56 protein-coding genes and 2 tRNA genes are annotated in these 46,092 nt (G+C 56.5%); 23 read left to right on the top strand and 35 right to left on the bottom strand.

Annotated elements, in window-relative coordinates:
- Nucleotides 1-67 precede the first annotated feature (67 nt).
- Together LC354_RS12015 and LC354_RS12010 are read left to right on the top strand one after the other, a co-directional pair.
- Complete coding sequence (locus tag LC354_RS12015) at nucleotides 68-3,292, top strand: hypothetical protein (protein ID WP_223424114.1); 3,225 nt, start codon at nucleotides 68-70, stop codon at nucleotides 3,290-3,292.
- Between the two features lie 248 nt (nucleotides 3,293-3,540).
- Nucleotides 3,541-5,517, top strand: a complete 1,977-nt coding sequence (locus LC354_RS12010) for a PriCT-2 domain-containing protein (RefSeq protein WP_223424112.1) — start codon at nucleotides 3,541-3,543, stop codon at nucleotides 5,515-5,517.
- Between the two features lies 1 nt (nucleotide 5,518).
- On the opposite strand, the gene LC354_RS12005 is transcribed toward LC354_RS12010, so the two are convergent.
- Nucleotides 5,519-6,028, bottom strand: coding sequence for a hypothetical protein (locus tag LC354_RS12005; RefSeq protein WP_223424110.1), 510 nt, complete (start codon nucleotides 6,026-6,028; stop codon nucleotides 5,519-5,521).
- Nucleotides 6,029-6,707: 679 nt separating this feature from the next.
- On the opposite strand from LC354_RS12005, the gene LC354_RS12000 reads away from it, so the two are divergent.
- Nucleotides 6,708-6,986: a hypothetical protein gene (locus LC354_RS12000; RefSeq protein WP_223424108.1), complete on the top strand. Its 279-nt coding sequence runs from the start codon at nucleotides 6,708-6,710 to the stop codon at nucleotides 6,984-6,986.
- Nucleotides 6,987-7,035: 49 nt separating this feature from the next.
- On the opposite strand, the gene LC354_RS11995 is transcribed toward LC354_RS12000, so the two are convergent.
- A complete protein-coding gene (locus LC354_RS11995; protein WP_223424106.1) occupies nucleotides 7,036-7,506 on the bottom strand; it encodes a hypothetical protein in 471 nt (156 codons plus the stop codon).
- Between the two features lie 256 nt (nucleotides 7,507-7,762).
- Between LC354_RS11995 and LC354_RS11990 the strand changes: the two genes are divergently transcribed.
- Nucleotides 7,763-8,374: a hypothetical protein gene (locus LC354_RS11990; protein WP_223424104.1), complete on the top strand. Its 612-nt coding sequence runs from the start codon at nucleotides 7,763-7,765 to the stop codon at nucleotides 8,372-8,374.
- 168 nt (nucleotides 8,375-8,542) lie between these two features.
- Here LC354_RS11990 and istB read toward each other — a convergent pair whose 3' ends face one another.
- A complete protein-coding gene (istB, locus tag LC354_RS11985) occupies nucleotides 8,543-9,085 on the bottom strand; it encodes an IS21-like element helper ATPase IstB (RefSeq protein WP_317849312.1) in 543 nt (180 codons plus the stop codon).
- A 99-nt stretch (nucleotides 9,086-9,184) separates the two neighbouring features.
- On the opposite strand from istB, the gene LC354_RS11980 reads away from it, so the two are divergent.
- Together LC354_RS11980 and LC354_RS11975 are read left to right on the top strand one after the other, a co-directional pair.
- A complete protein-coding gene (locus LC354_RS11980) occupies nucleotides 9,185-9,766 on the top strand; it encodes a rhomboid family intramembrane serine protease (protein WP_223424101.1) in 582 nt (193 codons plus the stop codon).
- A 213-nt stretch (nucleotides 9,767-9,979) separates the two neighbouring features.
- Nucleotides 9,980-10,624 carry a hypothetical protein gene (locus LC354_RS11975; RefSeq protein WP_223424099.1) on the top strand — a complete coding sequence of 215 codons (645 nt, stop codon included), beginning with the start codon at nucleotides 9,980-9,982 and terminating at the stop codon, nucleotides 10,622-10,624.
- A gap of 645 nt (nucleotides 10,625-11,269) precedes the next feature.
- Here LC354_RS11975 and LC354_RS11970 read toward each other — a convergent pair.
- From LC354_RS11970 to LC354_RS11945, 6 genes are all read right to left on the bottom strand, one after another.
- A tRNA-Thr gene (locus tag LC354_RS11970) sits at nucleotides 11,270-11,345 on the bottom strand.
- Between the two features lie 264 nt (nucleotides 11,346-11,609).
- The gene (locus tag LC354_RS11965) at nucleotides 11,610-11,786 is read right to left on the bottom strand and encodes a helix-turn-helix transcriptional regulator (protein WP_223424097.1); all 177 of its coding nucleotides are present in this window, start codon (nucleotides 11,784-11,786) and stop codon (nucleotides 11,610-11,612) included.
- Nucleotides 11,787-12,006: 220 nt separating this feature from the next.
- Nucleotides 12,007-12,083, bottom strand: a tRNA-Arg gene (locus LC354_RS11960).
- Nucleotides 12,084-12,153: 70 nt separating this feature from the next.
- Nucleotides 12,154-13,536 (bottom strand): sensor histidine kinase, encoded by a 1,383-nt coding sequence (locus tag LC354_RS11955; protein WP_223424095.1) that lies wholly within the window; start codon nucleotides 13,534-13,536, stop codon nucleotides 12,154-12,156.
- A 12-nt stretch (nucleotides 13,537-13,548) separates the two neighbouring features.
- Complete coding sequence (locus LC354_RS11950; RefSeq protein ID WP_223424093.1) at nucleotides 13,549-14,967, bottom strand: dihydrolipoyl dehydrogenase family protein; 1,419 nt, start codon at nucleotides 14,965-14,967, stop codon at nucleotides 13,549-13,551.
- 5 nt (nucleotides 14,968-14,972) lie between these two features.
- Nucleotides 14,973-15,704: a TVP38/TMEM64 family protein gene (locus tag LC354_RS11945; RefSeq protein WP_223424091.1), complete on the bottom strand. Its 732-nt coding sequence runs from the start codon at nucleotides 15,702-15,704 to the stop codon at nucleotides 14,973-14,975.
- A gap of 311 nt (nucleotides 15,705-16,015) precedes the next feature.
- Between LC354_RS11945 and rpmH the strand changes: the two genes are divergently transcribed.
- The 12 genes from rpmH (at nucleotide 16,016) to LC354_RS11885 (ending at nucleotide 25,752) form a co-directional block, all read left to right on the top strand.
- Nucleotides 16,016-16,150, top strand: a complete 135-nt coding sequence (rpmH, locus tag LC354_RS11940) for a 50S ribosomal protein L34 (protein WP_223424089.1) — start codon at nucleotides 16,016-16,018, stop codon at nucleotides 16,148-16,150.
- A 20-nt stretch (nucleotides 16,151-16,170) separates the two neighbouring features.
- Entirely contained in the window at nucleotides 16,171-16,566 is a 396-nt protein-coding gene (gene rnpA / locus LC354_RS11935) for a ribonuclease P protein component (RefSeq protein WP_223424087.1), read from the top strand.
- Nucleotides 16,563-16,805 carry a membrane protein insertion efficiency factor YidD gene (gene yidD / locus LC354_RS11930; protein ID WP_223424085.1) on the top strand — a complete coding sequence of 81 codons (243 nt, stop codon included), beginning with the start codon at nucleotides 16,563-16,565 and terminating at the stop codon, nucleotides 16,803-16,805. The genes rnpA and yidD overlap by 4 nt, the downstream gene beginning before the upstream one ends.
- 113 nt (nucleotides 16,806-16,918) lie before the next feature.
- On the top strand, nucleotides 16,919-17,797 hold the full coding sequence (gene ttcA, locus LC354_RS11925) for a tRNA 2-thiocytidine(32) synthetase TtcA (RefSeq protein ID WP_223424084.1): 879 nt from the start codon (nucleotides 16,919-16,921) through the stop codon (nucleotides 17,795-17,797).
- A gap of 77 nt (nucleotides 17,798-17,874) precedes the next feature.
- Entirely contained in the window at nucleotides 17,875-19,422 is a 1,548-nt protein-coding gene (locus LC354_RS11920; protein ID WP_223424082.1) for a putative bifunctional diguanylate cyclase/phosphodiesterase, read from the top strand.
- 212 nt (nucleotides 19,423-19,634) lie between these two features.
- The gene (yidC, locus tag LC354_RS11915) at nucleotides 19,635-21,458 is read left to right on the top strand and encodes a membrane protein insertase YidC (RefSeq protein ID WP_223424080.1); all 1,824 of its coding nucleotides are present in this window, start codon (nucleotides 19,635-19,637) and stop codon (nucleotides 21,456-21,458) included.
- Nucleotides 21,458-22,195, top strand: coding sequence for an MOSC domain-containing protein (locus LC354_RS11910; protein WP_223424079.1), 738 nt, complete (start codon nucleotides 21,458-21,460; stop codon nucleotides 22,193-22,195). Before yidC ends, LC354_RS11910 begins: the two co-directional genes overlap by 1 nt.
- Nucleotides 22,192-22,845: a ribosome biogenesis GTP-binding protein YihA/YsxC gene (gene yihA / locus LC354_RS11905; RefSeq protein ID WP_223424077.1), complete on the top strand. Its 654-nt coding sequence runs from the start codon at nucleotides 22,192-22,194 to the stop codon at nucleotides 22,843-22,845. Before LC354_RS11910 ends, yihA begins: the two co-directional genes overlap by 4 nt.
- 86 nt (nucleotides 22,846-22,931) lie before the next feature.
- A complete protein-coding gene (argB, locus tag LC354_RS11900; RefSeq protein ID WP_223424075.1) occupies nucleotides 22,932-23,795 on the top strand; it encodes an acetylglutamate kinase in 864 nt (287 codons plus the stop codon).
- Between the two features lie 57 nt (nucleotides 23,796-23,852).
- Nucleotides 23,853-24,647, top strand: a complete 795-nt coding sequence (locus LC354_RS11895) for a sterol desaturase family protein (RefSeq protein ID WP_223424073.1) — start codon at nucleotides 23,853-23,855, stop codon at nucleotides 24,645-24,647.
- Nucleotides 24,644-25,261 (top strand): ferredoxin, encoded by a 618-nt coding sequence (locus LC354_RS11890; protein ID WP_223424071.1) that lies wholly within the window; start codon nucleotides 24,644-24,646, stop codon nucleotides 25,259-25,261. Before LC354_RS11895 ends, LC354_RS11890 begins: the two co-directional genes overlap by 4 nt.
- A complete protein-coding gene (locus LC354_RS11885; protein ID WP_223424070.1) occupies nucleotides 25,258-25,752 on the top strand; it encodes a SixA phosphatase family protein in 495 nt (164 codons plus the stop codon). Before LC354_RS11890 ends, LC354_RS11885 begins: the two co-directional genes overlap by 4 nt.
- Before the next feature lie 101 nt (nucleotides 25,753-25,853).
- Here the strand turns inward: LC354_RS11885 and LC354_RS11880 are convergent, their stop codons facing one another.
- From LC354_RS11880 to rplO, 13 genes are all read right to left on the bottom strand, one after another.
- Nucleotides 25,854-26,870: an amino acid ABC transporter substrate-binding protein gene (locus tag LC354_RS11880; RefSeq protein WP_223424068.1), complete on the bottom strand. Its 1,017-nt coding sequence runs from the start codon at nucleotides 26,868-26,870 to the stop codon at nucleotides 25,854-25,856.
- A 208-nt stretch (nucleotides 26,871-27,078) separates the two neighbouring features.
- On the bottom strand, nucleotides 27,079-27,792 hold the full coding sequence (locus tag LC354_RS11875; protein WP_223424066.1) for an ATP12 family chaperone protein: 714 nt from the start codon (nucleotides 27,790-27,792) through the stop codon (nucleotides 27,079-27,081).
- A 1-nt stretch (nucleotide 27,793) separates the two neighbouring features.
- Entirely contained in the window at nucleotides 27,794-28,462 is a 669-nt protein-coding gene (locus LC354_RS11870; RefSeq protein ID WP_223424065.1) for an HAD-IA family hydrolase, read from the bottom strand.
- Nucleotides 28,452-29,498, bottom strand: a complete 1,047-nt coding sequence (locus LC354_RS11865) for an RluA family pseudouridine synthase (RefSeq protein WP_223424063.1) — start codon at nucleotides 29,496-29,498, stop codon at nucleotides 28,452-28,454. The genes LC354_RS11870 and LC354_RS11865 overlap by 11 nt, the downstream gene beginning before the upstream one ends.
- Nucleotides 29,495-29,875, bottom strand: a complete 381-nt coding sequence (crcB, locus tag LC354_RS11860; RefSeq protein WP_223424061.1) for a fluoride efflux transporter CrcB — start codon at nucleotides 29,873-29,875, stop codon at nucleotides 29,495-29,497. The genes LC354_RS11865 and crcB overlap by 4 nt, the downstream gene beginning before the upstream one ends.
- Before the next feature lie 31 nt (nucleotides 29,876-29,906).
- Nucleotides 29,907-31,211: a replication-associated recombination protein A gene (locus tag LC354_RS11855; protein WP_223424059.1), complete on the bottom strand. Its 1,305-nt coding sequence runs from the start codon at nucleotides 31,209-31,211 to the stop codon at nucleotides 29,907-29,909.
- Between the two features lie 204 nt (nucleotides 31,212-31,415).
- Entirely contained in the window at nucleotides 31,416-31,835 is a 420-nt protein-coding gene (rplQ, locus tag LC354_RS11850) for a 50S ribosomal protein L17 (RefSeq protein ID WP_223424058.1), read from the bottom strand.
- A gap of 140 nt (nucleotides 31,836-31,975) precedes the next feature.
- Nucleotides 31,976-32,992, bottom strand: a complete 1,017-nt coding sequence (locus tag LC354_RS11845; protein WP_223424056.1) for a DNA-directed RNA polymerase subunit alpha — start codon at nucleotides 32,990-32,992, stop codon at nucleotides 31,976-31,978.
- A 114-nt stretch (nucleotides 32,993-33,106) separates the two neighbouring features.
- Complete coding sequence (gene rpsK / locus LC354_RS11840; protein ID WP_223424054.1) at nucleotides 33,107-33,496, bottom strand: 30S ribosomal protein S11; 390 nt, start codon at nucleotides 33,494-33,496, stop codon at nucleotides 33,107-33,109.
- Nucleotides 33,497-33,508: 12 nt separating this feature from the next.
- Nucleotides 33,509-33,877 carry a 30S ribosomal protein S13 gene (rpsM, locus tag LC354_RS11835; protein WP_223424052.1) on the bottom strand — a complete coding sequence of 123 codons (369 nt, stop codon included), beginning with the start codon at nucleotides 33,875-33,877 and terminating at the stop codon, nucleotides 33,509-33,511.
- Between the two features lie 268 nt (nucleotides 33,878-34,145).
- Nucleotides 34,146-34,790, bottom strand: a complete 645-nt coding sequence (locus LC354_RS11830) for an adenylate kinase (protein ID WP_223424050.1) — start codon at nucleotides 34,788-34,790, stop codon at nucleotides 34,146-34,148.
- Nucleotides 34,787-36,151, bottom strand: a complete 1,365-nt coding sequence (secY, locus tag LC354_RS11825; RefSeq protein ID WP_223424048.1) for a preprotein translocase subunit SecY — start codon at nucleotides 36,149-36,151, stop codon at nucleotides 34,787-34,789. The genes LC354_RS11830 and secY overlap by 4 nt, the downstream gene beginning before the upstream one ends.
- A 115-nt stretch (nucleotides 36,152-36,266) precedes the next feature.
- Entirely contained in the window at nucleotides 36,267-36,737 is a 471-nt protein-coding gene (gene rplO, locus LC354_RS11820; protein WP_223424046.1) for a 50S ribosomal protein L15, read from the bottom strand.
- 345 nt (nucleotides 36,738-37,082) lie between these two features.
- Here rplO and LC354_RS11815 point away from each other — a divergent pair, with 345 nt between their 5' ends.
- Nucleotides 37,083-37,754, top strand: coding sequence for a hypothetical protein (locus tag LC354_RS11815; protein WP_223424044.1), 672 nt, complete (start codon nucleotides 37,083-37,085; stop codon nucleotides 37,752-37,754).
- 28 nt (nucleotides 37,755-37,782) lie between these two features.
- On the opposite strand, the gene LC354_RS11810 is transcribed toward LC354_RS11815, so the two are convergent.
- Entirely contained in the window at nucleotides 37,783-38,427 is a 645-nt protein-coding gene (locus tag LC354_RS11810; RefSeq protein ID WP_223424042.1) for a 2-hydroxychromene-2-carboxylate isomerase, read from the bottom strand.
- Nucleotides 38,428-38,516: 89 nt separating this feature from the next.
- Here LC354_RS11810 and LC354_RS11805 point away from each other — a divergent pair, with 89 nt between their 5' ends.
- A complete protein-coding gene (locus LC354_RS11805; RefSeq protein WP_223424040.1) occupies nucleotides 38,517-39,266 on the top strand; it encodes a vWA domain-containing protein in 750 nt (249 codons plus the stop codon).
- A gap of 112 nt (nucleotides 39,267-39,378) precedes the next feature.
- On the opposite strand, the gene rpmD is transcribed toward LC354_RS11805, so the two are convergent.
- The 11 genes from rpmD to rpmC form a co-directional block, all read right to left on the bottom strand.
- The gene (gene rpmD, locus LC354_RS11800) at nucleotides 39,379-39,567 is read right to left on the bottom strand and encodes a 50S ribosomal protein L30 (RefSeq protein ID WP_223424038.1); all 189 of its coding nucleotides are present in this window, start codon (nucleotides 39,565-39,567) and stop codon (nucleotides 39,379-39,381) included.
- A gap of 5 nt (nucleotides 39,568-39,572) precedes the next feature.
- Nucleotides 39,573-40,157 (bottom strand): 30S ribosomal protein S5, encoded by a 585-nt coding sequence (gene rpsE / locus LC354_RS11795; RefSeq protein WP_223424036.1) that lies wholly within the window; start codon nucleotides 40,155-40,157, stop codon nucleotides 39,573-39,575.
- A 101-nt stretch (nucleotides 40,158-40,258) separates the two neighbouring features.
- Nucleotides 40,259-40,618: a 50S ribosomal protein L18 gene (rplR, locus tag LC354_RS11790; protein WP_223424034.1), complete on the bottom strand. Its 360-nt coding sequence runs from the start codon at nucleotides 40,616-40,618 to the stop codon at nucleotides 40,259-40,261.
- Between the two features lie 11 nt (nucleotides 40,619-40,629).
- Nucleotides 40,630-41,163, bottom strand: a complete 534-nt coding sequence (gene rplF, locus LC354_RS11785) for a 50S ribosomal protein L6 (RefSeq protein WP_223424032.1) — start codon at nucleotides 41,161-41,163, stop codon at nucleotides 40,630-40,632.
- Between the two features lie 10 nt (nucleotides 41,164-41,173).
- Nucleotides 41,174-41,566: a 30S ribosomal protein S8 gene (rpsH, locus tag LC354_RS11780; RefSeq protein ID WP_223424030.1), complete on the bottom strand. Its 393-nt coding sequence runs from the start codon at nucleotides 41,564-41,566 to the stop codon at nucleotides 41,174-41,176.
- 13 nt (nucleotides 41,567-41,579) lie between these two features.
- Nucleotides 41,580-41,885, bottom strand: coding sequence for a 30S ribosomal protein S14 (gene rpsN, locus LC354_RS11775; RefSeq protein WP_223424028.1), 306 nt, complete (start codon nucleotides 41,883-41,885; stop codon nucleotides 41,580-41,582).
- A gap of 17 nt (nucleotides 41,886-41,902) precedes the next feature.
- Nucleotides 41,903-42,466 (bottom strand): 50S ribosomal protein L5, encoded by a 564-nt coding sequence (gene rplE / locus LC354_RS11770; RefSeq protein WP_223424026.1) that lies wholly within the window; start codon nucleotides 42,464-42,466, stop codon nucleotides 41,903-41,905.
- Nucleotides 42,466-42,771, bottom strand: coding sequence for a 50S ribosomal protein L24 (gene rplX / locus LC354_RS11765; protein WP_223424024.1), 306 nt, complete (start codon nucleotides 42,769-42,771; stop codon nucleotides 42,466-42,468). The genes rplE and rplX overlap by 1 nt, the downstream gene beginning before the upstream one ends.
- Nucleotides 42,771-43,139 (bottom strand): 50S ribosomal protein L14, encoded by a 369-nt coding sequence (gene rplN, locus LC354_RS11760; RefSeq protein WP_113821507.1) that lies wholly within the window; start codon nucleotides 43,137-43,139, stop codon nucleotides 42,771-42,773. Before rplN ends, rplX begins: the two co-directional genes overlap by 1 nt.
- Nucleotides 43,140-43,217: 78 nt before the next feature.
- Nucleotides 43,218-43,448: a 30S ribosomal protein S17 gene (gene rpsQ / locus LC354_RS11755; protein WP_113821508.1), complete on the bottom strand. Its 231-nt coding sequence runs from the start codon at nucleotides 43,446-43,448 to the stop codon at nucleotides 43,218-43,220.
- Between the two features lie 12 nt (nucleotides 43,449-43,460).
- Nucleotides 43,461-43,661, bottom strand: a complete 201-nt coding sequence (gene rpmC / locus LC354_RS11750; protein WP_223424022.1) for a 50S ribosomal protein L29 — start codon at nucleotides 43,659-43,661, stop codon at nucleotides 43,461-43,463.
- A gap of 214 nt (nucleotides 43,662-43,875) precedes the next feature.
- Between rpmC and LC354_RS11745 the strand changes: the two genes are divergently transcribed.
- Genes LC354_RS11745 through LC354_RS11735 form a run of 3 tightly spaced genes read left to right on the top strand, consistent with a single transcriptional unit; the run spans nucleotide 43,876 to nucleotide 45,697 of the window.
- Nucleotides 43,876-44,433: a hypothetical protein gene (locus LC354_RS11745; RefSeq protein WP_223424021.1), complete on the top strand. Its 558-nt coding sequence runs from the start codon at nucleotides 43,876-43,878 to the stop codon at nucleotides 44,431-44,433.
- A 60-nt stretch (nucleotides 44,434-44,493) separates the two neighbouring features.
- On the top strand, nucleotides 44,494-45,114 hold the full coding sequence (locus LC354_RS11740) for a TIGR02466 family protein (RefSeq protein ID WP_223424018.1): 621 nt from the start codon (nucleotides 44,494-44,496) through the stop codon (nucleotides 45,112-45,114).
- Nucleotides 45,115-45,118: 4 nt separating this feature from the next.
- Nucleotides 45,119-45,697, top strand: coding sequence for a hemerythrin domain-containing protein (locus tag LC354_RS11735; protein ID WP_223424017.1), 579 nt, complete (start codon nucleotides 45,119-45,121; stop codon nucleotides 45,695-45,697).
- A gap of 1 nt (nucleotide 45,698) precedes the next feature.
- Here LC354_RS11735 and LC354_RS11730 read toward each other — a convergent pair whose 3' ends face one another.
- Nucleotides 45,699-45,911 (bottom strand): hypothetical protein, encoded by a 213-nt coding sequence (locus LC354_RS11730; RefSeq protein WP_223424015.1) that lies wholly within the window; start codon nucleotides 45,909-45,911, stop codon nucleotides 45,699-45,701.
- Between the last annotated feature and the right edge of the window lie 181 nt (nucleotides 45,912-46,092).

Genomic DNA, 46,092 nt, shown 5'->3' with positions numbered 1-46,092 from the left:
GACGCGACACATCCAAAGGCTCTCTCAGCATTAAACTCAAGCGAGCTGGATGGGACGAGGCATTCTTATGCAGCGTTCTCAATGGGCTGTAAGAGGCATGATGCCAAACGCGATTGCCCTGACACAGGCGATAGGAACGCGGCTGTTTTCTGGGGAAAACGATAGTTTTTCATATTGGCACCGTCGAATAGGTGAGTTTCTTGGTGCGTATTGGCTTGCTGAAAAAGCTGACACGCCCATGAAGCGACGACGTTTATTGAAATTGTTTCACGACTACGATCTAGTTCCAACCAACTTACGCGGGATTCATGCTCGGCTGGCTCGCGATCCCAATTTAGCAAGTTCTGTGGTATCCGCAGACCCTATGGGTGTTCTTGAATATGGGGACGCGGAATCTCTCACTCCGCAACTAACAGGTGAACTTTTCAGATCACTCGAAGCATTGGCTCACAGTAATCCAAGCTTCTGGAGGGGAGGAAACGCAAAGGCAAGTTCGCTTGTCTCTGGGGCGATGAGGGATGAAGCGGACAGAGTCATGCTTGATAGTAAGGCCCCCTCTGCGTTGCGGTTGTTGCTTATCGAACAACTTGCCAACGCGGAATTGGCGCACTCATACCGGGAGACTCTTCTTATCCTGCTGACTGACGAGCAGGACATGTTCGTGATACGACGACATGCTGCAACCGCTCTAGAAAAAACAGATTTTTCGGACTGGCCTGCCAAAATCGAAGAACTTGTTGGTAAAGCCGACCAATCCTCCGTGCGAATTGCATATGAAGTTATGTGTGAGGTCGGTTTGGATCAATTTTCTGATCAGCAGGTAGTAGATGTATTATTGGCTTTCGGCGGACTCACAATTTGCGTTTGGCCACAAGAAGAAACCTCAAACTTTGTAGCCAAATTTCTAAGGTTGCCTGAGTCGATCTCTCCAGATCGATTAAATTTTTTGCTCGACATTCTTTCGGCGAACCTCACGGAGCTTCTCCCGCGAGATTACGATCTCGAATACAATGATGTAGTTGATACTCTTCATGCACTTGTCCTGCAGCGTTTAGAAACTGGGGATGTAAGCGCGCCCAAACTTTGGGCGTGGCTGAAATCGGCTGAAGACTGGAACACCCAGCATCGGCAAAACTCAAAGGTGCTCGCGGAAAAGCTTAGATCAATGGATGATGTCAGACGCTCAATTCAGCGAAGCGTTCTTCTGGAAGGATCGGGGGACCGGCTCTGGAGGCAACAAAGAAACCTCAGGGAGGTGAATCCCGGGCTAGTTCCGGATGAAAGCGACATCATCTTCATTCTTTCTAGTCTCACCCCCGACGAGGTATCTGGTGAACTCTTGATGGGCCTTGTGACGCTTGTTGGTCATGATGAAGATCGAGGCGAAGACACTCGGCGGTTGGCGATACAGTTGGCGGGCGAAGATCACGAACTCTGCACTCGTATTTCAAATCTTGCCAGCCCCGCTGTCCCAAAGTGGCAAATTCAAGAAGATAGGCGAGTAGCAGAGCACGCTAGACAGCAAGGAGAACGATTCGAGCGAGGCAGAAATGAGTTTTCCGAGCACATCGGAGAAATGCGTGCTGGAGAATTGCGTTGGATTCATCCGGCTGCAATGGCCTACCTAAAACGTTTCTCAGACCTTGGGGATGATGTTGTCGCGCACGAAAGAACTGCGGAATGGTTAGGAACAGAACTAGCTGCCGCTGCACATGAGGGGTTTGAAGCATTTCTGACTTTAGAGAACCCTAGGCCCACCGCAGTGCGTATGGCACTGAATTTCGCGAGAGGGTACAAGTACCACGCGGGAGACATCATTGTCGCGGCATTGGCTGAACGCTTGCGATTGCGCGATGAGCCGTTCGCGGAACTGCCCGACGAGCGTCTGATGGCGGGTCTGTTCGAGCTTTGGCACTCAATGATCGATGAACACGCTGGGCTGACAGGCCTAGTTGAAGCTTTGGAAGCTGAACTCAGGTCAAGGGGAGGCTGGGAAACTGCCGTCCGTCTTTTCATTGTTGCGCAGCTGAGAAAGCGAAAGAGCAACGTGGATCGGCTCTACCAATTGATGAGGTCCGAAGAGGACATCGGACTTGCAACTACGCTCGCAATCGAATGGTTGGAAACCTGTTCGGACTTGTCAGATCAAACAGAAACCGAATTGGTAGATAGAGTCCTAGCTTCGCCAAGACGCACAGAACTGCTTAACATATGCAATGCGCGGCTAGCTCAGAAACTGGACGACGAACGGCGGCGAAATTGGGATGCCGTTCAGGTCATCCTCGATTTTGAAACGGCTTGTCTTCGCTTTGAGAATAGCGTTGAACCAGAACTGTTTTGGCACCTGCGTAAAAGAAGCGCAGGCTCTGATCGCGAAGAACGGTCCGCTGTTGATCTAACCCCGGATCAGCACCGATGGATTGTAGCTACATTTCGCGACGTTTGGCCGCTGGCGAACAGGCCGACAAGTATGACCAGAGGCGACACGAACGCGTGGGATGCATCTGACTATCTAAACGGCCTGATCTCGCGCTTGGGTAACGATCATTCCGACGCAGCGATTGCTGCAATGCAAAGTCTTAGAGACATGGACGCAGATGGCTATACTTACCACCTTCAGAGTGTTTCCGCAGAACAACAGCGAAGAAGAATAGAGCACGCTTACACGCCGCCGACGGTGAATGAAATTGTCTCGGTTGTATCTGACAACCGACCCAGAACATCGCCCGACTTACAAGCGGCAATGTTAGAACACCTGACTGTCGTTCAATCGATGTTGAAAAACAGCGATGTCGATTGGTACCGCGGTTTCTACATCCCTGAGAGATACCGTAAGGGAAGTAAGGGTCCGTTTCTGTACAGGATGGGGCCACACAAGGATGAGGAGTCCTGCCGCGACGAACTTGTTAAGATGCTGCGAACTATGGACACCGGGCTTGAATACATCCCAGAAAGTCACGGCGCTGATGACAAGCGGGTCGATGTCGTTGTTCGAGCAGATGAAAGATTGATCCTTCCAATAGAGATAAAAGGACAGTGGCACCGAGACCTCTGGACTGCATCCGACGCTCAGCTTGACCATCTTTATGTTAACGATTGGCGGGCCGAACGCGGTATCTATCTCGTTCTGTGGTTCGGAGATAGCGTAAACATGGCCCGGCTGCCGGATAGTGTTCAGAGACCGACCAATGCAGGTGAGCTGTCTAGTGCGCTGTTATCGACCAGCCGGGCCGCGCAAGAAGGAAGGGTCGATATTGTTGTCCTTGACCTCACTCGGCCCCAATTGGGCTAAACCACAGTTCATCAGCGAGCGCATCCCCGGAGCTGGTGTTGATGACGTACCTGACCACAGCCCGAGGACTGACAGCTTCAGAAGCCGTCGACGTGATCAGGAAAAGGGCCGGGAACCAGAACCCAATTGACCCCCTTAGGTCGAGGCCCATGCCTCTAAATATGCCTCAATGATGCGAACCCTGAAGTGGTCCGGCGAATTCAGACAGCGTGCTAAGATGTATCCGACGCTTACGACAGGATACATAAATGACCAAGAGACGCAGTTTTTCTGACAAGTTTAAAGCTACGGTAGCGCTCGAAGCGCTGCGTGGCGACAAGACGGCTCAAGAGATCGCGGCGAAACGCCCTGTGGTGGCATTGCCTCTTGCACTCGAAAGCATCGTCCTCACGCCCACAGAAATTGACGAAACGGGCGCAATGCAGTTCGACGAGGGCGGCGAGATTGTTTTGCGAAAGGCAAAGCCTCGCAAGACAGGCCCAAAGAGCGGTCAGCGAACGAAAGCGGTCGATGTGGATGCGGCGTTGCGGGCTTTCACGAAGGCGCGGCCAGGTGGTGGTTACAAATCGTGGAGCGATGCGGGGTTCAACATTTTCGGCGCGTTCGGCGAAGATGGGTATGAGCATTGGTTGACCTACTCGAAGCAAACGGATGGCTTTGAATCTGAAAGCGACGTGCGAAGTAAATGGGCAGACATCTCCAAGGCAGGCAAATGTGGTCCCGAACCGTTTTGGGCATATGCACGGGCGGGCGATTACGCGGGCGGTCTTCCTGATGGTGTGCAGATTGGTAACAAAGGGGATCAGACCAAGTTGATCCTCGACGACGTGGTTGGATCACTCAAACTGTTCCGCGATCCTGACGGCACAGCTTATGCGCGCGTGGGTCCACGCCGCATCATGCGGATCGACTCGATCGAGTTCGCAGATTGGTTGCGTCGCACGGCCTATTCAAGCGGCGTGACTGCAAGCCAAGAGCAGATCAACCTCGTCGTGGGCATAGCGCGGGCACACGCCTATGAGACGGTTGAAGACGTGCATCTACGGGTCGCACGGCAAGACAACCGCATCTACGTCGATCTTTGCGATGCAGATGACCGCGTGCTGATTATCTCGGCCGACGGTGTTGAGTTGATTGACGGTGACGAAGAGTGCCCTGTTGTGTTCCGCCGCTCTCGCCAATTGCCAATCGAGTTGGGGGATGGGTCAGGATCGCTCGAAGACATCCGCGCAATGGTCAACATGGACAATGACCAATTCATCGTCTTCATGGCCTGTGCCGTCAAAATGTTCTTTCCCGACACCCCTTCGCCCATCGTCAACCTGATTGGTGAATATGGGTCGGCCAAAACATCGACGACACGGGTGCTGCGGACTTTGATTGACCCTGTGTCTGCCATGGTCGCACCGGGTAGCGACAAAGTGGACGATGTGCTTGTGCGGGCTTGGCACAATTATGTGCTGACACTCGAAAACATGTCTGACCTGACCAAGCTGTCGGACACGCTTTGCGGCATCACCACGGGCATGGGTTTTGAGGTGCGGCAGTTGTTCACCAATGGCGACCTATTTTCGATTTGGGTGAGACGCCCCGTGATCGTCAACGGCATTGATCCATCGAAATACGCAGCCGATTTGATCTCGCGAATGGTCGAGATTGAGTTGGAGAAGCCCGAAAAACGAATGCTCGAATCCGAGTTCGAACAGCAGCTTGCTGAATCTGCACCACGTATGTTCATCGGCGCGGTCGCACTCGTCATGGAAGTGTTGAAGGTGTTACCGCAAATCGACGCCCACGCTTTTGCGGACAATGTGCGGTTGGCCGAGTTTGGTGCAATTGGCGAGGCGACGGCGCGGGTCATGGGTAGGGATGAGGGGTGGTTCATCGAAAAGATGGTCGAGGCTCAAGACATTGCGCAGGACGAAGCGGCGGATGACTCTGCGACCATGCAGGCATTGGAGTCATTCCAAGAACCTGTGGCGCGGCGCGGCGAGTTTTGGGGCACGCCCCAAGAACTGCTGATCGAGTTGCAGCAGTCGGCTGAGATCATTGGGTTGCACCCATCGCGGTTGCCCATGACGGCGGCGACGCTCAGTCGAGAATTGAACCAACTCAAGCCATCGCTGAGGAAGCGAGGTTGGGAGATCGACAAGAAGTCGCGGAAATGGCGGCTTGTTCCACCGCCTGAGATCACCGCAGAAGAATTGGCCGCGATGGAGCGGTGAACTAATGCTCGTGGTCTGACTCATTGGCATCTTTACCTGCCAGCCTTTGGCGGGCGTCCCGTTCGCTGTCGTAGTAGTGAATTTGCCATTGCTTCCGACTGAAGCCACCACGCGGTCTAGCGGTCAAGCTGAACACTTCGGCCTCATCAAGTCGACACACAAGTTCGTCGTCGAACCCTTGCCTGTTCTCAACACACACCATAAATGTGCCTTGTGAAGTCAGCAGCAGACTGCCTTTCTCTTTGAAAGCGTCTTCTGGTGTGCCTATCTGGCCGCAAGGGGAAAGCGACCAATCGGTTCCGTAGCTCAACACTTCCTCGCTTTTTGAGTAAGGGCAAAGCCGAAAGAGCAATGTATCGTCTTTGGTTGAGAGGACAAGGAACCTTCTATCCCCACTTTCATCCTGGATGCACAGGCCTGAATGACTTTCACCGCGAAGACGAAATTCAATGAATTCCGAGTGCGCGCAATCTCCGAACGCTTTGACCTCTGTTCTCGGGGACAGTTTCATTTTTGCTTCTCCATAATCCGCGCCAAGTTACTCGATACCATTTCTACAGGCTCTGATTGTGCAATACATCAACGAATGTGCAGGCATTGCAGGGAATCATGGGGTTTTGCTTTAAGAGGTTTTTTTATTGGTTGGTTGGTGGTTGTTAACCGACCAACCAACCAATTTTTCCACTATAAGTAAGCGCATGTAATCCCTGCATTGCCTGTAATCTCGACGGGTGATGCCAACTATTCACGCTGCCTACCTCCCTTCGAAATCTCTGCCTTCTTGTTGCGAGATGGTCGCAACTGACCTTCTACGATCACGGCAATTGAACAGCAATCAACCGCCAAGAGGGTCTAACCGATTCTTCCGAAAGCGGTTTGGTGGGGACGGTGTTGCAGAATTCTTTGGCTCTGCAACAGACGCAAGTAAGTGAGTGGAAAGGTCACTTTCTGACCCATAGAAAGTGAGCAAATAGGTCAGATTCCTGCAAAGAAATCAGCACCTTCTTTTCTCCATGCTCCACCTAAATCCCCAGACCATCGCCCCGACAGCGGATGATACGCAAATCATGCTGGGCCAGTGGCGGGTCTATGAAACACTCCACTTCTGCGCGCATCCGGTGCCCCAGTGGGCTGCATCCTTTCGGCCCGGCCCGCCGGGTGCGCGCGATCACAATGCGAAAGGACAACGCATGACCATTACCGCAACCATCGACGAGCATGAAGCCGTCACGCTCACCTATACCCGCATGAACACCACGTCGAACCTTGGTGTGCCCGATGCAGCAGCCTTCGCTGACGACCTGCTATCGACATTCAAGCCCGATCAAGACGACATCTACCGCGACGCCTACAACGTCTTGGTGAAACCCGATGGCGTGAAGGTCGAAGTGCATCCGCACTCGTTTCCGATCCCGTGGCAGCACATCACCTCCGTAGTGGACCAACTGCGCGCTTGCGGCATTAGTTAAGGAATAGGTCACTGAAAAATCTCCTCGATCGACCGACAGCAGCCCTGTGCTAGCCAATGATGTAGGTAGGATCGTCCAACTTCTCTACCAGAATGCGGTCGACCGCCGTGATCCTTTCTAAACATTTTTTGTCAATTGCTGTCACTACATGCGTCAAAGCTTCCAATCGGAAAATAATTTCTTCGAGTTCATCAGGTTTCGCAGACGAGATATTGTCAATTTCGGCGTCCAAGTCTTTTCTTGTTTTCGTTAGCATGATTTCGGCTTCGTCTAGATCCTTGATACCACTGGCAGCTACTTCTTTTTCGCCGGTCTTTGCTTCAAGAACCTGAAAGCGTTGCCTTACAGCGGCCAATTGCCCTTTCTGCCGTTCAAATCCGATGTGGACCGCAGCGGCAATACTCTTAGCTTGAACTCGCAAATTCTGGTGTCGAGCTTTCCTTGCTTCAATCACAGCCCATACAGAAGCGGCTGCGGCAAGAAGCGAAATGCTCAATGCAAAGTAATTTTCCAGTGTCATTTCCTCAACCCCACGCAGGCACCAAGAAGCCTATGAACAATCCTTGCCAATCGGCAACAATAAAAGTGCTGTCGGCACCCTCAAGCATCTGCAGTACCTTAGAAACCCTACTCTCCACCTGCTTCTGCGCTCGGAGCAGCGCCCGTCGGTTGATACATTTTGGGCATGACGGATCGGTGCGTCATTCCTGTCCAATCATGAAGGGGCGGTGTGGCACCACGCACCGCCTTTTCTATTGTACGCAAAGGAATGACCAATGCCCGACGATACCACGGCTGCCCTGCAAGCTCTCATCAAGCAGGTTAAAACCCTCACCACCACTGTCACCGATCAGCAAAAGCGAATGGACGGACTGCACGACTTCAATACTCGTATCCTCGACGAAAAGAAGGACATGCAGCGCCAGCTTGAACAGCAGACAGAGACGGACAAAAAGCTGGCCGATATGGGCTATCAACGCGCCCCCGACGGTAACTACTATCCGCAAGGGACACGCCCCGCCCACACCCTGACCCGTGAAGAAGCGCGCGACCCACAGAAGTATCGCGCTGCCAAAGAAGCAGCGGCCAAGGCCGGTGCGGTGCTTCAAATCGTAGATTCCACGGATGGTGGCGACACACATCGTCGGTCATCCCGCACAGAAACGGACACCTCCCTCACCACAACTCTCATTCGCGACGACGACCAAAAGGTCGCTTACATGCGCCGGGACTTGATGGGATCAGACGCGCGTCAATACCGCCAGCTTCGCGCTGATGAGGGCATGGCCGCGCTACTTGAGTATTCCACGCGACTTGGCCGGTCATTCCACGAACACTTGGCCACCCATTCCATGGGACTTGGCCACCCCAGGATAGGGGGTCTGTGAGGCTGTTTCTTCATGACTTGATTTGGTGTCTTTCGTCAACTGCGTGACGTGTGAGGCGGGTTTGTCCATGGGAGGGACCCGCGCGCCCGGCGCTGCGCTTTCCAAAGAGCAAGCGGCGGCGGGCGCGTGGGAGGGACCTGTGGGCAAAGCCCGTGCGGGAGAGCTGGATCATTTCGTACCTCCAGCGTCCGTTTTTTGCATCTGGCTGGAGCGTTTGCGCATTGATGGCCCATCGAGGGCGAACTTGTGTGCGTTATGAACCAAGCGGTCGAGGATGGCGTCGGCGAAGGTGGGGTCGCCGATCATGTCGTGCCAAGTGTCGACGGGCAGTTGGCTGGTGACGATGGTGGCCTTGCGGCCATAGCGTTCGTCGATGACCTCCATCAAGTCGCGGCGTTGCGGGGCGGTCAGCTGCTCGGGGCCCCAGTCGTCGAGGAGCAGCACATCGGAGCGGGCGATCTTGCGAAACAGCCGGTCATAGCTGCCATCGCCGCGCGCGGCCGCCAGATCGGCCAGCAGACGTGGCATACGGAAATAGAACACGGTTTTGCCCTGACGGCAGGCTCCATGTCCCAAAGCACAGGCCAACCACGACTTCCCCACGCCGCATGGGCCGGTGATGAGGATCGGGCGGGCCTTTGATATCCATACGCTATCGCGCAGGCTTTGGAACAGCGCTCGGTCCAGTTTCCTGGGGAATGTGTAATCCACGTCTTCCAAACACGCGGTGCTGTCGCGCAGCTTGGCGGCGCGCACCCCAAAAAAGTTGAACCCGGTGCGCCCGTATTTCTTTGGGTACTGATTGGCGTTATGGCGGCGATTGAACTGCCACTTACGCTGTCAGATTCAGGTTGGATCGGTTCTAATAGTTGGCGTATGAACGTCTTTTTATATGGCGCATTCTGGCATCCTTTGCTCGATGACAGCCTCGCTCCGCTCTATTCAAGTCAGAAAGTTCTGATGTTTATGACGCACGCGTTTTTGCATGGCGGTGCTGTGCATTTTGTCATGAATAGCGTGGTCCTTCTCGCCTTGGGAAAAGGAGTTGCAACATACCTTGGCGTCGGCAAAACCACTTTTTTATTGGCCCTATCAGCGATTTCTGGTGCCGTAGCTTTCGGGTTGTTGTCAACTGCGAACGGCCCAATGATTGGAGCGTCAGGAGCCGTTTTTGGCCTACTGGGCGTGTGGCAAGCTTGGGACTTTAGACAGCGACGGAAATTGAACCAATCCGTGCGACCTGTCCTTGGTGGCATCTTAGGCGTGGCTCTCGTCAATTTGGTGCTTTTCGTCGCGCTATCCGGGACCCTTGCTTGGGAAGCTCACTTAGGCGGTTGGATCGCTGGCTGGACTGCCGCATGGACTTTCGCAAGTCAGCGAAAAGGAACGTAGCAATACTGCGCCATGCCACGCGACGCCATGCCACGCGCAAAAGGGTCACTTCGTCGCTGGCCTGGTCACTACGCAAGATGACTTGACCCGTTCTTGAAGCCGTCCCCATATCGGTTAACCGGCGACTCTGATGCCCCTACCCTGGGCGTTCTAATGATAAGCGCGAACCACCTACGGGCGGACATAATCTCATTACCTAAAGGAGCCAACAAATTGATAAGGATATTTGACTTCGAGACCACGCCCACCGAAGTGTGCGAGGCGGGTTGGTGCGACCTGAAGAACGGCCGCATTACACCACCTACATCGCGGCTGTATGGCATTACAGGCCCGATTGAACCCGGAGCACGCGCAGTTCACCACATTCGATCTGAGGACCTCGAAGGTGCGCCAATATTCGACGGTGTACCCAGCGCGGGGGTCACAGTATTCGCAGCCCACAACGCAAGCTATGAGTTGCAGTTCTGGACCCCTCCGGTGCCGGTGATCTGCACTTATAAAGCAGCGATGCGCATCTGGCCGGATGCGCCGTCGCACAAGAACTTCGCAGTGGCGTACTGGCTGGAGGATCGAGGCGATGTAGTTCTGGATCACGCGCAATTGGGCAAGTCTCACCGGGCAGGCGCAGACGCATATGCAACAGCCCACATCCTTAAGGCGCTGATGGCCACGGGCGTGACGGTCGAAGATATGATTGGTTGGGCGCGCGAGCCGGTGCTGATGTCAAAAATCCCGTTGGGCAAGTTTCGGGGCGAGAGTTGGTCGGCAGCAGATGCAGGTTACCTGAGATGGATGTTGGGGTCCGACATGAGCGATGACCTGAAGTGGAATGCTAAGCGCGAGTTGGACCGACGATAAAGACATCGGACAGTCTGGCCTTCGCAAATATCGACGTGACTGGCGGTGAGCATGAATCAAGTTGCACAGCTAAGTCTGGCAATGGCCGCAGTATCGCCGCCGCCCTTTGATCTGGGGTATTGCAAATGACCTACGTGTATTCGTCAATTGAGGCTGCGACGTAAGACGGACTATGAGGCAACACAGTCCGCTTTCATTCTGGATTGAGATCAATGGTGGTCGCTGATTATTGTGGCGCATTGGTGCTTGCTTGCTGTCAGCAAACACTCAAAAACGCGGCTTAGATATGCGAGCGAGTCCCATAGTGAACTGGTTGGGGGCGGGGGCGTGGGCAGGCCCCGGTGGGCGTCGGTGGAAACGAATGCCACAGCAAAAAAACTGCATCAAGCGCCCTTCGCAGGCAATGAGAAGTGTACGCACTCAAGACGCTAAGCATGTTGTCACGACTCGGTAAATTTGTTCTCGAAGCTCACGACTTCGACAAAGGGTCTGAAAGCGAACCACCTGCGAACCACGAAACCAAAGCGAGCCAGCACCCTCCCAAATGCTGACCCGATAAGACGTTGAAGTCTTTGATATTTTATGGCTCCGGCGGTAGGGATCAAACCTACGACCAATTGATTAATAGCCAATTTGTGGAGATTTTGGTGCCGCTGAAGGGACTCGGACCCCCGACCCCATCATTACGAATGACGTGCTCTACCAGCTGAGCTACAGCGGCTTCCTGGACCCTACTATGGCCCTACTAGTTCTTCTCGTCTTCCTCGAACTCTTTGGTTTTGCAAGTCATTCTCGCGGGGACCCGCTAATTATGAAGGACCTGCTCTACCGACTGAGCAACAGCGACGTCTTGGAACCTACTTTGGCCATATGAGGTCTTCTCCTGCACCTCGAAATCTTTGGATTTGAAATTGGTCGAATGTTGTCGGGTGGCCAAATAGTGCACATCTGGCCACCCTATACTCCCAAAAGGAGCGTCGTTGGGTTATCGGTCGTCCAACCGCGTTTGAAGCCATTCCAACACTTCCGCTTCCACCCATCCCACTCTGTTCGGGCCGAGTTGTATCCGCTTAGGGAACTCTCCAGCCTTTTCCAGACGTGCAACATGCTGAGGGGAATACAGGACCAGCTCCTTCAGTTGGCGTTTCGATAGTATCCGCATCACGATATCTCCACAAATGAAGAGCATCGCGATGCCCTGAGGTTGACGAAACCTAGGCAGGAACAGACTAGCAGACCCGCGAACACGTGGCGAGTCGGCCCAATGTCAGCGACATAGCTGAACATCGAAAAACACTTCAAAACACAGCGATTCAAGAGACTAAAAAGAGACTAAGAACTGAAAAAGGCCTAGCGATTTCACGCTAAGCCTTTGAAATTTCTGGCGGACCGAGGAGGATTCGAACCCCCGACCCCCTGATTCGTAGTCAGGTACTCTATCCAGCTGAGCTATCGGTCCGTTGAGGCCGGAATTTAGTCTTGTGGCAAGCGCTTTGCAAGTGTGAATATCGGCATTGCCGGGCAAGTCTTCAAATACCGTCGCCCTTTGGCAGTCTGATGGAAAAGACAGTTCCTTTCGGGCCGGTCCGATCCAGTTCCAGCGCACCGCCATGACCGCGGATCAGTTCAGACGCGATCGCCAGACCCAAGCCCGTCCCACCCTTGCTGACACCACCCTGAAATGGGGCGAACAGATGTTCCTGGGCTTTTGGTGGCAAACCGGGCCCGGTATCAGCCACTTCAATCCACCAGTTATCGTCATCCTCATAGGCCGAGACGCAAATCTCGCCCGGCTGACCGCTTGCAACGATCGCCTGCCGCGCATTGCGCACCAGGTTCGACACGACGCGAAACAGCTGCTCGGGATCGGCCCGCAGCATGAGCAAGGGAGGAATGTTTTCGCTCAGGCTCACATCATGGTCGCCCACAGCAAGGCGTTCACTGTCCAGCACATCGTCGACCAACTCGTCCAGCGTCATCATCGTGAGGGTCGGGCTGGGTTCTTCGGCCTTGCCGAACGCCAAGGTGCTTTCGCACAGATGCACGGCCCGCGTGATTGAATTGACCAGTTTCGGCGCCATACGCGCGACAAGCGGGTCTTCGGATGTTTCGATCCGGTCGGTGAACAGTTGCGCCGAGGTCAGGATATTGCGCAAATCGTGACTGATCTTGGACACCGCAGACCCCAGCTGCGCCAGGCGATCCTTCTGGCGCAAAGCGTGGATCAGGTCAGTTTGCAGGCTGCGCAACGCCTCTTCGGCTTCGCGCAGCTCCGTCACGGTCGAACTGGGTGTGATAATGCCGCGCACATCTTCCGGGGCCGCCGCATAGCGTTGCATATGGCCGACGACACTGCGAATGGGTTTGACCAGAATGGCGCGCACCGCGACAAAGAGCAAAAGCGCCGTCACGATCGAGATGACCGCCGACAAGACAAGAATGCGCACGCCATAGTCGATCATCGCAGCCCGTAACGGAGCCGTTTCCATCGTCACTTCGATAAGCAAACCAGCCTCGCGGACCGGTGCGCCAATCACGCGGATCACCTCGTTTTCAGGTTCAATCAGGCGCATCATTGCGTCGCGGATCAGAACGGGTGCACTGCCGTTGCGCAGGTCATATGTCGCGTTGATCGGGCGCGGCATCGGAGAGGACAGCATCAACTGGCGAATTTCATCGCGGCGCAAGACCACGTTGAAGACGCCCGCATTCTCCAGCAACTCCTGTTCCAAGGCGCTGTCCAGCATGTCGTCGGCCAACAGTGCAAGCGAGGCAATTTGCGCCCGCTCCAGCCGATTTTGCAGGTACTCCTCGCGGAATCGCGCGATCGACGGCACAAAGATCAAAATTTCGGCCAGCATCACGAAAATCGTCGTGAGGATCAGAAAGCGACCGGAAAGTGAGTTCATCATGGCGACATGTGCTCAGGGAATGAACCGTTGCACAAGGCCTACGACGCGCTTGACCAGATCACTCTCGAACAGTCGCGGCGAAAAATAGGCGCCGGCCACCCGTTTGTTGACCTCGCCGATGGTTGGATAGGGTGACACCATTGCCGCAACCTGGCTCATCTTCATCTTGTTGGCCAGAACCAGCGCCCAGAGGTTGATCAATTCACCCGCCTGATAGCCCGCGATCGAGGCCCCCACAGGCCGTCCCTTGACCACCATAACCTTGATCAGACCGGTTGTTTTGCGTTCGGCTATCGCACGATCATTATGGTTGTAAGGAAAGCGGATCACTTCCAGCGCCGTCCCGTGTGCGTCGTGGGCCTGCGCTTCGGTCAATCCGACCTGTGCAAGTTCCGGGTCTGTATACGTGACCCAGGGAATATGGCTTGTCATCGCCTTGGACGGTAACCCAAACAGCATCGAGCGGATGATCACACCTGCATGATACCCAGCCACATGTGTAAACTGCAGCCCACCTGCAGCATCCCCAATGGCGTAGACCCGGCGATTGCTCGTGCGCAGGCTCGAATCGACTTTGACACCGCTGCGCGTCGTTTCAACGCCTGCGGCATCCAACCCCAGAGATTCCATATTCGTTTTGCGCCCGACGGCCACCAAAAGATGCGTGCCGGTAAAGCTGCGTCCGTCCTCTGCGTGAACGGTGACTCGGCCATCCGCCCCGTCGATTTTGGCGGCCTTCGCGTCTTCGGCAATCTCGATGCCTTCGGCGCGCAATTTTTTCAACACAACTTCGGCCATCTCCGGATCATCCTTGCCGAATGCCTTGGCCCCTTCGATCACAGTCACTTTCGACCCGAGCCGGATATGCGCTTGCGCCATTTCCATTCCGATGGGCCCGCCGCCGATGATCAGCAGATGATCGGGCTTTTCGCGCAAATCCCACAGTGTTTCGTTCGTCAGGTAGGGTACGGTGTCAATGCCATCGATCGGCGGCACGAGGGGGCTTGAACCGGTGGCGATCACGATCCGGCGCGCAGTGATGACCGTATCGCCCGCCTGCACTTCGCTATCGGAGATAAAGTGTCCGAATTCGCGGATGACGTCGACGCCAAAGCCTTCGAAACGTTCCTGACTGTCCATAGGTTCGATCTGGGCAATGACGTCGTGCACATGCTCCATGGCGGCGGCATAGTCTGCCGCGCCGTCGGTATCGGCCACACCGTAAACGTCGCTATGGCGCTGCCCATAAGCTGCCTTGCCACTGGCGATCAAAGCCTTGGACGGGACACAGCCGTAATTCAGGCAATCGCCACCCATTTTGTGCCCCTCGAGAAGGACAACTTTTGCGCCCATCTGGCTGGCCCCGGCCGCAACCGACAACCCGCCTGACCCGGCCCCGATGACCAGAATATCTGTCTTGATCCGTTTCATTTTGGTCAAAGTCCCTTCTTGCCACGCACAAGTTTTAGCACGATCGGCAATGCCGCCAGCGCGCACAAGCCAAGGATCGGCAGCAATATCTGAGGCTCGAAGATTATGCCCAGATTGGGGGTTTCACCACGGTCAAAGACTTCGCCGAGACCCGCGCCCACGGAGGTGAAGACAATGGCACCCGGAATGATGCCCAAAAAGGTGGTGATCGCAAAGCGCCGCAGCGGAACGCCAACCAGCGCAGGCACCAGATTGGCCACGAAAAACGGTACGGCGGGCACCAGACGGATCAGGAACAGCATCGACCACTGGTTTTCGTCGATCCCTGCCTTGATGCGTTTCACCACTCCATCGCTGGTATCCATTCTGTGGGCCAGCTTTTCTCCCAAGCCCCAGCGCGCCGCAAGAAAGATCCCGATGGCCCCCAACGTCGCCCCCGTCATGTTGAACAGCGCACCGGGGAAGGTGGCAAACAAAAAGCCCCCCGTCAGCGTCATGACCGTGGCCCCCGGCAACGAAAACGCGACGACGATGGTATAAGCCCCGATAAACAGCAGCGCCGTCAGCACGAAATTGGCATCCCGGAACCCCAAAAGCGCCTCGCGATTCTCGGCCAGCGTTTCAAAGCTGAGGTAATCACCCAGCGTAAATGCCCCGATGATCGCAACCATCACGATGCCAATCAGGGGCAGGTTTCGCATCAGGCCGGATTTGCTTGGTTCACTCATATCAGACATCGATGCCCCCTTTGAACACTTGCACCAGTCATTCTGACGCGTCTGGAGTTCAAAATGCGCCTGTCAGGCCGAATAAAACAGCCACCTCACGCGTGCTTGATCACCCATGACCGCTTTCGTGAGGATCGGCCTCTTATTGCCGGTCGCCTGAAACATACGCGACCACGCAAGCCAAATTTGTTGCAAACGGCAGGGATTTCCGCCATCCGGGGTTTGACTTGCACCGTCTCCCCCTTTAGAGGACGGGCTTCGAATACTGTCGCCGTCCCGAATCCGCGGGCAGAGCGGCCAATAGATCTGGAGTAACTGCGATGAAACGCACATATCAACCTTCGAACCTCGTGCGCAAACGGCGCCACGGTTTCCGTGCCCGCATGGCAACCAAAGCTGGTCGCAAGATCCTCAACGCCCGCCGTGCCCATGGCCGGAAATCGCTGAGCGCGTAAACTTCTCCACAGGTTTATACATGACCCCGCCGGAGGCCCCTTTGATCAGCATTACTGCTGATAGAGGTACGCCATCGGCGGGGCCAGTGCGTTTGGAGACCTTGAAAAAACGTGCGGATTTCCTGCGCGCAGCACGCGCCCAACGTGTCGCGATGCCCGGGTTCATCCTGCAGATCCGCAGCCGTGAAAACGACGGGCTGATCCGGGTTGGCTATACCTGTTCAAAAAAGGTCGGTAATGCTGTCGCACGCAATCGCGCCAAACGTCGACTACGCGAAATCGCACGGCTTGTTCTGACGGAATACGGCAAGCCCGGAACCGACTATGTTCTGATTGGCCGCGCCAGGGAAACCGCGCGGCGCCCGTTTCAACATCTGCTGACCGATTTACGCACTGCGCTGGCCAAAGCCCCATGACACCGCTTGCTTTCATCCTTGCGCTGCCTGTGCGGGCGTACCGCCTCGTCTTTTCTCCATGGGTCGGATTCAATTGCCGGTATCAGCCGACGTGCAGCGCTTACGCCCTCGACGCCCTGCAAGAACATGGCGGCCTCAAAGGTGGCTGGCTGGCCGCAAAACGCATCGGCCGCTGCCATCCCTGGGGCAGCGACGGCTATGACCCGGTTCCGAAAAGAAACGATACACAAGACCACTAGCGTTCGACGCGACGCAAGATCAGGGGCGTTTGGCACCTACCAGCGCACGCCCTCTTTTGGTTCAACCACCACGTGGTATACGCATACACCACGTTAACCCGCGAGGCCGCACCATGCTGGACGACAGCGAAGACATCCACGCACTTTTCGCCGGTGCGCCTTCGACGACCGAGTTCAAGAAACTGCGCAAGCGTATCGTACGTCAAACCCGCGAAGCGGTTGAGCAATACGGTATGATCGAACAGGATGCGCCGCGCGCCCGCTGGCTGGTGTGCCTGTCTGGCGGCAAGGACAGCTATACCCTGTTGGCCGTCCTGCACGAGTTGCAATGGCGCGGATTGCTACCCGTCGATATTCTGGCCTGTAATCTGGATCAGGGTCAGCCCGGTTTTCCCGCAACGGTTCTGCCCGCGTTTCTGGACCGCATGGGCGTCCCGCATCGCATCGAATATCAGGATACCTATTCCATTGTGGTCGACAAAATCCCGCAAGGGCGCACGTTCTGTGCGCTGTGTTCGCGGTTGCGCCGGGGCAATTTGTACCGGGTCGCGCGTGAGGAAGGATGCTCTGCGGTGGTCTTGGGCCACCACCGTGACGACATTCTCGAAACCTTTTTCATGAACCTGTTTCATGGTGGCCGACTGGCCACGATGCCACCGAAACTCGTGAACGAAGAGGGCGATCTGTTTGTCTTCCGCCCCTTGGCGCATGTTGCAGAAGCGGATTGCGAAAAATTCGCCAAGGCTATGAAATATCCCATTATTCCCTGCGATTTGTGCGGCAGTCAGGATGGTTTGCAGCGGCAGCAGGTCAAACAGATCCTTGATGGGTGGGAGGCCAACAGCCCCGGGCGCAGGCAGGTCATGTTCCGGTCCTTGATGAACGCGCGCCCGTCGCATTTGCTTGATCCCAAGCTGTTTGATTTCGCGGGCCTTACCCGCGCTTCGGAAAAACTTGACATAAATCCGGATGACATTCCGGTTTTGCGTTAAGAGCCTGCACACTCTGCTGCACTACCCCTGACCAAGCTTGCTATAACTCATGCAAGAGCAGACCTGAGGGGACCAAAATGCTGCTTCGTCTGACACAAGCGTTGGACCGCGCGCGCGAATGGTTTGTCGCCGCGATGTCCGGGCCGCAAACACTGGCATTTCTACCTGCGGCGACACTGGCTGCCTTCTGGTTGGGTGGCGAACCTGCCCTTGTTGGATTGGCCGTCGCTGTGCCGCTGTTGTGGCTGTTGTTCGGGGGCGTGGAAACCACGGCCAAAGCACGCCTTGCGCGCAGTGCTGCAACCGGCATCGTCCCAACCGATCAATTTTTGCCAAAGGTGGATACCACACTGGCCGATGCGCCCAGTTCGGGCAAATCCAGCGCGCTTTTTGTTTTGGAAATGGATCACTTCACCGATCTGACGGATCGCTATGAACCCGCGGCCATTGACAAGGTCTTGAAGGCGGTCGGCGACCGTATGCTGGCCACGTCACGCGATATCGACACGATCAGCCGTATCGGGGACAGCAGATTCGGGCTTTGTCTTGGGTTGGTACAGCATCTTGATCTGGAAAGTTGCATTCAATTGTCCGGCAGGCTTCAAGCCGCCATAGAAGAACCGATCGCTATCGACGGAACATCGGCCTATGTGTCGGCAAGCATCGGGTTCTGCCTGCTCAGCCGCGCACCCGGCAAAGACGCACAAGATTGGCTGAACGCAGCACTGGCTGCCATGAACGAAGCCCAGCGCCGCGGCCCGAGTACAGTCCGGGCTTATTCACCTGAATTGCAATCGCGTCTCAAGTATCGTGCCGATTTGCGAGATGAAGTGTCCTCAGCCTTGGAGCAAGGCTATATCCAGCCTTGGTTTCAGCCTCAGATTTCCACAAATACTGGCAAAGTGACTGGATTCGAGGCCCTCGCGCGCTGGATCCATCCCGATCGCGGCGCGATTTCGCCCGCCGAGTTTCTGCCCTCCATCGAAGCTGCCGGCCTGTTGGAACGTTTGGCCGAAGTAATGATGTATCATTCCTTTACGGCACTGAAAGCGTGGGACTCTGCAGGGCTGCACGTACCGCAGGTGGGCGTGAACTTCAGCGGCAGTGAACTCAGCAATCCCAGACTGGTCGACAAGGTTCGCTGGGAACTGGATCGTTTCGATCTTACCCCGGACCGATTGACTGTCGAGATATTGGAAACCGTCGTAACCAACAGTACGGATGACACGATCACACGAAATATCAAGGCGTTGACCGATTTGGGATGTCATATCGATCTCGACGATTTCGGCACTGGCAACGCCTCAATTGCGTCAATCCGTCGCTTTGGAGTCGGGCGCATCAAGATCGACCGTTCATTTGTCATGAAAGCGGATCGTGATCCCGAACAACAACGCATGATCAGCGCCGTTTTGACAATGGCAGAACGTCTGGGTGTGGAAACCCTTGCCGAAGGGGTAGAAACCGTTGGAGAGCATGCTTTGTTGGCACAACTGGGTTGCGACCACGTCCAGGGCTTTGGCATTGCGCGCCCCATGCCCTTTGAAAAAACCCTTGATTGGGTGCGGGCCCACGAAGCGAAACTGCAAGAGGCACCCGTCATTCCAGGCCGTAGGATCAACTAACGGTCGTCTCTACTCGGCCTCACATCTGCCCGGTGGCAATCCATCTGGCCGACAAGATCACGGTACACGATTATTCTTCCGCGATCGAAACGCCCTGCTACGGCGCGTCCCGCTGCAATCGGATGCACCAGAAAAGGGCGAATCCGCTTGACCTTTGGGCTCGCACTCTGTTGAACCCGTGAAACGTTTCAGACAGCAGGTGGCAGTCCCCAATGGACGATCAAAACAAGAACCTTATTCTTGCAACAGCGCTCAGCTTCATCGTAATTCTGGTGTGGTTTGTCTTGTTTCCGCCGCCGGAACCCGACCCGTCTTTGGACGTATCTTCACCTGAATTGACTGCACCTGTCGATGGCACGGCCACTGTCCCAAGCGCGCCTGCCGATGGCTTTACACAGCCAGCCGATGCCGTTGCGGCAACAGACATGGAAACATCGGCAGACGCCCCGCGCATCGACATCGAAACGCCACGGTTGAGCGGTTCCATCTCCTTGTTGGGAGGACGGATCGACGACTTGAACCTGAGCGACTACCGCGTCACCCTGGCTGAGGACTCGCCCGTTGTCACGCTCCTGCAACCCGTCGGGTCAGCAAGCGCATATTACGCGCTTTATGGCTGGGCCCCTGGAGCAGGTATCGACCCCGCTTCGGTTCCCGGGCCAAACACGGAGTGGAAACAGGTCAGTGGCGGAACGCTCGGCGTGGACACGCCCATCCGTCTTGAATGGTCTAACGACAGCGGTCAGACTTTCGCCCGCGAAATCGCCGTCGATGCCGATTACATGTTTACCGTCACCCAATCGGTCACCAACGCAAGCGATGCAACTGTCAGCATGGCACCCTATGGCCTGATCGCGCGGCACGGGATGCCACCCGATCTCAAGAACTTCTTTATCCTGCACGAAGGCGTCGTTGCCATGGCAGATGGGGAACTGAGCGAAGTAAACTGGGATGACATCCCGGATTTCGAATTCGATCCCCGTCAGGGTGCCCGCGCAGAAACCACTGCCGTCGAGCAAAACGGATGGATTGGATTTACAGATCACTACTGGATGAGCACGCTGATCCCCGAGCCGGGATCCGCATTCCGCCAGGTCATCAAATATGATGAGCGTCGCGATATCTTCCAGACGGAAGCGGTACTGCCAACTCGTACCATTGCGCCTGGGGCCTCGACCTCTGTTACAACGCAACTTTTTGCCGGTGCAAAGGAATGGGAAACCATCCGCGCCTATCAAGAAGCAGGCGTAGAAGGATTCATCGATTCCATCGACTGGGGTTGGTTCTTCTTCCTGACCAAGCCAATCTTTTGGCTTCTTCACGAGTTGAACAAGCTGATCGGCAATATGGGCTGGTCGATTATTGGGCTCACGCTGATCATCAAGGCAATCCTGTTCCCGCTGGCGTACAAGTCCTACGTCTCGATGGCGAAGATGAAAGAACTTCAGCCGCAGATGGAAGCTCTGAAAGAGGCAGCTGGCGACGATCGCCAAAAGATGCAGCAAGGCATGATGGAGTTGTACAAGAAGGAAAAGGTGAACCCGGCCGCGGGTTGTTTGCCGATCCTGTTGCAGATCCCCATCTTCTTTTCCCTGTACAAGGTGATCTTTGTCACGATCGAGCTTCGGCACGCACCTTTCTTTGGTCCATTCCGCGACTTGAGTGCGCCTGATCCAACGACATTCCTGAACCTCTTTGGTTTGCTGCCAATCGCCGCTCCCGAACCAGGTTCAATCATGGCGCTTATTTTCATCGGTATCCTGCCGCTCCTGCTGGGCATCTCGATGTGGGTGCAGCAAAAGTTGAACCCGGCGCCGACGGACCCGACACAGCAGATGATCTTTGCGTGGATGCCGTGGGTCTTTATGTTCATGCTGGGTGGGTTTGCCAGCGGTCTGGTCGTGTACTGGATTGCGAACAACACCATCACATTCACCCAGCAATACCTGATCATGCGCAGCCAGGGGTATAAGCCTGATCTTTTGGGCAACATCAAATCGGGCTTCAAAAAGCGGGCGAAAACGGAAAACAAGTGATGAAGGTCGACGGTCTCTGGCGTCACCCGATAAAAAGCCACGGGCGTGAAGCACTCACTTCCGTGAGCTTGCGGGCGGGGGAAGCCATGCCGTGGGATCGCGTTTGGGCCGTTGCACATGAGGCGACACGGGCAAGACCCGGTGAATGGGCCCCTTGCGCAAATTTCAGCCGCGTCTCAAAGGCGCCCAAGCTGATGGCCATTACCATCGTTCTGGACGAAGCCAAGGGAGTATTGACCCTTTCGCATCCGGATCGTCCGGATCTCACCTTTGATCCGGACCAGGAACCAGACGCGCTGATCGGTTGGACAGCACCTCTGGTGCCACAAGATCGCGCCTTGCCCGATCATATCATGCGCCTTGATGGGCGCGGATATACGGACAGCGATTTCCCATCCGTGACGCTCTGCAACCGCGCATCACATCGTGCTCTCGAGGCGCAAATGGGTAAGGATCTGTCGATCCACCGCTGGCGCGGCAATGTCTGGTTCGATAGCGATACGCCTTGGATTGAGTTTGACTGGATCGATCGTGACATTCAGATCGGCGGCGCTACACTGCGCCCACGGGAGCGTACAGACCGCTGCCTCGCGACGACAACAAACCCGGAAACGGGCAAACGGGATGCAGATACACTTGCGGCACTGGCGTCCTTTGGGCATCAGGATTTTTCGGTCAGATGCGAGGTCGTGTCGTCGGGGAATGTTTGCGTTGGAGATGAGGTTGTTCTGGTATGAGCCAACTTAGATTTCCACTCGCAGAAACACCTGATCCACAAACAGAAGAGCGGGGTCGGCTGTTGTTTGCCGGCGACACCGAGTTTGTGAAAGGCGTGGTCGTCATGTCAGGTCTGCCTCCGGCAGATCGTCTTGAGGTTTGTTTTGCAGGCCGCTCAAATGTTGGAAAATCCAGCCTGATAAACGCTTTGACAGGTCGCAAGGGACTGGCACGGGCATCAAACACACCAGGGCGGACGCAAGAGATTAACTTCTTCACCGCCGGGGAAGACCACTATCTTGTTGATTTGCCGGGGTATGGCTTTGCCAATGCGCCGCTGCCGGTCGTGGAAAAGTGGCAAAAATTGCTGAAGCAATATCTGTCCGGCCGCCAGACGCTACGACGGGCATTTGTTCTGATCGACGCGCGCCACGGTGTCAAAAAGGTAGATGAAGAGATCATGAGCCTGCTCGACAGTGCGGCGGTGACGTTTCAATGTGTGCTGACGAAAGCGGACAAGGTCAAAGCCAACGAACGCAAAGCTGTTTTAGACAGGACCCGCGCCGCGCTTTCGAAACACCCTGCAGCCTTCCCCGAAATCGTACTAACCTCCAGCGAAAAGGGCGACGGCATCCCGACACTGCGCGCCATTATCGCGACGCTGACTTAACGCGACGAGATTTTTCGTACGAAAAATCTTGGCCTGTCCCAACTGTTCAGGCAAAAGTGATCACGCTTGGAACTCGTTACACAAAGATGAAGACGCAAGATATGAACCGCGATTGGATCGCAACAGCCCGTACCCTGAGCCAAGCTTTGCCATATATGCAAAGATATGCCGGCGCGACGGTCGTAATCAAACTTGGCGGACACGCGATGGGCAGTGACGAGGCCATGGCTAATTTCGCCAACGATATCGTTTTGATGCGTCAGGTCGGCGTAAACCCCGTGATCGTCCACGGCGGCGGTCCCATGATCAACACCATGCTGAAGCGTTTGAACATCCAATCGGAGTTCGTGAACGGCAAACGCGTGACGGACGCCGCCACAATGGAAGTGGTTGAAATGGTGTTGTCCGGTGTCGTCAACAAAAAAATCGTGCAGGCCATTAATCGCGCCGGTGGGCGTGCCGTCGGTTTGTCCGGCAAAGACGCAAACCTGATCATCTGCGATCAAACGGATCCTGAATTGGGCCTTGTCGGCACGCCGGCCCAGATGGATCCCGGTCTGTTACGCACTTTGTTCGAGCAATCCATAATCCCCGTGATTGCGCCTTTGGGTGCCGGGCGGAACGGCGAAACCTACAACATCAACGGGGACACAGCGGCAGGCGCCATTGCCAGCGCGCTCAAAGCCGATCGTTTGTTATTGCTGACGGACGTTTCAGGCGTGAAAAACACCGAAGGCGACGTGGTCACGGACCTCACCGCGAACCAGATCAAAGAAATGACCGAAGACGGCACAATTGCCGGTGGCATGATCCCCAAAACGCAAACAGCTCTCGATGCCATTGCCAGCGGCGTCCGAGCCGTCGTCATCCTGGATGGTCGAGCATCCAACGCGTGCCTTCTTGAATTGTTCACCGATCATGGCGCCGGCTCGATCATCCGGCCCCGTTGACGCAAACGTGTCGGTTGACCGCATTGCGCGCGCGACTGTGTCGCTTAGGTTTGCATCATGGAACATGAAGCTCTCATTCGCCTGGCCATCTTTCTAGGGCTGTTTTCAATCTTCGCGATTGTGGAAACTGTTGCGCCACGCCGCCAGCGGACGCAAACCCGCGTTCGGCGATGGACGACCAACTGGGGCTTTACGGTCGCGAATACGCTGCTCTTACGCGGTCTCTCAATCGCTATGCCCCTCTTGGCCGTAGGAGCGGCCATTGATGCGGCTGCACAGGGCTGGGGGCTATTCAATACGCTGGCACTGCCCGTGTGGATCGAAGTGATCGCCGCCATTCTGATCCTCGACTTTGCTATCTGGGCCCAGCATTTGATCACACATAAGGTACCTGCGTTGTGGCGCCTCCACAGGGTTCATCATGCGGATGTGGATATGGATGTCACCACGGCCATTCGGTTTCATCCGATTGAAATCGGGCTGTCAATGATCCTGAAGATCGGCCTCGTCTACCTGCTGGGACCTGCCGCCATTGCCGTTATCCTGTTCGAGATCATTCTGAACGGGACCGCAATGTTCAACCATGCAAATATCCGTTTGCCACTCTGGCTGGATCGTATCGTGCGCAAAGTTCTGGTCACCCCGGACATGCATCGCGTCCATCATTCCGTGCATCGCTCAGAGCATGACAGCAACTACGGCTTTGCGCTGTCGATCTGGGACAGGTTGTTTGGCACCTACATCGCACAGCCGGCTGCGGGGCACGATGCCATGCAGGTCGGTCTCGAATGGCAGGATGATCGCCCCTCGAAGCTGGTGTGGAGCATGTCGCTCCCATTCATGCGCAAATGAATTTCAATGACATTCAAAATGACGTTGCGGCGCATGGGCTTTTCGTAATGGGCGCTGCCGGTTCACGTGTATTGATCGGCACAGACAGTCATTGGTGGGGCATCTTTGAAGAAAGCCCTGAATGCGCTGACGGTGAAAAAAATCCCGTCGATCGCTGGTCAAAACGCGTCCTGAATGACTTGGCTGCGCGCGCAGGTGCAACGGCCTTCTTCCCTTCCGACGGGCCACCCTATGCCCCTTTCATCGCATGGGCGCTGGAGACCGGCAGGTTCTGGCAAAGTCCGACGGGAATGATGATCCACGACCGTGCCGGACTGATGATTTCAATCCGGGGAGCTTTGGAGTTTCCAACAGAGTTTCCAAAGGTCCAACCCAAAACCAGCCCATGCGACACCTGCACCGACAGGCCCTGCATATCCGCGTGCCCCGTCGACGCGTTGAGTGACGCGCATCCCTATGATGTGCCCGCATGTAAGGCGTATCTTGATACGCCCTCCGGAGCACAGACCTGCATGGCCAAAGGGTGCGATGTCCGCCGCGCCTGCCCGGTCAGCCGCGCCTTTGCTCGACCTGAACGCCAATCTGCATTCCATATGAAAGCATTTCTCGGATGACCCGTACTTTGATCCTGATGCGCCATGCCAAATCAAGCTGGGATGACATCACTTTGCCAGATCACGACCGCCCCCTGAACGATCGCGGTCGCGCTTCGGCGCAAGCCATGGGAAACTGGCTGCGGACGCAAGACCACCGGCCTGACGCGGCAGTCAGTTCCACCAGCCAACGGACGGGTGAGACGTTTCGCATGCTGGGCTTCGATATTCCGGTCTTCTACACGCGGACACTTTATCACGCAGGCCCCGAGGTCATGATGGATGTGCTGCGAGATCAGACCGCGCAGACACTGCTGATGCTCGGACACAATCCCGGCATTGCCGATTTTGCAGATCGGTTGGTCAGCCATGCACCGCGACATCCGCGATTTGCTGACTATCCGACCTGTGCCACCTGTGTAATCCGGTTCGATTCCGACAGTTGGAACACGATTGGCTGGCGCGAAGGCCAGCCAATTGATTTCGCGATACCACGCGAGGTGATGGGGTAAGGCGGACGCATCATCCGCCCCAGCGTTTTCTCTGCTGTCCTCAGGCATCTTCGCGTAATGCAAATGGGACAAGCTTAACTCAGCACTACGGGGTCTGTACCTCAGCGAAATGGCGGACTGTAGAGCAGGCCGCCATCCGTCCACTGCGCATTCAGGCCACGGGCCAGACCGATCGGGGTAGCTTCGCCGATGTTTTTCTCGAAAACTTCGCCGTAGTTGCCCGAGACGGACAGAGCTTTCATCGCCCAGTCCGGTTCCAAACCAAGCATTTGACCAAGCGTGCCTTCGGTGCCCAGCAGACGATTGATTTCCGGGTTGTTGGTGCCCGCGCTCAATTCAGAGATGTTTGCCGATGTGATGCCCAACTCTTCTGCCGCGATCATCGCATTCAACGTCCAGCGCACCACGTCACCCCATTCGTTGTCGCCATGGCGGACCAGCGGGCCAAGCGGTTCCTTGGAGATGATTTCGGGCAACAGAACATGCTCGCCGGGTGTTTCGAATGTCGCGCGTGTCGCAGCCAGGCCGGATGCGTCCGTCGTGTACACGTCACAGGCACCCGCCAGATACTGTTGTTGTGCCTGGGCATTGGTTTCGATTTCAACGGGCTCGTACCTGATGTTGTTCGCGCGGAAGAAATCCGACAGGTTCAACTCGTTTGTCGTGCCGGTCTGGATACACACCGTCGCGCCACCAAGATCCTTGGCAGAAGACACGCCCAGCTCCTTCGGAACCATAAAGCCCTGGCCGTCATAGTAGTTTATGCCAGCGAAATCGAACTTGAGATCCGTATCGGCGCTGAGCGTCCATGTCGTATTCCGTGCCAGAACGTCGACCTGCCCGGAGGCGAGTGCGATAAAGCGTGTTTTTCCAGTGGTCGGGAAGAACTCCACGGCATTTCCGTCCCCCAAAACGGCCGCAGCCAGTGCACGACAAATAGAAACGTCAAAACCTTTCCACTCGCCATTTGCGTCTTCGGACGCAAAGCCCGCAAGACCGGAGTTCACGCCGCAGTTCAGTTTGCCACGTGCTTTGACGTCATCCAATGTGCCGGCGACTGCGAAACCTGCCGTAAGGCTCACGACAGCCAACGCGCCAAAAAATACCGACTTTTTCATTTTTACCTCTTCCTGATTGTACACCGCACTTTTGCGGCGGCGACGGCGTGATATGAGCGTTTTGCCACGCCGAAGCCTTCCCGTCAGGTTTTTACCCTACTATGATTTGGCAACAGTTTGTTAGGATTTGCCGCACTACGTCAAGACCAAGGCACTGATATTTGATGCATTATTGAGCATAACGGCGGGTTACCCTCCAAGCGAGAATTTATCGCTCGCGCATAGCCTCCAGGAAGTTTTTTGCATGAAAGTAGCTGGATTTCTTTACTTCCGCCGCTTCTTGCGCTTCTTCATCAACACCCCATTGCTCCTCTTGCCATGTTTCATCCAGCCGGGATGCTGACCAAATCTCATTCGCTGAGGCGTCGGCCTGTGCCGTTGCAAAACCAAGGACCAGTGAACCAGTCAAACTGACAAGATCGTGGAAGCAAGCCAATTCATATGCAGACAGGGCGTGGGTGTGATGCCAGAGCGTTTTCAGCGCTGCTTCATCTTGGGGTTCGTGCATCAATCCGATACGCGGATGCAAGCGCGCACCCAGCGCGTCAGCCGCCCAATCCAGATAGGGATCCCAGACAGCCGCCTGCCGCAACACAAGCTCTGTCGGTGCCGCGGCGCGGTAGCACAGCAAATCCGCGTCACCGTAGGCCGCCAACATGTCAACAACTTCCGCGTGCTGAGGGGCAACTTTGTCGATCGCCGCATTCGCCGTTCGCGTAAAGGGCATGGAAAGCGGATCGATCACATCGTCCTGCGCGTCCCACTCGGCGGCAATCGCGTCGGCAAGCGCAACCGTGGGTACGACCAGCGCGGCCTTGGCCGGCGTTTTGACCGCCCGCCCATCCAACCGCACGGTCCAGCCGTCCTCAACCTGCTCCGTTTCGGCCGCTTTCCAAAAGCGTTTCGCTTTCCACTCACTCATTTCAGCGTTCCCACATCGTCGCCAGCGCGGCGTCCAAGCTGTCAAAATCATTTAGTACGGTTGTCGCATAGGTCAGGTGATCGGCTGGATGATACCCCCATGACACACCGATGAAAGGCATTCCCGCCGACCGCGCCATATCCATATCAAAGGTCGTATCGCCAATCATAACCGCGTGATCCGCTTCTACGCCCGCCTCATCCATCGCGGCGTGCAACATCGCGGGGTGCGGTTTGGACGGATGGAAGTCAGCCACTTGCTGCGTCACGAAAATCGGGCCGAAATCGTAGGCCTCCAGCAACAGATCAAGGCCCCGTCGCGATTTTCCTGTCGCGATCCCAAGCAAAATGCCCGGCGTGGCCTGCAACCGTTCAAGCATCCCGCGCGCGCCGGGATAGAGCGGCGAAGATTGTGCAGACCCTGCGGCAGCTCGACGAGACACAAAGCTGTCCTTGTAGGTTTGCACCATGCGGTCGATGTCTGCATCCGGCGCCAGCCGTGCCATTGCGACAGGCAATGACAGGCCGACGATGCGCAGGATCTGATCGCGCGCAGGCGGAACATGCCCAACGGCATCGAACGCGTCCAGCATGCTGGCGACGATCACGGCCTGACTGTCCACGAGCGTCCCATCGACATCGAACACGACCAAACGGGTCCTAGTCGTCATGAAGGCTCTCGAACGGGTCTTCGGCGGCCAGATCTTCGGTCCAGCCGAACGTATCCCAGCTTTGTTTCATATGCTCGGGCATGGCGGCGGTGATGGTGGTCACCTTGCGGGTCTCGGGATGCTCAAACCGGATCATACGGGCATGCAGGTGCAGCTTTTTCGAGATGATGCCCCCCAATTGCGCGCCCCAACCGTCGCCCATGTTTTCCTGGCCAGAGCCGCCATATTTGCCATCGCCAATGATCGGATGGCCAATCTCGGCCATGTGGGCGCGCAGCTGGTGCGTGCGGCCCGTCAAAGGCTCAAGCGCCACCCAGGCCGCCCGCGACGCGACACGGTAAAGCGTGGCATAAAGCGTATGCGCCCGCTTGGCTCCAAAGGTGCTCTCAATGTCGCGCGGATGCACCGCGACCATTTTCTCACCTTCGCCGCCTTTTCCATGGCCGCCCGCCTTGACCAGACCGTACTTGATCTCGGCGAGGTAAGGCGTCGGAACGCCAGCCACGAGGGCCCAGTAGATTTTGCGCGTTTCGCGGTGACGCATTGCTGCCGTGAGGGCCTTGGCCGCCAACCGGGTGCGGGCCATCAGCAACACACCCGACGTGTCCCTGTCGAGCCGGTGGACGAGGCGCGGCTTTTCCTCAAACCCGAATTTCAGAGCTTCGGCCATGCCGTCGACATGGCGCGTCTGGCCTGACCCCCCTTGGGTCGCCAGACCCGGCGGTTTGTTCAGCGCTATGATATGATCGTCGCGGTAAATCACGCAGGACTGGATCAGCTTGGTGTCCGCGTCCGAAACGGTTGTGCGCACGACGACAGGCGCCGCCTTGTCCGGCAGCGGCGGAATACGCACCTGCATGCCCTCTTCGACACGGGTCGAGGATTTCACCCGCCCCCCATCAATGCGACACTCGCCCTTGCGACACATCTTTTCGATCATGCCCTGGCTGACCTGCGGAAATCGGCGCTTCATCCAGCGATCCAGACGCTGATCGCCTTCGCCTTCGGCGACAGTGACTGTTTGAACTCGACTCATAGGAATACTCCTCGGGCTGCAAACAGCCCCAATGCCAGTGCTCCGACCGACAGGCCCACCGACAACAAAATATAGAGGCCCGCCTGCCCCACCTGGCCACGTTCGATCATCGTCATGGTTTCAAGCGAAAAGGCAGAGAATGTCGTGAACCCACCCAACAGACCCGTCATCACAAAGGGGCTCAGATGCGTCAGGCCGCGATGGGCCGCGGCAACCACAAAGAATCCCATCAGAAAAGAACCGATCACGTTCACGGTGATGATGGCCAGGGGGAAGTCAGTCGGCCCCAGTGCGCGTAGAATGGCCACGCCCGTCAACCAGCGCAAGGATGCGCCGATGGCCCCGCCAAGGGCAACAAGAGAGAGTGTTGAGGTCATGTGCGGTCTGTCGTCCGAACGCGTACAAGAGTCAAGTTTCACGCTTGGCCCGGAGCCGCGCAAAGTAGTCCAGCCGTTTTTTCAGATCCCGCTCAAACCCGCGCTCGACCGGTTGATAGAGATCCGGACGATCCATTCCATCAGGGAAATAGTTCTGGCCGGAAAACCCATCTTCGGCATCGTGATCATAGGCATAGCCTGTGCCGTATCCCTGATCCTTCATCAACGATGTAGGCGCGTTCAGGATATGTTTGGGCGGTGGCTCTGATCCGGTCTGTTTGGCTGCGCGCCGCGCGCCCTTGTATGCCACGTAGGTCGCGTTCGACTTGGGGGCCAAAGCAAGATAGACAAGCGCCTGTGCCAACGCCAGCTCGCCCTCCGGGCTGCCAAGCCGTTCATAGGTTTCCCAGCCTTGCAGGCAGACAGATTGCGCCTGCGGGTCTGCCAAGCCAATATCTTCGACCGCCATCCGGGTGATGCGGCGGGCAAGAAAGCGGGGATCTTCGCCGCCCTCCAGCATACGTGCAAACCAATAAAGGGCCGCATCCGGGTCGGAGCCGCGGACCGATTTGTGCAGCGCAGAAATGAGATTGTAGTGCGCGTCGCCCGATTTGTCATATTGCGCAGCCCGCCGCATCAAACGGGTCGCAAGCGCGTTTTGATCCAACGTCCCGGTCACGGTCCAGGCCATCACCTGCTCGATCAGGTTCAATAGGGCGCGGCCATCGCCATCTGCCATCTCCAACAGGTTTTCGCGCGCGAGACCATCCAGCGGCAAGGGGCGGTTGAGTTCCTGTTCGGCCCGTTGCGCCAGCAGTTCCAAATCTTTCAGGTCAAGCCGTTCCAACACAAGGACCTGTGCGCGGCTCAGAACGGCAGCGTTCAACTCAAAGCTGGGATTTTCGGTCGTGGCCCCGACCAGCAGGATTGTCCCGTCTTCCATGTGCGGCAGAAAACCGTCCTGCTGTGCCTTGTTGAAACGATGGATCTCGTCGACGAACAACAAGGTGCCCTGCCCGTTTTGCCGTCTGAACTTGGCGGCTTCGAACACTTTCTTGAGGTCCGGAACACCTGTGAAAATGGCGCTGATCTGTACGAAATGCAGGTCGGTTTCATTGGCCAGAAGGCGCGCAATCGTGGTTTTTCCGACGCCCGGCGGGCCCCAGAATATCAGTGAACCCAATGCACCGGCTTCCAGCATCACGGTCAACGGCCCCTCGGGGCCAATCACCTTTGCCTGACCAATGACGTCAGACAGCTTTTGCGGACGTAAGCGATCCGCAAGGGGGCGATGGCCGGTATCGGGCGATGTCTCCGTTCCAAACAGGTCAGCCATGGAGCGCGCTCCGTTCACCCCAGCAAACGCAGCCCTTCGATGCGTCGGTGCAAGCATAAAATCGACGTACAGACTGTTTCATGGTTCCTGAAATATTCAAAACCCGCGGGGGAAAAGCCGGATGGAAAAGCTTACAGACAAAACACAGAAAACGCAAAAGCCCCCGCATTTGCAGGGGCCCAGCACATCCAAATTGTTTGGATATTATTCGTCTGCGGCTTCTTCGGCTGCAACACGGGCCTTATCGGCAGCGCCTTTGGCGTCGCGGTCGCGGTCCACGAACTCGATGATGGCCATCGGTGCCATATCGCCGTAGCGGAAACCGGCTTTGAGTACCCGCACATAACCACCCTGACGGTCGGCATAACGTGGGCCGAGAACGTCAAACAGTTTGGCGACGTATTGTTCTTCCTTCAGCTTGGATGCGGCCTGACGACGGGCGTGCAAGTCGCCGCGCTTGGCGAGCGTGATCATCTTTTCGATGATCGGGCGCAGTTCTTTTGCCTTGGGCAGAGTTGTCTTGATTTGCTCATGTTCGATGAGTGAGCCTGCCATGTTCGAGAACAACGCCTTGCGGTGTTCATGAGTCCGGTTCAGGCGGCGGTAACCACGTGCGTGACGCATTTTCTATCTCCTAATCGTGCCCTCTACGGGCGGTTTTGCTTTGTCCGGCAGACGATGCGTGTCACCTGCTCTCCTTGGGGCGCTTTAGCCCGGGGTCGGCGCCCAAGATTTTTCGTACGAAAAATCTTGGTACCAATGGCTTAGAAGTTGTCTTCGAACTTCTTGGCGAGGTCTTCGATGTTGTCTGGTGGCCAGTCTTCGACGTCCATGCCGAGGTGCAGACCCATGCCGGACAACACTTCCTTGATCTCGTTCAGCGACTTGCGGCCAAAGTTCGGCGTGCGCAGCATCTCTGCTTCGGTCTTCTGGATGAGATCGCCGATGTAAACGATATTGTCGTTTTTGAGGCAGTTTGCCGAACGAACGGACAATTCCAGTTCGTCTACTTTCTTGAGCAGCAGCGGGTTGAACTCGAGACCGTCGTCGTCGTCTTGACGCGAGGCCGATTCTGGTTCGTCGAAGTTGACGAAGATGCCCAACTGATCCTGCAAAATGCGCGCGGCAAAGGCCACAGCATCGTCGGGGGTCAGCGAGCCGTCTGTTTCGACTTTCATCGTCAGCTTGTCATAATCCAGAACCTGACCTTCACGGGTTGGCTGAACATCATAGCTGACCTTCTTGACCGGCGAATAGATTGCGTCGATCGGGATCAGGCCGATGGGCGCATCTTCGGGTTTGTTCTTGTCCGCGGAGACATAGCCCTTGCCGGTATTGACCGTCAGTTCCATGTACACGTCGGCACCGTCATCAAGGTGGCAGATCACATGATCGCGGTTCAGGATCTCGATCCCGGCGCTTTCGGAGATGTCACCGGCCGTAACAACACCCGGACCCTTGGCAGAGATCGACAGCCGCTTGGGCCCTTCGACTTCCATCCGCAGGCTCACACCTTTGAGGTTCAGGATTATGTCGGTGACGTCTTCACGCACACCGGCCACGCTCGAGAACTCATGCAGCACGTTGTCGATTTGTACCGACGAAATCGCAGCGCCTTGCAGCGAGCTCATCAGCACGCGGCGCAGGGCGTTGCCCATGGTCAGGCCAAAACCACGCTCCAGCGGCTCGGCGATCACGGTCGCCTGGCGCGCAGGCTCGTTGCCCGGCTTGACTTCAAGCTGCTGTGGCTTGATCAGTTCTGCCCAATTTTTGTGGATCATGCGTCCCTCCATTCTTGTCCGCGCGCCATGTCCTAACGCGCCGACTCCCGAGGTTTCAGAAAAGCGGATCGGGGCCGTGCGAAACACGCGGCCCCATGGTCGTTCCGTTCGTACTTAGACGCGGCGGCGCTTTGGTGGGCGGCAGCCGTTATGTGCCATTGGAGTCACGTCACGGATCGATGTAACGTTGAACCCGGCAGCAGCCAAAGCACGTAAAGCCGACTCACGACCCGAACCGGGGCCCTGCACTTCGACTTCGATTGTCTTGACGCCGTGTTCCTGAGCCTTCTTGGCCGCATCTTCGGCAGCCATCTGGGCCGCGTAAGGCGTGGATTTCCGCGAGCCTTTAAAGCCCATGGTACCGGCCGACGACCATGCAATGGCATTGCCCTGCACGTCCGAAATCAGGATCTTGGTGTTGTTGAAAGAAGAATTCACATGCGCCACTCCTGCGGCGATGTTCTTGGAGACCTTGCGCTTGGTCTTGCGTGTATCGCGTGCCATCTGTGCGTCCCCTTATTTCTTCTTGCCGGCAATGGCCTTTGCGGGGCCTTTGCGGGTGCGAGCATTGGTGTGTGTACGCTGACCACGGACGGGCAGGTTACGACGGTGGCGCAGGCCGCGGTAGCAACCAAGGTCCATCAGACGTTTGATGTTCATCTGCGTTTCACGACGCAGGTCACCCTCGACGGTAAAGTTCTCGTCGATGTGCTCGCGGATTTTCAAAACTTCTGCATCGCTCAATTCATTGACGCGACGGCTGATGTCGATGCCGACGGCTTCGCAGATTTGTTGGGCGGAGGAGGTGCCGATGCCTGTAATGTAAGTCAGTGCAATCGGGACCCGTTTGGCTGTGGGTATGTTGACCCCTGCAATACGTGCCACGTGGGCTTTCCTTTTCGTTGCGGGCCCGTAGTTCCGGGCCCTTTTTTCACAACATAAGGCCCAAGGATTTCGCCCCCGGGCCTGCCGCTGATCAGGTGATCTGATGGGACGCGTTCCCATCATTGATTCTCGTTAGAGATGGCGTGAGATAGGCGTTGTTTACTGGGGCGTCAACCCCGGTTTCATCACCTGTTCATGAGGCGCATCTGTGCGCGATCTTTCGTCGATTGCGCCGACAAGGTTCCACGCGCGGGTTTATATCAAATCGCTAATCAAGGACCGTTGCAATGTCAGCTTTCACGGTGGCCATCTCGCCCAGACCATTCACTTTGGTCAACTGACCCTTGGCATAGTAATAGCCGATCAGCGGTGATGTTTTCTTGTAATATTCCATCAGGCGGGTCTTGAGGCTTTCCTCGTTGTCGTCAGCGCGACGCGTGAACCCCTTGGATTCTCCACAATTGGTGCAGATCCCATCCGCTGGAACCGGTTTGGTGTTATCATTATAAACCTCACCGCATCCCGCGCAGGTCGAGCGGGCCGTGATCCGGGCCACCAAGGCTTCGTCATCCACTTCCATCTCGATCACGGCATCGAGGGTTTCGCCTTCTTCTGCCAGCAAGTCGTTCAACGCGTCGGCTTGCGCCAGCGTACGAGGGAAACCATCAAAGATGAAACCGTTCGACTTGACCGTCTCGATTTGCTCGCGGATCAGACCGATCACGATATCGTCCGTGACGAGGGCACCACGAGCCATCACGTCAGCGACGATCTTGCCCATTTCGGTCCCGCTGTCCTTGGCGGCGCGCAACATATCGCCAGTCGACAATTGCACCATGCCACGTTCTTCTACCAGAAAACGGGCCTGGGTTCCTTTACCCGCTCCGGGCGGGCCAAGCAGTATGATATTCATCGACGCACAGGGCTCCGTTTCTTGCGGCCCTTCGAGCCTTTGCCACGCAGTTGTGATTTCTCGATCAGCCCTTCGTATTGATGGGCCAAAAGATGGCTTTGCGCTTGTTGAATGGTGTCCATCGTCACCGACACGACGATCAGGACCGATGTGCCGCCAAAGTAGAAGGGTATGGCAAATTGGCCCCGCAGGATTTCCGGCAACAGACACACTGCGGCCAGATAGGCCGACCCGAGCACCAGAACCCTGTTGACCACATATTCCAGATACTCAGCAGTTTTCTTACCGGGACGAATACCGGGAATGAAGCCGTTCTGGTTCTTGAGGTTGTCCGCCACGTCGTCAGGTTTGAAGCTGACATTGAACGTGTAGAAATAGGTGAAGAACACGATCATCACGACGAAAAACGCCAGATAAAGCGGCTGTCCGGGGCCAAAATTGGCCAAGAGCCAGCTCATGATCGGATTGGTCGAGTTGCCCGAAAACGTGCTGATCGTGATCGGCAACAGCAGCAAGGACGAGGCGAAGATCGCGGGGATAACACCTGCCGGGTTGACCTTGACGGGCAGGTGACTTGAGCCGCCGTCATAGACCTTCATACCCACCTGCCGACGGGGATATTGAATATGGATCTTGCGCAAGGCGCGCTCCATGAAAACCACGAACATGATTGTCGCGATGACCATCACCAGCACACCAACGATGACCGCCGGGCTGATGGCACCGGACCGGCCAGAAGCGAAGAACTGCGCGATCGCGGCGGGAACCTCGGCGATGATGCCGACAAAGATGATGAGAGAGATACCGTTGCCGATACCGCGTGCGGTGATCTGTTCACCCAGCCACATCAGGAACATCGTGCCACCGACCAGCGTGATCAGACAGGCCATCCGGAAGAACATGCCAGGATCGGTCACCAGATCACCGGATTCCAAGGATACGGCAAGGCCGTAGGCCTGCAAGGTCGCCAGCGCCACAGTGCCGTACCGGGTATATTGGTTGATTTTCTTGCGGCCCTGCTCGCCCTCTTTCTTGAGTTGCTCAAGCTTGGGCACCATCGAGGTCAGAAGCTGAACGATGATCGAGGCCGAAATGTAGGGCATGATGCCGAGAGCAAAGATACCCATGCGCCCCAGCGCCCCGCCGGTAAACATGGAAACCATGCCGCCAATGCCCTGCCCCGCGCTTTCCATGAACTCGCGCAGCGCCGCACCGTCTATGCCCGGCACCGGGATAAACGTGCCCAGCCGGTATACGATCAGCAGACCGAGTGTGAACAGGATGCGATTGCGCAGGTCGGTGGCCTTGCCAAGAGCGCTCCAGCTCGTGTTGGCGGCCATATTCTCGACAGCAGATACCATGCGGGCGATGTCCTTTGGCAAAACACCGCCCAGACCATTTTCCGGCGGGCGGCGCTATGAAAAACTCTGCCTTATGTAAGCCGCTCAGGCGCGGCTCACAAGGCGTGTTAGAGGCTTACTCGGCAGCGACCGCGACAATAGCGAGTGTGCCACCGGCTTTTTCAACGGCTTCAACCGCCGATTTCGACGCGCCGGTCACCTGCAGATCAACTTTGCTTGTGATCTCGCCTTTGGCCAGAACACGAACGCCGTCGAGCTTGCGACGCACCGCGCCAGAAGAAATCAGAGCGTCTTCGGTGATGGCGGAACCGGCGTCAATTTTGCCCAGATCAATGAATTTCTGGATCAGGCCAAGGTTGATCACGGCGAATGCCTTGCGGTTCGGCTTGTTAAAGCCACGCTTGGGCAGACGTTGGTACAACGGCATCTGACCGCCTTCGTAACCATTGATGGCCACACCCGAACGGGATTTCTGACCCTTGATACCACGGCCACCCATCTTGCCGGAGCCGGAGCCCGGGCCGCGGCCCACGCGTTTGCGGGATTTTGTTGCGCCAGGGTTGTCGCGCAGTTCATGCAGTTTCATATCGCTTCTCCTAAGCCGGAAGCGCCCCCGAAGCGGAATGGGCGAACACGGCGTTTCTTGGTTTTGATTCTCGTGAGCCCGCAGGTCCACCGGGGGCGTATAAACCCGGTTGCAGCGCCCTTCAAGGCCTCTCCCGGTCAAACCGTGACGCGAGATGAGGCAACCGGCTGACCGGCGCACACTGTACAGCCTGAGTCATGGGCAATCGAGTATGGAAAACCTGACTGCACAAGCACTCGAATTGCACACTACAAACAAAGTACTAGGCTCATCGTATCGTCATTTTTCGATATAAATTTTCAGCCGCACATTTTTCATATCAGATTTTTTCGGAGTCTGTTGTTAGTGATTGAAATCTTATTTCACAGTGCCGGGGTATCGCCCCGGTACACCGAGCATGCGCTGCCCATCATCGGGCTTTTGGCTGGTCTGGTCAGCATTTTCGCCTTTGCGCCTTACGTCCGGGATACATTGGCCTTGCGGACACAGCCGCAGCGCGCATCGTGGTTCATCTGGTCCGTGCTCAGCAGCATCACACTGTGCTCCCAGATCTATGAAGGCGCGACGAGTTCGCTTTGGTTTGTCGCCATTCAGGCCGCGAGTACGGTCTTCATTTTCATATTGTCGATTTCACGTGGCACAGGGTCCCTGCTGAACGCAAGTGACGCCTGCATGCTGATCGCGGCGGGAATTGGTGTCTTGCTTTGGATCATGACGGACACGACGGCCTATGCGCTTGCCATCGTCATTGCGGTGTCTTCTTTGGGCGGCGTCGCAACGATCAAGAAGGCGTACAGGGATCCGGGCTCGGAAACGATGTCCACCTGGGTCATGTCCTTTTGCGCGTCCGCTTTGGCAGTTCTGGCCGTTGGAGAACCGTCCTGGGTGCTTCTGGCGTACCCAGTGTACCTCTTTGTTCTGTACGGCGTGATTGTCCTTGCGACTAAATTGGGGCATACGCGCAAAGCGGAACTTGGAATGGCCCCGATCGTCTGGCAGCAGAAAGTCGGCTTCTGAAAGGCCCGATCGCTTATGCGCCACTTGCCTAACGTGCGTTCACCGGCGGGTTACGCCAACGGGTCGGGGCAAAGGGAACGGCAATGGCGCGTTCCAAGAGTTCCAGGCGATCCTGCCCATAGAACATCTCCCCCTCCAGCACATAGGTCGGCGAGCCGAACACATTTGCAGTCAAAGCCGCTTGGGCATTCTGCGCGTAACGCTCAACGACCTCAGGCGCTTGGGCCTGCGTCAGGAGAGTTGCGTCATCATGACCAAGCCGCACAGCTATGCTCGACAAGGTTGCGATATCCGACAGGTCCGCATCATCGCGCCAATGCGCTTCAAGCAGAGCATGGGCCATCGCATCGACAGCAGGCCCGCGATCCCCAAGGGCAAGGATCATGCCGCTGGCCAGAGTGTAATCCGCATCGTGATAGGTTGGGCGAAACTGGACGACCGGGACGTCACGGTATGCGGCCCAGCGTTCGATCTCTCGCCCAAAGAAGTAGTCAACATGAGCCTGCGTGCGCGCGCGAAACGGCAGACTGCCCTGCGCTTCGACCACCGGTGACAACGGGATCGGGCGATGCACCAGCGTGAGATCGTGGGCCCGGCAGATCTCCATCACACGGGCAGAGCCGAGATAGGCGAAGGCTGAATGGGCGGAATAATAATATGTCAGTTCGGTCATGGGACCACGCTACGGGGCCATTGCAGACAGAGCAAAGAAAATACACCGGGTCATTGATCTGGTCCCAACGCCGGTGTCAGGGTGTCCCCATGAATGCCAATCACATACCCTTGCTGTGCGCCGTAAGTCTGGCGGCTCTGGTCCTGCCACTGACCTCTCTGACGTCCGAAGGCGCTGCGGGCTGCGCCAAAGATGCAATGCTCGTTTTTGACGGTTCCGCCTCGATGGCCGAGCTGACCTTCGACCTCCAACGCAAGACCCGGATCGTTGAGGCACGCGAGGCCGTCCGGGATGCAATCCCCGACATCACGCCCTTCCGGCGGGTCGGGCTATTGACCTATGGACCGGGAACAAGGGCCGCCTGCGATAATATCAATTTGCGGTTTGGACCACGCGACGATGCAGCCGCTGCAATCATTTCGGATATCGACAGATTGCACCCCAAAGGGCTGACGCCGCTGACGGCTGCGGTGCGTGCCGCGACCCAAGCGCTGGATTACAAGGTGCGCCCCGGAATTGTCGTTTTGGTCACGGATGGGAACGAGACATGTGGAGGACGGCCCTGCGCCTTGGGGGCCGAACTGGCGTCAGAAGCCGCTGACCTGACTGTTCATGTGATCGGGTTCAAAGTGGTTTTCGACTTTTTCAGCTGGGACAATCCCGAACAGCAGGATGTTGGCGCGGGTAACACCGTGGCCAAGTGCCTCGCGGATCGCACCGGTGGGCTCTATGTCTCCGCGGAAACGGTGGATGAACTGGCCGATGCGTTGCGAGTCACTCTGGGTTGTGCACTGATCAGTCGGGACAACACTGAACCAGAACGCGCAGCTTTCACCTGACGCGATGAGCTTCTGGGGAAACGACCGGTCTGCGACGTCAAAAAGAAACGCCCCGCAGTCTCCCGCGAGGCGTTCAATCAAGGTCGTAAGGCGGATTTCAATCTGCCAGACGTCAGCCTTTTTCTTCGATGATCTCGACCATGTGTGGGATCGAATTGACCATGCCACGCACGGAAGGTGTGTCTTCCAGCTCACGGGTTTTGTGCATCTTGTTCAGACCCAGACCAATCAAAGTCGCGCGCTGCTTCGCGGGACGGCGGATGGGGGAACCGATTTGTTTTATAACGATTGTTTTTGCCATCTGTCTCAGGCCTCCTCAGCCACAGGTGCCGCGTCGGCAGCAGGTGCTTCGTCACGCTTGGGCAGAATGTCGGACACTTTCTTGCCACGACGTTGCGCGACACCACGGGGCGACTGCTCTTTGCGGAGGCCGTCCATGGTTGCGCGAATCATGTTGTAGGGGTTTTGCGAACCGATCGACTTGGACACAACGTCTTTCACGCCCAGCATTTCGAACACGGCACGCATCGGACCACCGGCGATGATACCGGTACCTTCAGGGGCTGTCCGCATCACGACTTTCCCGGCGCCGTGGCGGCCTTCCATATCGTGGTGCAATGTCCGGCCTTCGCGCAACTGGACGCGGATCATCTGGCGCTTGGCTTGCTCGGTGGCTTTGCGAATAGCCTCGGGGACCTCTTTCGCCTTACCTTTACCGAAACCAACGCGGCCTTTTTGGTCGCCTACGACAACAAGGGCGGCGAAACCAAAGCGCTTACCACCTTTTACTGTTTTGGACACACGGTTGATCGCGACCAGGCGATCCGAAAATTCCGGTGACTCGTCGCGGTCGCGACGGGGGCCGCGACGGTTATTATCACGTTCTGCCATGAGAACATCCTTTATTCAGGTGGCTTGCGCCAGTTTATCTCAATCCAGGTGAGCCTGTTGCCCCCGGATCATCGGGAGGGCGTCGCCGCCCTCCGCAGGTCTTAGATTTTCAGGCCACCTTCACGGGCGGCGTCGGCAAGGGCCTTGACCTTTCCGTGAAAGAGGAAGCCGCCACGGTCGAAGTACGCAACGTCCACGCCGGCCTTCTTCGCGCGCTCTGCGATCGCCGCACCGACCTTGGTCGCTGCTTCGATGTTGTTCTTGCCCACAACGCCAAGATCCTTTTCGAGGGTCGAGGCAGCGGCCAGGGTCACACCTTGCACGTCGTCGATCAGCTGCACGCTGATGTTCTTGTTCGAACGGTGAACGCTCAGGCGCGGACGCCCTGCATTGACCTTGCGAAGTTTGTTCCGGACGCGCAGGCGGCGCTTGAGGAACAGGGTCCGTTTGCTGTTTGCCATTTGTCTGGTCCTTACTTCTTCTTGCCTTCCTTGCGGAAGATAAATTCGCCCTTGTAGCGGATGCCTTTGCCTTTGTAGGGCTCGGGCTTGCGCCATTCACGAATGTTTGCGGCAACCTGGCCGACCAATTGCTCATCGATACCCTCGACGATCACTTCGGTCTGCTTGGGGGCTGTGACTGTGACACCGGCAGGTGGCACATAGTCAACGTCATGCGACAGGCCCAGGTTCAGACGCAGGGAGTTCCCCTGCATCGACGCCCGGTAACCAACACCCTGGATTTCAAGCTCTTTCTTGAACCCATCCGTCACGCCGGTCACCAGATTGGCGACCATCGTGCGGGACATGCCCCATTGCTGGCGCGCCCGCTTGGACGACCCGCGCGGGGTGATGGTGACGGCGTTGTCTTCGACTTTGAGCGTCACATCGTCGGTCGCCTTGAACGACCGTGTGCCTTTGGAGCCTTTGACTTCGATCATCTGACCAGAGACGGATGCCGAAACACCCGAAGGCAGGTCGACCGGTTTCTTACCAATACGAGACATCTGCTGCTCCTTAGAAGATCGTGCAGAGCACTTCGCCGCCAATATTCTGGCTGCGTGCACTTGCATCCGACATCACACCTTTTGAGGTGGAGACAATCGACACACCCAGGCCCTGACGGACCGATGGGATGTCATTGACGCCCATGTAGACGCGACGACCGGGTTTTGAGACCCGCTTCAACTCGCGAATGACAGGTTCGCCTTCGTAATATTTCAGGCTGATTTCGATAGCGGGGTGGCCATCTTCACCTTTGGTTTCTTCGAAACCACGAATGTAGCCTTCGTCCGCAAGCACTTCGAGGACGCGCACACGCAGTTTCGACGCGGGGGTCGAGACCACGGATTTACCGCGCATCTGGCTGTTGCGGATCCGGGTGAGCATATCGGCGATAGGATCGTTCATATCTCTCTCTCCCTTACCAGCTTGACTTGACGAGGCCAGGGATCTGGCCCGCAGAGCCAAGCTCCCGCAGCGCGATCCGGCTGATCTTCAGCTTGCGGTAATACGCATGCGGACGACCCGTCAGTTGGCAACGATTGTGAAGACGCACGGCCGAGCTGTTGCGCGGCAGTTTCGCCAGCTTCAGCGAAGCGCGGAAACGGTCTTCCATCGGCTTGGTTTCATCGCTGATGATTGCTTTGAGTTCGGCGCGCTTGGCGGCGTACTTCTTGACCAGCTTTTCGCGCTTCACTTCGCGCGCGATCATGGATTTTTTAGCCATATCTTTTTCCTCTGCGCTTACGAGTTGAAGGGCATGTTGAAATGCTTGAGCAAGGCTTTTGCTTCGGCATCATTGTCTGCTGTCGTGGTGATCACGATATCCATTCCCCAGGTCTCATCGACTTTATCAAAGTCGATTTCAGGGAAAACGATGTGCTCTTTCATACCCATGGCATAGTTGCCACGGCCATCAAACGATTTGCCGGGGATGCCGCGGAAGTCACGGATACGCGGCATCGCGATCGTGATCAGGCGGTCCAGGAATTCGTACATCCGGTCGCCGCGCAAAGTCACCTTGGCACCCAAAGGCATGTCCTCACGGACCCGGAAACCCGCGATGGATTTCTTGGCCACTGTGGTCAGCGCCTTCTGGCCTGCAATCGCGGTCAGGTCTTCCTGAGCGGATTTGGCTTTCTTGCTGTCACGGACGGCTTCAGCACCACATCCGATGTTCAGGACAATCTTGTCCAGACGCGGGATCTGCATGTCGTTTTTGTAGCCGAATTCCTCTTTCATCGCAGCGCGGATCGTATCGCGATACGCTGCCTTGAGGCGGGGTGTATAGTTTGCTGTGTCGAGCATCAGATCACGTCCCCTGTTGTCTTGGCAAAGCGGACTTTCTTGTCGCCATCCATCTTGAAACCAACGCGGGTGGCTTTGCCATTCGCGTCCAGCAGTGCCAGGTTCGACAAATCTACCGGCATCGCCTTGGGGATGCGGCCGCCTTGTGTCGTCTGGCTTTGACGTGTGGCACGGATCGAGATGTTCAGACCGTCAACAACAGCCTTGTTCGCCTTGGGATCGATCGAGGAAATTGTTCCCTCGCGGCCCTTGTCCTTGCCCGCAAGCATGACGACCTTGTCGCCTTTTTTGAGTTTCGCAGCCATCAGAGCACCTCCGGAGCCAGCGAGATGATTTTCATGAAGTTCTTGCCACGCAACTCGCGAACAACCGGGCCAAAGATACGTGTACCGACAGGCTCATTGTTGTTGTTCAGGATAACGGCGGCGTTGCGATCAAAACGGATGGCTGTGCCATCGTCACGACGAACTTCCTTGGCGGTGCGGACGACGACGGCCTTGCGGACGTCCCCTTTTTTCACACGGCCGCGCGGAATGGCTTCCTTTACCGACACGACAATGACGTCGCCGACGGATGCGTATTTACGCTTGGAACCACCCAGCACCTTGATGCACTGAACACGGCGTGCGCCGCTGTTGTCAGCTACATCCAGGTTGGTTTGCATCTGGATCATATGGTTTCTCCCGACCTTTGGGGGGCGATGCGTGCCTGATCCCCAGGGTTTCGATTAATGTGGCAAATGCCGGGGGCTTCAGGCCTCCAGCACTTCCCAACGTTTTGTCTTCGACTTGGGGGCGCATTCGATGATGCGAACAGAATCCCCTACTTTGAAAACATTCTTCTCATCGTGCGCCCGGTATTTCTTGGACTTACGAATGGTCTTTTTCAGAACCGGGTGCGTAAAGCGGCGCTCTACGGAAACGGTAACTGTCTGGGCGTTGGCATCGGATGTCACGGTGCCGGTCAGAATACGCTTGGGCATATCGTGATTTCCTTATTCTGCAGCTTTTGCGGCTTGTTCGTTGAGGATCGTCTTGACGCGGGCTGCATCACGACGGGCACCGCGCAAACGCGCAGGGTTCTCAAGCTGGCCAGTGGCCTGCTGGAAACGCAGGTTGAAGGCTTCTTTTTTCAGGTTTGCCAGTTCATCACGAAGCTGGTCCGGGGTCTTATCCCGAAGTTCTTGGGCGTTCATGCGCCTATTCCTTTCAACATCACGAGAGGGCCCTTGGCGAATTGCGCCGGGTCACCCTGATTCCCGTGGAGTGGGTGGTGAAGTGCGCCGTATATGGGGGGTACTGGGTTATGGCAACCCTTAAATACCAAGCGTTTCATAATGCGCGCGCAATCGCTGGACGCATTGATTTACAAGGAGTACATCACTCCCACACATCTTGCAAAGGACGGGCATGGTGGCAGTACATCCGCAGCGGCAAGTGATCGTGAAATTTACCCTCTTGTTGGGCGTTCTTGTCGGTTATTTCGCATATCTCAACTATCAGTATGATCTCGCAACCAGCGGGATCGTTGCGGGGCTGACGTGGAGCTTTTTCGTGCTTTGCACACCGGTGGCCGATGCCGGCTTCCTCTTGGATTTCCCGCTGCGCCTGCTGTTCGGAATCCGCATGGTGGTGTCTGAAATCGTGGTCTGGGCCGTGGCGCTGTCCGTCAATTCGGCCGCTCTGCTTTTTTGGCCCGAAGCCTATGACACCACACTGTTGACGCGCGCGTTCCTTGTCATTCTGACCAACCCGGTGCCGTATTGGGCGATCATTGTCCTGTCGGGGATTGGCACGTTCCTGTCGATCCGGTTTGCGGACGAGCTGATGGACGTCTTGCACCACCGCGAACGTGATTTCTTCCACTCAAACCATTTCAAGCACGAACTGATACTCTTTGCCTTTTTCCTTGCGGCCCTTTTTGCCTATTATCATCTGATGGCGTCAATTGGGTTGGAATTTGAATAGATGTGATATCTGCACTGAAACCTGATCGCCTTTCGTTTCATGCTGAGTTAACAAAGTTCCATGCCACACATCACTTCTCTCTTCGCGACCCGTCTCTATCATGCCCCGTTGTCTGAGTTCGCCCCTGCGGTTGACCCGGCAGAACTGACCACAAACTGTTACGGTATCGCCGAAGATGACGAGGCGGGCCATAACTGGTGCGAGCGGGAGGGCTATCCCGGATACACCTCCTATGCGTCACTGGACGATCTGCCCTGGCGGTTCCCGATCTTTGCCGATCTGGTCAAGGCTCTGGATGCCCATGTCGCGGCCTTTGCCCGTGATCTTGCCTTTGATCTGGGCGACAAGAAACTCAAACTGGATAGCATCTGGATCAACATCCTGCCAGAAGGCGGCATCCACACCGGGCACATCCACCCCCACTCGGTGATCTCCGGCACGACCTATGTGGCGATGCCCGAAGGCACTTCTGCGCTCAAGCTCGAAGACCCACGCTTGCCGATGATGATGGCGTCACCCGGTCGGCTTGCAGACGCACCCGAGGATTTGCGACAGTTCCACTATGCGCGTCCGTCGGTGGGCGATGTGCTGCTTTGGGAAAGCTGGCTGCGCCACGAGGTGCCGATGAACATGGCCGAGGATGAGCGGGTGTCGGTGTCCTTCAATTACGGTTGGGAATAGCGGCTTGAGCGATCTGTCAACCACGCCGCTCGACGCGTTGAGCGTCGAGACCGGCACGCGCCCGCAAGCCCCGGTTCTGAAAAACGTCACCGAAGGCCAACGACAAAAGGGCCGCCATCTTGCCGCCATCCATGCGCATTACCTACAGGACATGGCGCGGCTGAGCGCGGTGATCGACCGGATCGAGGCCGGGGACACACCCCCTGCCCATCTGGCGCAGATCGTTCTGGCCTCGGACATGCACCAGAACTTTGCAGCTTTCGGGAACCTGTGTGGGCAAGGCTGCCGGATGCTGTCGATGCATCACAACATAGAGGAACACCACATGTTCCCCGAGATCGAAGGCAAAGCCCCGCCCTTCGTCGCCCTCATCGCGCGGCTGCGCGAGGAACATAAGGTCGTGCATGAATTGCTGAACCGGTTGGTCAACTGTTCAGAGCGGTTGAGCAGGACCCCCGATGCCGAGGGCTTCGCCGAAACCCGGACCACGTTCGCGGCGCTGCACCGCGCAATCCAAAGCCATTTCGGCTATGAAGAGCGAGAGCTGGAAGCCGCCATCGGCGTCTACGTCGACCGGATCTGAGTTATTTCGACGTCTTGGCCTCAGTCTTGGCTGCCGCCTCAACCGCCTTGCGCGCCGCCTTTTCCTCTTTGGTCAGCGTATTGCCCCACTGATTGTTGGACAGACCCAGACCCTCGGGCATCGGCTTGGTCTTGCCCTTCTTGACCTCTCCACCCTTGTCGAGAAAGGCTTGGATCAGGTCTTCGTCAGTATTGGGCTTGGGGACTTGTTTCATGGTGTGGAGCCTTGTGTGGAATGAAGAGCTGATACTATGATAACCGATTGCGAACGGATGGCTACAAGCAGGCTGCATTAGACGCGGTTTGTACGAGCATATTTGGTACTGTAACCTGACGTCTGGAAATTTAGTTGGAGATTGCGCTGAGAGCCCCTGCCGAGGCGTGCCCCGGCAGAGG

This window comes from Tateyamaria pelophila, from assembly GCF_019966495.1.
In the GTDB taxonomy this organism is placed as follows: Bacteria; Pseudomonadota; Alphaproteobacteria; order Rhodobacterales; family Rhodobacteraceae; genus Tateyamaria; species Tateyamaria pelophila.
This window is presented reverse-complemented; position numbering and strand designations above follow the sequence as displayed.

Excerpts from the sequence above, each read along its gene's own strand:
- LC354_RS12015 (WP_223424114.1), top strand. The coding sequence starts at position 68 with ATGCAGCGTTCTCAATGGGCTGTAAGAGGCATGATGCCAAACGCGATT.
- LC354_RS12010 (WP_223424112.1), top strand. The coding sequence starts at position 3,541 with ATGACCAAGAGACGCAGTTTTTCTGACAAGTTTAAAGCTACGGTAGCG.
- LC354_RS12005 (WP_223424110.1), bottom strand. The coding sequence starts at position 6,028 with ATGAAACTGTCCCCGAGAACAGAGGTCAAAGCGTTCGGAGATTGCGCG.
- LC354_RS12000 (WP_223424108.1), top strand. The coding sequence starts at position 6,708 with ATGACCATTACCGCAACCATCGACGAGCATGAAGCCGTCACGCTCACC.
- LC354_RS11995 (WP_223424106.1), bottom strand. The coding sequence starts at position 7,506 with ATGACACTGGAAAATTACTTTGCATTGAGCATTTCGCTTCTTGCCGCA.
- LC354_RS11990 (WP_223424104.1), top strand. The coding sequence starts at position 7,763 with ATGCCCGACGATACCACGGCTGCCCTGCAAGCTCTCATCAAGCAGGTT.
- LC354_RS11980 (WP_223424101.1), top strand. The coding sequence starts at position 9,185 with ATGGCGGCGATTGAACTGCCACTTACGCTGTCAGATTCAGGTTGGATC.
- LC354_RS11965 (WP_223424097.1), bottom strand. The coding sequence starts at position 11,786 with ATGCGGATACTATCGAAACGCCAACTGAAGGAGCTGGTCCTGTATTCC.
- LC354_RS11955 (WP_223424095.1), bottom strand. The coding sequence starts at position 13,536 with ATGATGAACTCACTTTCCGGTCGCTTTCTGATCCTCACGACGATTTTC.
- LC354_RS11950 (WP_223424093.1), bottom strand. The coding sequence starts at position 14,967 with ATGAAACGGATCAAGACAGATATTCTGGTCATCGGGGCCGGGTCAGGC.
- LC354_RS11945 (WP_223424091.1), bottom strand. The coding sequence starts at position 15,704 with ATGTCTGATATGAGTGAACCAAGCAAATCCGGCCTGATGCGAAACCTG.
- rpmH (WP_223424089.1), top strand. The coding sequence starts at position 16,016 with ATGAAACGCACATATCAACCTTCGAACCTCGTGCGCAAACGGCGCCAC.
- rnpA (WP_223424087.1), top strand. The coding sequence starts at position 16,171 with ATGACCCCGCCGGAGGCCCCTTTGATCAGCATTACTGCTGATAGAGGT.
- yidD (WP_223424085.1), top strand. The coding sequence starts at position 16,563 with ATGACACCGCTTGCTTTCATCCTTGCGCTGCCTGTGCGGGCGTACCGC.
- ttcA (WP_223424084.1), top strand. The coding sequence starts at position 16,919 with ATGCTGGACGACAGCGAAGACATCCACGCACTTTTCGCCGGTGCGCCT.
- LC354_RS11920 (WP_223424082.1), top strand. The coding sequence starts at position 17,875 with ATGCTGCTTCGTCTGACACAAGCGTTGGACCGCGCGCGCGAATGGTTT.
- yidC (WP_223424080.1), top strand. The coding sequence starts at position 19,635 with ATGGACGATCAAAACAAGAACCTTATTCTTGCAACAGCGCTCAGCTTC.
- LC354_RS11910 (WP_223424079.1), top strand. The coding sequence starts at position 21,458 with ATGAAGGTCGACGGTCTCTGGCGTCACCCGATAAAAAGCCACGGGCGT.
- yihA (WP_223424077.1), top strand. The coding sequence starts at position 22,192 with ATGAGCCAACTTAGATTTCCACTCGCAGAAACACCTGATCCACAAACA.
- argB (WP_223424075.1), top strand. The coding sequence starts at position 22,932 with ATGAAGACGCAAGATATGAACCGCGATTGGATCGCAACAGCCCGTACC.
- LC354_RS11895 (WP_223424073.1), top strand. The coding sequence starts at position 23,853 with ATGGAACATGAAGCTCTCATTCGCCTGGCCATCTTTCTAGGGCTGTTT.
- LC354_RS11890 (WP_223424071.1), top strand. The coding sequence starts at position 24,644 with ATGAATTTCAATGACATTCAAAATGACGTTGCGGCGCATGGGCTTTTC.
- LC354_RS11885 (WP_223424070.1), top strand. The coding sequence starts at position 25,258 with ATGACCCGTACTTTGATCCTGATGCGCCATGCCAAATCAAGCTGGGAT.
- LC354_RS11880 (WP_223424068.1), bottom strand. The coding sequence starts at position 26,870 with ATGAAAAAGTCGGTATTTTTTGGCGCGTTGGCTGTCGTGAGCCTTACG.
- LC354_RS11875 (WP_223424066.1), bottom strand. The coding sequence starts at position 27,792 with ATGAGTGAGTGGAAAGCGAAACGCTTTTGGAAAGCGGCCGAAACGGAG.
- LC354_RS11870 (WP_223424065.1), bottom strand. The coding sequence starts at position 28,462 with ATGACGACTAGGACCCGTTTGGTCGTGTTCGATGTCGATGGGACGCTC.
- LC354_RS11865 (WP_223424063.1), bottom strand. The coding sequence starts at position 29,498 with ATGAGTCGAGTTCAAACAGTCACTGTCGCCGAAGGCGAAGGCGATCAG.
- crcB (WP_223424061.1), bottom strand. The coding sequence starts at position 29,875 with ATGACCTCAACACTCTCTCTTGTTGCCCTTGGCGGGGCCATCGGCGCA.
- LC354_RS11855 (WP_223424059.1), bottom strand. The coding sequence starts at position 31,211 with ATGGCTGACCTGTTTGGAACGGAGACATCGCCCGATACCGGCCATCGC.
- rplQ (WP_223424058.1), bottom strand. The coding sequence starts at position 31,835 with ATGCGTCACGCACGTGGTTACCGCCGCCTGAACCGGACTCATGAACAC.
- LC354_RS11845 (WP_223424056.1), bottom strand. The coding sequence starts at position 32,992 with ATGATCCACAAAAATTGGGCAGAACTGATCAAGCCACAGCAGCTTGAA.
- rpsK (WP_223424054.1), bottom strand. The coding sequence starts at position 33,496 with ATGGCACGCGATACACGCAAGACCAAGCGCAAGGTCTCCAAGAACATC.
- LC354_RS11830 (WP_223424050.1), bottom strand. The coding sequence starts at position 34,790 with ATGAATATCATACTGCTTGGCCCGCCCGGAGCGGGTAAAGGAACCCAG.
- secY (WP_223424048.1), bottom strand. The coding sequence starts at position 36,151 with ATGGTATCTGCTGTCGAGAATATGGCCGCCAACACGAGCTGGAGCGCT.
- rplO (WP_223424046.1), bottom strand. The coding sequence starts at position 36,737 with ATGAAACTGCATGAACTGCGCGACAACCCTGGCGCAACAAAATCCCGC.
- LC354_RS11810 (WP_223424042.1), bottom strand. The coding sequence starts at position 38,427 with ATGACCGAACTGACATATTATTATTCCGCCCATTCAGCCTTCGCCTAT.
- LC354_RS11805 (WP_223424040.1), top strand. The coding sequence starts at position 38,517 with ATGAATGCCAATCACATACCCTTGCTGTGCGCCGTAAGTCTGGCGGCT.
- rpmD (WP_223424038.1), bottom strand. The coding sequence starts at position 39,567 with ATGGCAAAAACAATCGTTATAAAACAAATCGGTTCCCCCATCCGCCGT.
- rpsE (WP_223424036.1), bottom strand. The coding sequence starts at position 40,157 with ATGGCAGAACGTGATAATAACCGTCGCGGCCCCCGTCGCGACCGCGAC.
- rplR (WP_223424034.1), bottom strand. The coding sequence starts at position 40,618 with ATGGCAAACAGCAAACGGACCCTGTTCCTCAAGCGCCGCCTGCGCGTC.
- rplF (WP_223424032.1), bottom strand. The coding sequence starts at position 41,163 with ATGTCTCGTATTGGTAAGAAACCGGTCGACCTGCCTTCGGGTGTTTCG.
- rpsH (WP_223424030.1), bottom strand. The coding sequence starts at position 41,566 with ATGAACGATCCTATCGCCGATATGCTCACCCGGATCCGCAACAGCCAG.
- rpsN (WP_223424028.1), bottom strand. The coding sequence starts at position 41,885 with ATGGCTAAAAAATCCATGATCGCGCGCGAAGTGAAGCGCGAAAAGCTG.
- rplE (WP_223424026.1), bottom strand. The coding sequence starts at position 42,466 with ATGCTCGACACAGCAAACTATACACCCCGCCTCAAGGCAGCGTATCGC.
- rplX (WP_223424024.1), bottom strand. The coding sequence starts at position 42,771 with ATGGCTGCGAAACTCAAAAAAGGCGACAAGGTCGTCATGCTTGCGGGC.
- rplN (WP_113821507.1), bottom strand. The coding sequence starts at position 43,139 with ATGATCCAGATGCAAACCAACCTGGATGTAGCTGACAACAGCGGCGCA.
- rpsQ (WP_113821508.1), bottom strand. The coding sequence starts at position 43,448 with ATGCCCAAGCGTATTCTGACCGGCACCGTGACATCCGATGCCAACGCC.
- rpmC (WP_223424022.1), bottom strand. The coding sequence starts at position 43,661 with ATGAACGCCCAAGAACTTCGGGATAAGACCCCGGACCAGCTTCGTGAT.
- LC354_RS11745 (WP_223424021.1), top strand. The coding sequence starts at position 43,876 with ATGGTGGCAGTACATCCGCAGCGGCAAGTGATCGTGAAATTTACCCTC.
- LC354_RS11740 (WP_223424018.1), top strand. The coding sequence starts at position 44,494 with ATGCCACACATCACTTCTCTCTTCGCGACCCGTCTCTATCATGCCCCG.
- LC354_RS11730 (WP_223424015.1), bottom strand. The coding sequence starts at position 45,911 with ATGAAACAAGTCCCCAAGCCCAATACTGACGAAGACCTGATCCAAGCC.